55 protein-coding genes and 5 pseudogenes (2 of these 60 running past the window's edge) are annotated in these 57,671 nt (G+C 37.7%); 52 read left to right on the forward strand and 8 right to left on the reverse strand.

Going from position 1 to position 57,671, the window contains the following annotated elements; all coding sequences use genetic code 11:
* On the reverse strand, window positions 1–514 hold the 5' end (the start) of the coding sequence (hldE, locus tag L3V77_RS00815) for a bifunctional D-glycero-beta-D-manno-heptose-7-phosphate kinase/D-glycero-beta-D-manno-heptose 1-phosphate adenylyltransferase HldE (protein WP_275135337.1). Its footprint begins 914 nt before the window's first position; 514 of the gene's 1,428 nt are visible here — the first part of the coding sequence; it begins with the start codon at window positions 512–514; the stop codon falls past the left edge of the window.
* Window positions 515–1,004: 490 nt separating this feature from the next.
* Here hldE and rpmB point away from each other — a divergent pair, with 490 nt between their 5' ends.
* The 4 genes from rpmB (at window position 1,005) to mutM (ending at window position 4,209) form a co-directional block, all read left to right on the forward strand.
* Window positions 1,005–1,241: a 50S ribosomal protein L28 gene (gene rpmB, locus L3V77_RS00820; RefSeq protein ID WP_195704889.1), complete on the forward strand. Its 237-nt coding sequence runs from the start codon at window positions 1,005–1,007 to the stop codon at window positions 1,239–1,241.
* A gap of 13 nt (window positions 1,242–1,254) precedes the next feature.
* Window positions 1,255–1,422, forward strand: a complete 168-nt coding sequence (rpmG, locus tag L3V77_RS00825) for a 50S ribosomal protein L33 (protein WP_084884015.1) — start codon at window positions 1,255–1,257, stop codon at window positions 1,420–1,422.
* Between the two features lie 1,471 nt (window positions 1,423–2,893).
* Entirely contained in the window at window positions 2,894–3,367 is a 474-nt protein-coding gene (locus tag L3V77_RS00830; protein ID WP_275135338.1) for a hypothetical protein, read from the forward strand.
* Window positions 3,368–3,393: 26 nt separating this feature from the next.
* The gene (gene mutM / locus L3V77_RS00835) at window positions 3,394–4,209 is read left to right on the forward strand and encodes a bifunctional DNA-formamidopyrimidine glycosylase/DNA-(apurinic or apyrimidinic site) lyase (RefSeq protein ID WP_275136661.1); all 816 of its coding nucleotides are present in this window, start codon (window positions 3,394–3,396) and stop codon (window positions 4,207–4,209) included.
* 4 nt (window positions 4,210–4,213) lie between these two features.
* Here mutM and coaD read toward each other — a convergent pair whose 3' ends face one another.
* Window positions 4,214–4,702, reverse strand: coding sequence for a pantetheine-phosphate adenylyltransferase (coaD, locus tag L3V77_RS00840; RefSeq protein ID WP_275135339.1), 489 nt, complete (start codon window positions 4,700–4,702; stop codon window positions 4,214–4,216).
* Window positions 4,695–5,756: a glycosyltransferase family 9 protein gene (locus L3V77_RS00845; protein ID WP_275135340.1), complete on the reverse strand. Its 1,062-nt coding sequence runs from the start codon at window positions 5,754–5,756 to the stop codon at window positions 4,695–4,697. Before L3V77_RS00845 ends, coaD begins: the two co-directional genes overlap by 8 nt.
* 164 nt (window positions 5,757–5,920) lie before the next feature.
* On the opposite strand from L3V77_RS00845, the gene L3V77_RS00850 reads away from it, so the two are divergent.
* On the forward strand, window positions 5,921–6,643 hold the full coding sequence (locus L3V77_RS00850) for a 3-deoxy-D-manno-octulosonic acid kinase (protein WP_275135341.1): 723 nt from the start codon (window positions 5,921–5,923) through the stop codon (window positions 6,641–6,643).
* Between the two features lie 227 nt (window positions 6,644–6,870).
* Here L3V77_RS00850 and waaA read toward each other — a convergent pair whose 3' ends face one another.
* Complete coding sequence (waaA, locus tag L3V77_RS00855; protein WP_275135342.1) at window positions 6,871–8,133, reverse strand: lipid IV(A) 3-deoxy-D-manno-octulosonic acid transferase; 1,263 nt, start codon at window positions 8,131–8,133, stop codon at window positions 6,871–6,873.
* 115 nt (window positions 8,134–8,248) lie between these two features.
* On the opposite strand from waaA, the gene L3V77_RS00860 reads away from it, so the two are divergent.
* The 11 genes from L3V77_RS00860 (at window position 8,249) to pseI (ending at window position 21,219) form a co-directional block, all read left to right on the forward strand.
* A complete protein-coding gene (locus L3V77_RS00860; protein ID WP_275135343.1) occupies window positions 8,249–9,313 on the forward strand; it encodes a UDP-N-acetylglucosamine 2-epimerase in 1,065 nt (354 codons plus the stop codon).
* Window positions 9,314–9,337: 24 nt separating this feature from the next.
* A complete protein-coding gene (locus L3V77_RS00865; RefSeq protein ID WP_275135344.1) occupies window positions 9,338–10,114 on the forward strand; it encodes a glycosyltransferase family 2 protein in 777 nt (258 codons plus the stop codon).
* Between the two features lie 12 nt (window positions 10,115–10,126).
* The gene (locus tag L3V77_RS00870; RefSeq protein ID WP_275135345.1) at window positions 10,127–11,209 is read left to right on the forward strand and encodes a glycosyltransferase family 4 protein; all 1,083 of its coding nucleotides are present in this window, start codon (window positions 10,127–10,129) and stop codon (window positions 11,207–11,209) included.
* A gap of 135 nt (window positions 11,210–11,344) precedes the next feature.
* A complete protein-coding gene (pseB, locus tag L3V77_RS00875) occupies window positions 11,345–12,358 on the forward strand; it encodes a UDP-N-acetylglucosamine 4,6-dehydratase (inverting) (RefSeq protein ID WP_275135346.1) in 1,014 nt (337 codons plus the stop codon).
* 9 nt (window positions 12,359–12,367) lie between these two features.
* The gene (gene pseC, locus L3V77_RS00880) at window positions 12,368–13,525 is read left to right on the forward strand and encodes a UDP-4-amino-4,6-dideoxy-N-acetyl-beta-L-altrosamine transaminase (RefSeq protein ID WP_275135347.1); all 1,158 of its coding nucleotides are present in this window, start codon (window positions 12,368–12,370) and stop codon (window positions 13,523–13,525) included.
* Window positions 13,522–15,135: an aldo/keto reductase gene (locus L3V77_RS00885; protein ID WP_275135348.1), complete on the forward strand. Its 1,614-nt coding sequence runs from the start codon at window positions 13,522–13,524 to the stop codon at window positions 15,133–15,135. The genes pseC and L3V77_RS00885 overlap by 4 nt, the downstream gene beginning before the upstream one ends.
* Before the next feature lie 14 nt (window positions 15,136–15,149).
* On the forward strand, window positions 15,150–15,923 hold the full coding sequence (locus L3V77_RS00890) for an SDR family oxidoreductase (protein ID WP_275135349.1): 774 nt from the start codon (window positions 15,150–15,152) through the stop codon (window positions 15,921–15,923).
* 219 nt (window positions 15,924–16,142) lie between these two features.
* Window positions 16,143–17,273, forward strand: a complete 1,131-nt coding sequence (pseG, locus tag L3V77_RS00895) for a UDP-2,4-diacetamido-2,4,6-trideoxy-beta-L-altropyranose hydrolase (RefSeq protein WP_275135350.1) — start codon at window positions 16,143–16,145, stop codon at window positions 17,271–17,273.
* Window positions 17,260–19,452, forward strand: coding sequence for a UDP-4-amino-4,6-dideoxy-N-acetyl-beta-L-altrosamine N-acetyltransferase (gene pseH, locus L3V77_RS00900; protein WP_275135351.1), 2,193 nt, complete (start codon window positions 17,260–17,262; stop codon window positions 19,450–19,452). The genes pseG and pseH overlap by 14 nt, the downstream gene beginning before the upstream one ends.
* An 11-nt stretch (window positions 19,453–19,463) precedes the next feature.
* The gene (locus L3V77_RS00905) at window positions 19,464–20,171 is read left to right on the forward strand and encodes a VOC family protein (RefSeq protein ID WP_275135352.1); all 708 of its coding nucleotides are present in this window, start codon (window positions 19,464–19,466) and stop codon (window positions 20,169–20,171) included.
* A 10-nt stretch (window positions 20,172–20,181) separates the two neighbouring features.
* Complete coding sequence (gene pseI, locus L3V77_RS00910) at window positions 20,182–21,219, forward strand: pseudaminic acid synthase (RefSeq protein ID WP_275135353.1); 1,038 nt, start codon at window positions 20,182–20,184, stop codon at window positions 21,217–21,219.
* A 97-nt stretch (window positions 21,220–21,316) separates the two neighbouring features.
* Here the strand turns inward: pseI and L3V77_RS00915 are convergent, their stop codons facing one another.
* From L3V77_RS00915 to L3V77_RS00925, 3 genes and pseudogenes are all read right to left on the reverse strand, one after another.
* Window positions 21,317–22,393, reverse strand: coding sequence for a glycosyltransferase family 52 (locus tag L3V77_RS00915; RefSeq protein ID WP_275135354.1), 1,077 nt, complete (start codon window positions 22,391–22,393; stop codon window positions 21,317–21,319).
* 1,212 nt (window positions 22,394–23,605) lie between these two features.
* Window positions 23,606–24,559 carry a lauroyl-Kdo(2)-lipid IV(A) myristoyltransferase gene (gene lpxM, locus L3V77_RS00920; protein WP_275136662.1) on the reverse strand — a complete coding sequence of 318 codons (954 nt, stop codon included), beginning with the start codon at window positions 24,557–24,559 and terminating at the stop codon, window positions 23,606–23,608.
* Window positions 24,560–24,676: 117 nt separating this feature from the next.
* Window positions 24,677–25,574: pseudogene (locus tag L3V77_RS00925) on the reverse strand (IS3 family transposase); the annotation flags it as partial.
* A gap of 46 nt (window positions 25,575–25,620) precedes the next feature.
* On the opposite strand from L3V77_RS00925, the pseudogene L3V77_RS00930 reads away from it, so the two are divergent.
* Window positions 25,621–25,981: pseudogene (locus tag L3V77_RS00930) on the forward strand (helix-turn-helix domain-containing protein); the annotation flags it as partial.
* Window positions 25,968–26,753 (forward strand): annotated as a pseudogene (locus L3V77_RS00935) (transposase); the annotation flags it as partial. The pseudogenes L3V77_RS00930 and L3V77_RS00935, both read left to right, overlap by 14 nt.
* Here L3V77_RS00935 and L3V77_RS00940 read toward each other — a convergent pair.
* Window positions 26,750–26,938: pseudogene (locus L3V77_RS00940) on the reverse strand (NAD-dependent epimerase/dehydratase family protein); the annotation flags it as partial. The pseudogenes L3V77_RS00935 and L3V77_RS00940 overlap by 4 nt on opposite strands.
* A 249-nt stretch (window positions 26,939–27,187) precedes the next feature.
* On the opposite strand from L3V77_RS00940, the gene L3V77_RS00945 reads away from it, so the two are divergent.
* From L3V77_RS00945 to L3V77_RS01095, 34 genes and pseudogenes are all read left to right on the forward strand, one after another.
* The gene (locus L3V77_RS00945; RefSeq protein WP_275135355.1) at window positions 27,188–27,958 is read left to right on the forward strand and encodes a Wzz/FepE/Etk N-terminal domain-containing protein; all 771 of its coding nucleotides are present in this window, start codon (window positions 27,188–27,190) and stop codon (window positions 27,956–27,958) included.
* Window positions 27,959–28,071: 113 nt separating this feature from the next.
* Window positions 28,072–29,268, forward strand: coding sequence for a methionine adenosyltransferase (metK, locus tag L3V77_RS00950; protein WP_275135356.1), 1,197 nt, complete (start codon window positions 28,072–28,074; stop codon window positions 29,266–29,268).
* 59 nt (window positions 29,269–29,327) lie between these two features.
* Window positions 29,328–30,605, forward strand: coding sequence for a Vi polysaccharide biosynthesis UDP-N-acetylglucosamine C-6 dehydrogenase TviB (gene tviB / locus L3V77_RS00955; RefSeq protein ID WP_275135357.1), 1,278 nt, complete (start codon window positions 29,328–29,330; stop codon window positions 30,603–30,605).
* A 56-nt stretch (window positions 30,606–30,661) separates the two neighbouring features.
* Complete coding sequence (locus L3V77_RS00960) at window positions 30,662–31,687, forward strand: NAD-dependent epimerase/dehydratase family protein (protein ID WP_275135358.1); 1,026 nt, start codon at window positions 30,662–30,664, stop codon at window positions 31,685–31,687.
* Window positions 31,688–31,746: 59 nt separating this feature from the next.
* Entirely contained in the window at window positions 31,747–32,835 is a 1,089-nt protein-coding gene (rfbB, locus tag L3V77_RS00965; protein ID WP_275135359.1) for a dTDP-glucose 4,6-dehydratase, read from the forward strand.
* Window positions 32,832–33,698, forward strand: coding sequence for a glucose-1-phosphate thymidylyltransferase RfbA (rfbA, locus tag L3V77_RS00970; protein WP_275135360.1), 867 nt, complete (start codon window positions 32,832–32,834; stop codon window positions 33,696–33,698). Before rfbB ends, rfbA begins: the two co-directional genes overlap by 4 nt.
* A gap of 4 nt (window positions 33,699–33,702) precedes the next feature.
* A complete protein-coding gene (gene rfbC / locus L3V77_RS00975; RefSeq protein WP_275135361.1) occupies window positions 33,703–34,284 on the forward strand; it encodes a dTDP-4-dehydrorhamnose 3,5-epimerase in 582 nt (193 codons plus the stop codon).
* A gap of 2 nt (window positions 34,285–34,286) precedes the next feature.
* Window positions 34,287–35,402, forward strand: a complete 1,116-nt coding sequence (locus L3V77_RS00980; RefSeq protein WP_275135362.1) for a DegT/DnrJ/EryC1/StrS family aminotransferase — start codon at window positions 34,287–34,289, stop codon at window positions 35,400–35,402.
* A 358-nt stretch (window positions 35,403–35,760) separates the two neighbouring features.
* A complete protein-coding gene (locus tag L3V77_RS00985; protein WP_275136807.1) occupies window positions 35,761–35,937 on the forward strand; it encodes a hypothetical protein in 177 nt (58 codons plus the stop codon).
* Complete coding sequence (locus L3V77_RS00990) at window positions 35,919–36,164, forward strand: hypothetical protein (RefSeq protein WP_275135363.1); 246 nt, start codon at window positions 35,919–35,921, stop codon at window positions 36,162–36,164. The genes L3V77_RS00985 and L3V77_RS00990 overlap by 19 nt, the downstream gene beginning before the upstream one ends.
* Before the next feature lie 11 nt (window positions 36,165–36,175).
* Window positions 36,176–36,484: a hypothetical protein gene (locus tag L3V77_RS00995; RefSeq protein ID WP_275135364.1), complete on the forward strand. Its 309-nt coding sequence runs from the start codon at window positions 36,176–36,178 to the stop codon at window positions 36,482–36,484.
* 104 nt (window positions 36,485–36,588) lie between these two features.
* Entirely contained in the window at window positions 36,589–37,125 is a 537-nt protein-coding gene (locus L3V77_RS01000; RefSeq protein WP_275135365.1) for a GNAT family protein, read from the forward strand.
* The gene (locus tag L3V77_RS01005; RefSeq protein ID WP_275135366.1) at window positions 37,115–37,933 is read left to right on the forward strand and encodes a glycosyltransferase; all 819 of its coding nucleotides are present in this window, start codon (window positions 37,115–37,117) and stop codon (window positions 37,931–37,933) included. The genes L3V77_RS01000 and L3V77_RS01005 overlap by 11 nt, the downstream gene beginning before the upstream one ends.
* Window positions 37,933–39,102 (forward strand): oligosaccharide flippase family protein, encoded by a 1,170-nt coding sequence (locus L3V77_RS01010; RefSeq protein ID WP_275135367.1) that lies wholly within the window; start codon window positions 37,933–37,935, stop codon window positions 39,100–39,102. Before L3V77_RS01005 ends, L3V77_RS01010 begins: the two co-directional genes overlap by 1 nt.
* Before the next feature lie 11 nt (window positions 39,103–39,113).
* Window positions 39,114–39,773 (forward strand): class I SAM-dependent methyltransferase, encoded by a 660-nt coding sequence (locus L3V77_RS01015; protein WP_275135368.1) that lies wholly within the window; start codon window positions 39,114–39,116, stop codon window positions 39,771–39,773.
* On the forward strand, window positions 39,773–40,807 hold the full coding sequence (gene gmd, locus L3V77_RS01020) for a GDP-mannose 4,6-dehydratase (protein WP_275135369.1): 1,035 nt from the start codon (window positions 39,773–39,775) through the stop codon (window positions 40,805–40,807). The genes L3V77_RS01015 and gmd overlap by 1 nt, the downstream gene beginning before the upstream one ends.
* Window positions 40,791–41,687, forward strand: coding sequence for a GDP-mannose 4,6-dehydratase (locus L3V77_RS01025; RefSeq protein WP_275135370.1), 897 nt, complete (start codon window positions 40,791–40,793; stop codon window positions 41,685–41,687). Before gmd ends, L3V77_RS01025 begins: the two co-directional genes overlap by 17 nt.
* A gap of 25 nt (window positions 41,688–41,712) precedes the next feature.
* Window positions 41,713–42,729, forward strand: coding sequence for a glycosyltransferase family 4 protein (locus L3V77_RS01030; RefSeq protein WP_275135371.1), 1,017 nt, complete (start codon window positions 41,713–41,715; stop codon window positions 42,727–42,729).
* Window positions 42,726–43,748, forward strand: a complete 1,023-nt coding sequence (locus L3V77_RS01035; RefSeq protein WP_275135372.1) for a glycosyltransferase — start codon at window positions 42,726–42,728, stop codon at window positions 43,746–43,748. The genes L3V77_RS01030 and L3V77_RS01035 overlap by 4 nt, the downstream gene beginning before the upstream one ends.
* Before the next feature lie 60 nt (window positions 43,749–43,808).
* Window positions 43,809–44,495, forward strand: coding sequence for a class I SAM-dependent methyltransferase (locus L3V77_RS01040; RefSeq protein ID WP_275135373.1), 687 nt, complete (start codon window positions 43,809–43,811; stop codon window positions 44,493–44,495).
* 72 nt (window positions 44,496–44,567) lie between these two features.
* A complete protein-coding gene (locus tag L3V77_RS01045; RefSeq protein WP_275135374.1) occupies window positions 44,568–45,698 on the forward strand; it encodes a glycosyltransferase in 1,131 nt (376 codons plus the stop codon).
* The gene (locus L3V77_RS01050) at window positions 45,695–46,501 is read left to right on the forward strand and encodes a glycosyltransferase (RefSeq protein ID WP_275135375.1); all 807 of its coding nucleotides are present in this window, start codon (window positions 45,695–45,697) and stop codon (window positions 46,499–46,501) included. Before L3V77_RS01045 ends, L3V77_RS01050 begins: the two co-directional genes overlap by 4 nt.
* Window positions 46,502–47,893: 1,392 nt before the next feature.
* Window positions 47,894–48,697 carry a glycosyltransferase gene (locus L3V77_RS01055; protein WP_275135376.1) on the forward strand — a complete coding sequence of 268 codons (804 nt, stop codon included), beginning with the start codon at window positions 47,894–47,896 and terminating at the stop codon, window positions 48,695–48,697.
* A gap of 444 nt (window positions 48,698–49,141) precedes the next feature.
* Window positions 49,142–50,251, forward strand: a complete 1,110-nt coding sequence (locus L3V77_RS01060) for a glycosyltransferase (RefSeq protein ID WP_275135377.1) — start codon at window positions 49,142–49,144, stop codon at window positions 50,249–50,251.
* Window positions 50,252–50,368: 117 nt separating this feature from the next.
* Window positions 50,369–51,781: a mannose-1-phosphate guanylyltransferase/mannose-6-phosphate isomerase gene (locus L3V77_RS01065; RefSeq protein ID WP_275135378.1), complete on the forward strand. Its 1,413-nt coding sequence runs from the start codon at window positions 50,369–50,371 to the stop codon at window positions 51,779–51,781.
* 8 nt (window positions 51,782–51,789) lie between these two features.
* Window positions 51,790–51,999 (forward strand): hypothetical protein, encoded by a 210-nt coding sequence (locus L3V77_RS25055; RefSeq protein WP_342752050.1) that lies wholly within the window; start codon window positions 51,790–51,792, stop codon window positions 51,997–51,999.
* On the forward strand, window positions 51,990–52,319 hold the full coding sequence (locus tag L3V77_RS25060) for a hypothetical protein (RefSeq protein ID WP_342752051.1): 330 nt from the start codon (window positions 51,990–51,992) through the stop codon (window positions 52,317–52,319). Before L3V77_RS25055 ends, L3V77_RS25060 begins: the two co-directional genes overlap by 10 nt.
* Window positions 52,320–52,501: 182 nt before the next feature.
* A complete protein-coding gene (locus L3V77_RS25065) occupies window positions 52,502–52,849 on the forward strand; it encodes a hypothetical protein (protein WP_342752052.1) in 348 nt (115 codons plus the stop codon).
* Between the two features lie 7 nt (window positions 52,850–52,856).
* The gene (locus L3V77_RS25070) at window positions 52,857–53,111 is read left to right on the forward strand and encodes a hypothetical protein (RefSeq protein ID WP_342752053.1); all 255 of its coding nucleotides are present in this window, start codon (window positions 52,857–52,859) and stop codon (window positions 53,109–53,111) included.
* A gap of 53 nt (window positions 53,112–53,164) precedes the next feature.
* Window positions 53,165–54,127: an SDR family oxidoreductase gene (locus L3V77_RS01075; RefSeq protein ID WP_275135379.1), complete on the forward strand. Its 963-nt coding sequence runs from the start codon at window positions 53,165–53,167 to the stop codon at window positions 54,125–54,127.
* The gene (locus L3V77_RS01080) at window positions 54,124–54,672 is read left to right on the forward strand and encodes a sugar transferase (RefSeq protein WP_275135380.1); all 549 of its coding nucleotides are present in this window, start codon (window positions 54,124–54,126) and stop codon (window positions 54,670–54,672) included. Before L3V77_RS01075 ends, L3V77_RS01080 begins: the two co-directional genes overlap by 4 nt.
* A gap of 305 nt (window positions 54,673–54,977) precedes the next feature.
* A pseudogene (locus tag L3V77_RS01085) lies at window positions 54,978–55,199 on the forward strand (ISAs1 family transposase); the annotation flags it as partial.
* A gap of 152 nt (window positions 55,200–55,351) precedes the next feature.
* Window positions 55,352–57,280, forward strand: a complete 1,929-nt coding sequence (locus tag L3V77_RS01090) for a nucleoside-diphosphate sugar epimerase/dehydratase (RefSeq protein WP_275135381.1) — start codon at window positions 55,352–55,354, stop codon at window positions 57,278–57,280.
* 33 nt (window positions 57,281–57,313) lie between these two features.
* On the forward strand, window positions 57,314–57,671 hold the 5' portion of the coding sequence (locus L3V77_RS01095) for a nucleotide sugar dehydrogenase (protein ID WP_275135382.1). 809 nt of this gene lie beyond the right edge of the window; the window shows 358 of its 1,167 coding nt (coding positions 1–358); the start codon lies at window positions 57,314–57,316; its stop codon lies beyond the right edge, outside the window.

Genomic DNA, 57,671 nt, shown 5'->3' on the forward strand with positions numbered 1-57,671 from the left:
CATTAGCGGCACGCGCTTTTTGAATCATCAGTTGAGCGTGTTCTAGCGCGCCTTTCGCATAATCTGATAAAATGACGGCATTTATTGTAGGAAGTACGGCGTCCATACGAGATAAGATTAATTCAGGGTCGACATGTTTAAATTTCTCTTCAAAATCTAAACGAATCAACTGTTGCCCACGACTAATGACGCGCAGTTTGGTAATGGTTGGGTATTCGGGTAATTTTACAAAATCGCAGTCAATCTTTAAGCCATTTAATGTGTCGTGTAACACTCTTGCTGGTTCATCATCACCAGTTAAGCCGATGATATGGACATGACCGCGTAGAGAAGCAATATTCATTGCCACGTTCGCAGCGCCACCGGGCCGTTCTTCATTATTCTCTACTTTGACAACGGGTACTGGCGCTTCTGGTGAAATACGTCCAGTTGGACCATTCCAATAACGATCAAGCATTACATCACCAATAACTAAAACATTCGATTGGCTATATTCAGGCAAAATAGGTTTCATACACGTTTCCAAATATTAATACTGGGATGGAGTTTAGCATAAGCCTAAACCGCGCTAAACTTTTGAGCGGTAATACTTATCTTTTACTCGTCTCTTAGTTTTTCACTTATCTGTGTTCGATTCAATGTCATCGAGAACTCAGATTGTTAATGGTTTTTTGAATTAGATTGTGTCAGTCGCAGTGACGATATTTAGCTTATTTCTCTAAAATCAAAAAAACACTTATCTTTTTTAAATTTTCTGCTATGATTCGCGCACTATTTTTTGAACACAAATCAGCTCTGCTCAAAAAAAGATCACGAAATCCTGCAAAAGGATCTATTCAGGTCTTGAGCAATGTACGTCAAGTTAGTATAATGCGCGACCTTTGATAGCCTTGTATGGATTTCCATAGCGGTTTTTAACCTCAATTCTTTACTTGTATAGTAGATGTAGAGAGGTTCGGCCACCAAGGTTGATATCGAGCTGAAACGATTTTGGAGAGACTTAAATGTCCCGAGTATGCCAAGTAACTGGTAAGCGTCCAGTAGCGGGTAATAACCGTTCACACGCACGAAATGCTACTAAGCGTCGTTTTCTGCCGAACCTACAAACTCATCGTTTCTGGGTAGAGAGCGAAAAACGCTTTGTTAAACTACGTCTAACTGCTAAAGGTATGCGTATTATTGATAAGAAAGGCATTGATGCTGTTCTTGTTGATGTACGAGCTTCTGGCGAAAAAGTTTAAGAGGAATTGAACGATGGCTAAAGGCATTCGTGAGAAAATTAAGCTAGTTTCTTCAGCTGGTACAGGACATTTCTATACCACTGATAAGAACAAACGTAACATGCCGGGCAAATTTGAGATCAAGAAATTTGATCCAGTTGTTCGTAAGCACGTTATGTACAAAGAAGCAAAAATCAAGTAATTGATTGGCAGTTTCAATAAAAACCCAGCTCTTGTAGCTGGGTTTTTTGTTTTCTGGTGTAAAGAAATAGAAAACAAAAAATAAAGCCACCGTCATTCCCGTTTGCACGGGAATGACGAAAGAATGGGAATGAGTGAAGGACTGTGAAATGGCGAAAGGACGGGAATGAGGATATAGCCTCATATCCAAGGCTGAAAACGCAAAATAAAGCCACCGTCATTCCCGTGAAAACGGGAATCTTCTACATGTTACCCATGTGCCCGGTCAGATCTGTTACCTATGTGGGCGATCAGTGCCTAATTAACGTCATCCCCATGAAAATGGGGATCTAATACCCCCAAGATTCCCGTTTGCACGGGAATGACGAAAGAATGGGAATGAGTGAAGGACTGTGAAATGGCGAAAGGACGGGAATGAGGATATAGCCTCATATCCAAGGCTGAAAACGCAAAATAAAGCCACCGTCATTCCCGTGAAAACGGGAATCTTCTACATGTTACCCATGTGCCCGGTCAGATCTGCTACCTATGTGGGCGATCAGTGCCTAACTAACGTCATCCCCATGAAAATGGGGATCTAATACCCCCAAGATTCCCGTTTGCACGGGAATGACGAAAGAATGGGAATGAGTGAAGGACTGTGAAATGGCGAAAGGACGGGAATGAGGATATAGCCTCATATCCAAGGCTGAAAACACAAAATAAAGCCACCGTCATTCCCGTGAAAACGGGAATCTTCTACATGTTACCCATGTGCCCGGTCAGATCTGTTACCTATGTGGGCGATCAGTGCCTAACTAACGTCATCCCCATGAAAATGGGGATCTAATACCCCCAAGATTCCCGTTTGCACGGGAATGACGAAAGAATGGGAATGAGTGAAGGACTGTGAAATGGCGAAAGGACGGGAATGAGGATATAGCCTCATATCCAAGGCTGAAAACGCAAAATAAAGCCACCGTCATTCCCGTGAAAACGGAAATCTTCTACATGTTACCCATGTGCCCGGTCAGATCTGTTACCTATGTGGGCGATCAGTGCCTAACTAACGTCATCCCCATGAAAATGGGGATCTAATACCCCCAAGATTCCCGTTTGCACGGGAATGACGAAAGAATGGGAATGAGTGAAGGACGGGAATGAGGATATAGCCTCATATCCAAGGCTGAAAACGCAAAATAAAGCCACCGTCATTCCCGTGAAAACGGGAATCTTCTACATGTTACCCATGTGCCCGGTCAGATCTGCTACCCATGTTGGTGATCAGTGCCAAACCAGCGTCATCCCCATGAAAATGGGGATCTAATATCACCAAGATTCCCGTTTGCACGGGAATGACGAAGTATTTGGCACTAACCGAATCGTATACACCTGTATGGAAATTTTTTCTCTTGATCCATCACTAGCAGTTTAGTTCATTAATTGATAAATTATCGCTAAGTTCTCATCGTCGTGTTGTTAGGTATTATTCTATGAAAAAATTCTCCCGTCGTGGCTGGAACAATGTTCTTATTTTCGCTGTTATTGCTTTTATGCTGATATTGAATCTACCAACAATCATTAAGAACAACTTCATGGAACCAGCGCAGAGCATTTACCCTTACGTGATGGATCCTCAATCGGATATCAGAGAGATGCACTTTGCGACTCTGTCCATTCAAAGACATAATCTTGAATGGGTTGCCAATAAAGATCTCACCATTTCACCTCTAGAGCTCGTGCAGAGATGGCATTTTCTTGCAGGTACAGAAGTGGATGAAGTGACTTTTGCGCAGTTAAAAGAGCAGTTACCAAAAGCGAACACTTTAGAAATTTGGTATTTAGACAAGGAAGAGCCGCAAAGAGTGACCTACTACCAAACCCCTCAATTCTGGCTTATGAAAAGTTGGGAACAGAAATGGATTGCGGTTTCTGTAGAAGAGGACTACCTTTTCCCTTATCTATAAATTATCTAGCCGATAACCTATACCCCATGCCTGAACTCCCAGAAGTAGAAGTTAGCCGAATGGGTATTACACCTCATTTGTCTGGTAAAACCATAAAACACATCACCATTCGTCAACCGAAACTTCGTTGGATGATCCCAGAGGAACTGAGTCAGCTTACTGGACAGGTCATTTTGGGTATTCAACGCAGAGCAAAATACCTTCTGTTAAAAACTGAAAAAGGCAGCATTATTGTTCATTTGGGTATGTCTGGGTCTTTGCGTATATTAAATGAAGGGCATGAAGCAGGTAAGCACGATCATGTTGATCTACTGCTAACTGACGGAACATTACTCCGCTATAACGACCCTAGAAGGTTTGGTGCTTGGCTCTGGCAAGATAAAGAGCAAGAGCATGAATTATTCAAGCACCTTGGTCCCGAACCTTTAGAAGAGGTCTTCAATGCCGACTATATATTCGAAAAAGCCCGAGGAAAGCGTGTTTCCATGAAGCAGTTTATTATGGATAACAAAGTGGTGGTTGGTGTTGGAAATATCTACGCAAATGAATCGTTATTTTTGGCCAAAATTCACCCTCAAACTGCCGCCGGAAAATTAAAGCTGAATGAATGGAATTCGTTAGTGAAAGTCATTAAGCAAGTACTTGCTACCGCGATCAAACAAGGTGGAACAACGCTTAAAGACTTTAATCAAGCGGATGGTAAACCGGGCTATTTTGCGCAGGAACTACGTGTCTATGGTAAGGCGGGTGAAGCTTGTCCTATCTGCGGTGAAGATATCCAACAACTGAAAATAGGACAAAGAAATAGCTATTTTTGTGAAAAATGTCAGCCAGAGAAATAATAATCTAAGAGGGATGCTCTGCTTTTTCTTTTAGCTTAATGGCAACGGCTACGGGTACAAATTGATCTATATCTCCGCCATGAATAGCCACTTCTCTTACGATGGTGGAGGAGAGGAATGCAAACTCTTCCGCTGGGGTAAGAAAGATACTTTCTAGATCAGGCAATAGCTTACGATACATATTGGTTAAGCCAAATTCGTACTCGAAATCAACCGTCGTTCTTAATCCTCGAATGAGTAAGTTCGCTTTTTTTTGTTTGGCGAAATCAACAAGAAGGCCAGAAAATCCTTCAACAGAGACATTATGGAGTTCTTTAACCGATTCTTGTAACATGGAGACCCGTTCCTCAAGCGAGAACATGGTTTTTTTACTCGGGCTATAGGCTACCGCAACAGTGACCTGATCAAACATCTTTGCCGCACGAATGATGATATCCATGTGCCCATTAGTGACAGGATCAAATGTGCCGGGATATAGAACGTGATTATTCATGGCTGCCTTCCTTAAGTTTGATGAGTACCTTGTTTAGGCTCTGTTTCACCATATCTAGACTAATATCTTGCATCAGGTTATCTCCTTTTGCCCTTACGCCCCAACTTAAACTTTCGACAGGTTTTCCTTGTTGTTCTTCGACATGCTTTTGATAAACACTAGCAATGTATTCTAAGCTATTATAGGGGCCAGTTCGAAAGGGGTTGCTATGGGCGTATAACCCAATGACAGGTGTTCCCTGAGTGGTCGCTAAATGTGCAGGACCAGTGTCAGGAGCAAGAACGACATCGGCCTGTTTGAGTATGGACGTTAATTGCATTAAATTAGTTTTGCCGATTAGGTTTTTTACAGAGCATTGGCATAAAGCCTCTATGTCTTCACCAAGTTTCACTTCTCTAGGTGCAGGCGAACCGCATAATACAATCTGTAGTCCCTGATCGCTTGCGTAGTCAGCCAGTTGAGCATACCTTTCTGTTAACCAGTTTCGTTCGTCTTTGCTTGCTGCTGGTGAAATAACGAGTGTCGGAATGTTTGTTAGGTGAGATTGTGCAAATTCGATATCTTCTTGGCTAAGCGGAATCGTCCAAGTAGGGGTGTCAAATGGTACACCTATATATCTGGCAAACTCTGCAAAATTATCTAACACGTGGAAACACTTTGTTTTTGGTAGGTGTCTATTCGTGAAAAATCGCTGGCCTTCTCGGGTTCGATTATTGCCAAAACCAATTTTATATTTTGCCTTTATACCGAAAGAAAGTGCGCTTGATCTTATCGCTGCCTGCATATGCAATAACGCGTCAAAGCGTTGACCGGAAAGCTGACGCCAAACCTTTTTCATCCCAGCGAAACCTTCTTTTTTGTCAAATACCACAACATTGATATTGGACAGGTGGCCAATTAACTGAGCTTCTATTTTTCCTGTTATCCAAGTGATCTCGGTTTCAGGCCAGTAGGCTTGAATCGCTTGAACAACAGAGATAGCATGACAAACGTCGCCAATAGCAGAAAGTCTTAATATACAAAGAGATTTGGGGGCAGAAGAAAAAAGAGCCATAAGCACTTTACCAGTAAAAGAGTTAAGTCGAATTATGCAGTTGCCATGGTTAAATGTAAACTATCGTAGTGCTTGAGCTTTGATTGCTTCGCTTCTTGATGCTTGAAAGTTAATGGCTGAATACCACGTTAGAAAGATTCAATATTTTCAAATAAGAGGTCGTCGTGCAAGTTTACAAAAATAAGAATGAAACCATCTGGTACGACTCTGATCTGCTGTCGGTTCCCGTTGAAATGTGTACGAATGCACCTTATTGGTATTTGCAAAACAGAGTGGTGGGCTCTGCTCAAGGGCGGGGAACCACTTGGTTTGTACAATTGGATGAGATTCAAGGTGCTCTCAGACACTATCGCCGAGGAGGATTGTTTGGAAAGATAGTGAACGATCAGTACCTATTTAAAGCGTGGGTACAGACAAGAAGTTATCAGGAATTTACGTTATTAACAAAGCTTCGTGCCGCAGGGGTAAATGTTCCAAGACCCATTGCAGCGGGAGCAATAAAAATAGGTTTCTTTTATCGAGCGGATTTATTAAGTGAAAAAGTACCCAACGCTTGTGATCTTGTTGATATCTTACAAGAAAAGTCATTAAGCCAGCGGGTTTACCAAAGTATTGGTGGTGAGATCCGAAAGATGCATGACGCTAGTGTGAACCATACGGACCTGAATATTCATAACATCTTGCTTGATAACGAACAAAAGATATGGATTATCGATTTTGATAAATGCTATCCACAAATCGGTGAAGAGTGGAAAGCGGCTAACCTAGAAAGATTAAAGCGTTCATTTTTGAAAGAGCAAGGTAAGCGGAATATTCATTGGAATGAAGATGAATGGGAAGCGTTGGTTGAAGGATATGAGGCTGTGCCCGAAGGACGTTCAGCATAAGCAGATGGAGGTGATTTCTTCTGCTCATTATTTCCTCTTCCGTTCGTCATTCTCGTGGAAACGTAATGCTGTTCGGTTAGTGCGAAATACTTCGTCATTCCCGTGAAAACGGGAATCTTGGTGATATTAGATCCCCACTTTCGTGAGGATGACGGAGAGTGAGGATGATGGAGAGTGAGGATGATGGAGAGTGAGGATGATGGAGAGTGAGTGCTCTGGATTTCATATCAAAGGTTCAGGTATTTAAGCGTATTGCTCAGTGCGCCACGGTTACGCTCGACAACATCAAGAGCGGCTTGCCCCATCGATGTTGACTTATTTTTATCTGAAAAAAGCTGATTAAGTTGTTCTGCAATGTCATCGGGTTTTTCGCAGATAACCACCGCATGGTTTTCTATTAGCTGTTTAGTAATCTCTGCAAAATTAAAGTAACTTGGGCCATTAATGAGCGGTTTAGCTAACGCCGCGGGTTCAAGTAAGTTATGTCCTCCAACCTTCTCTCCAATTAAGCTACCCGCCATAAAGCAGACATCGGCTGACCCTAATAATACCAGCATTTCTCCCATGGTATCGCCAATATAGACTTGAGTTTCTGCCTGTACAGCGACGTTGCTTGTTCGAGTTACAGTATTTAACCCTTGTTGCAGTGCCAGTTCGGTTACCGACGCAAATCTCTCTGGGTGCCTTGGCACCAGTAGCATCAGGGCATCAGGTTGTGTTTTTAATAGTGTCTTATGTGCTTGCAGCAATAATTCGTCCTCTCCAGAATGCGTGCTGGCTGCAATCCAAATAGGTCGTGTTTCATCGAGCTTAATTCTTAATGCCTGACTCTCTTTGAACGTCTTATCTGGAACCGTGATGTCGAATTTGATGGAACCAGTCACACTTATTGCTTCATTCGGGAAACCAAGGCGTATGAATCGTTCAGCATCACTCTCGTGCTGACAAAGGATTTGAGAAATATTGGTCGCCAAAAGAGTGAATACCGCTTGGAATTTTGCGTAACGTTGGCAAGATTTTTCTGATAGGCGGGCGTTTAGTACGGTGATAGGGATATTTGCTTTTGCGACGGTATGCAAAGTGTTTGGCCACAATTCCGTTTCCACAATGAGCATCTGTTTTGGTTTTACTGCACGTAGAAATCCTCTCACACACCAAGAGAAGTCAATAGGCATATATCTATGTTCAACTAGGTCACCTAACTTTTCGGCCTGCTCAGCGCCAGTGCTTGTAGTGGTAGTAAGGACAATAGACTGAGCTGGGTTTTGCTTTTTTATCGCTTTAATTACGGGCGCTATAGCAATCGTTTCCCCTACTGATACCGCGTGAATCCAGATCGGCGCAATGGCCTTGGTTTTGCGCGTTATTCCCCAATGCTCTTTCCACCGAACACCAAAGGACGGTTTACCCGGCTTTTTCTTATATAAACTGATAAGAAGAAAAGGGCAGGCTAGGAAAAGAACGAATGTATAGAGTAGACGGATAAGCATAATAATCTAACGTTGATTGCTGTAATATAGAGTAAATAGAGTCTAGACTCATCGTTTATTCTCGCTATATTAAGTTAGAATAAACGTGTAAACCAGCTAATTCATGAGGCTTTTAGTGACAACGCAGAACCGCCGCTATTTAATGTATATTGCTCAAAATTATTCATACTCTATTTGTAGGCCTTTGCAGTCTGAAATTCTTGCTCAAGGCGGGGAAGTCAGATGGTTTCTAGAAGGAGAAGAGGTAAACCCTAAGTACCTCTTAGAGTCAGAAACACTTTTGGAATCAATTGATGATGTTAGGCAGTGGAATCCTGACGTTGTGTTTGTGCCTGGAAATGTCGTACCGCGATTCATACCAGGACTTAAAGTCGATATATTTCATGGATTTAATTCTGGAAAGTTGAATCGTCGTGGTAGAGAAGATCATTTCGAGATTCGTAACTGCTTTGATTTGTATTGTACGCAAGGACCTCAGACCACTGGGCCCTTTAAAGTACTTGAGCAAGAACATAAGCATTTCATGGTCAAGGAAACGGGATGGACGATGCTAGACCCCCTCTTTTCTCCACCTGAAAGTAATCCATATATAGATAAATTGGATGAAAGGCCGACGATTTTGATGTGTTCAACCTTTTCTCGCAATCTAACGTGTGCTCCGCATCTTTATGAGAAAATAAAAGAGATGTCGCAAAGCGGAAAGTGGCGATGGTTGATACAATTCCATCCGAAAATGTCTGAAGATATAGTGAGTAAATATAAAGCGTTACAGAATGATAATTTGATATTTATAGAGACAGACAATGTACTTCCTCTGCTACAGGCAGCTGATGTAATGCTTTGTGATACCTCTTCAGTTTTGTTAATGTTTTTATTACAAAGAAAGCCGGTGGTTACTTTTCGAAATCAGTCACCTATGCCGCATCTGTTAGATATAAGTGATGCAGAACTCGTAGAAAGATCACTAGAAGACGCGTTATCTAGACCGAAAGCGTTGTTGGGCGAAATAGAGAAATATTGCCAGTTTATCCATCCGTATAGCGATGGACATTCTAGTCGACGAGTGTTGGATGCTGCGAACACACTTCTGGATAGTGGGCCATTAAGAAGTAAAGCCAAGCCTTTCAATATAGTGAGAGCGTTTAAGATGCGTAAAAAACTGGGTTATTGGAAACTTTAAGTTTATATAAGTTAGGATAATTTAATGAAAAAGCACACTTTGTCGGTCATTGTTATTACAAAAAATGAAGAGGACCGAATAGAAGCCTGTTTAAAGTCTGTAGTTGGTATTGCTGACGAGCTTATTGTTTTAGATAGTGGTTCAACAGACAACACGGTTGAGCTTTGTAAAAAGTATACCGATCATGTCGAGATCACCGACTGGCCCGGTTTTGGCAAACAAAAGCAACGAGCACTTGAAAAGGCGACGTGTGATTGGGTGCTATCGATTGATGCGGATGAAGCACTAGATGAAACGATGGCGCACGCTTTACAATCCTTACTTGAGCAAGAAAGCATTAAGCATAGCGCCTATAAACTGCCCTGGGGAGTCACCTTGTATGGCAAGACGCTTCGCTACGGAAGAAGTGCTCGTTCAGTATTAAGATTATTCAAACGTGACGGTGCCAGATATACTTTAGATGAAGTGCATGAAACGGTCATTCCAGTGGCAGGAAGTACTGGTGTACTGAAAGGGTTTTTACTGCACTATACCCATCGGGATTTTGGCCACGGTTTGAATAAAGCCGCGAGATATGCATGGCTCGGTTCGCAAAAGTATCAACGGAAAGGAAGAAAATCGCACGGTTTAATTATTGCGCTATTAAGATCTATTTGGACGTTTTTCTTAATCTACGTGTTGAGAAGAGGGTTCTTAGACGGTGGTGTAGGGTTTATAGTGGCAATGACGTATGCGCAGGTGAACTTTAATAAGTATGCTGGTTTATGGGTATTGGAAAATGAGTCTCGAATTAAAAAATAATAAGAGAATAAAATGAAAGTATTAGTGTGTGCTTCTTATCTACATGCATGGAATAGCTTGCGACCAGAATCGGCCATTTTTATGGAAATGGTCCGTCAAGGTCACCAAGTGACTATTATGACTCAAGGTGAGTCTGAGCATGTGAGTAAGCTTGAAGAGAGTGGCATTAAAGTCATCGATGCTTATCCTAAGCGTAAGATCTGTTTACAAACTATAAAAAAAATCAGAACAGAACTTAAAGCGGGTAATTATGATGTCTGTTATGCGTTTAATTCTAAAACCATCCCTAATGCTGCGTTTGCTTGTATCGGGATAGACGTCAAACTTGTTGTTTATCGAGGCACTACCGGTGGCCTTTATCGACATGACCCAAGTGCGTATCTCACGCAATTGCATCCACGAGTTGACGGTATCGTTTGTGTGTCCGACGCTGTAAGACAAGATGTGGTTAAGCGAGTATGGAAAAATAGAGATCATGTGGTGACAATCTATAAAGGTCACGAACTCGATTGGTATAAAGTACCCGCAACGGATAGAGGCTCTTTGGGGTTAAAAGAGACCGATGTTGTCGCGATAACGGCTGCGCATGTAAGACCGAGCAAAGGTATTTCTGTTCTTTTGCAGGCGAGTAAATATATAACAGCGCCAAATTTTCACTTAATCTTAGCGGGTAGTGGTTTTGAACCTCATTTTCAAGAAATGAAAGACAGCCCGATGAGCGACAGAATACATTACATTGGTCACCGAACCGATATTCCCTCTTTGATGTGCATGGCTGATTTTCAGATACAACCATCGGTAAGTGGAGAAGGCTTGCCAAGGACGATTATTGAAGCGATGGCTAACGGGACCACTTCGGTCGTCACCACCACAGGTGGTGGCCCAGAGTTAGTGGTCGATGGAAGTACGGGTTATATCGTGCCAACCTCGAATGCAAAAGCACTTGGTGAAGCGATGAATATATTGGCCCAGGATAAGAATAAATGTCTTGAGATGGGCGAAGCGGCAAAGCAACGGTTGCAGAGTCACTTTACTTCTCAGGTAACGGTTAAGAAGCATTTGGATTTCTTCGAATTATTGTTGAACGAAAATTGATAAATGCTTGACTAAATAACAACGTGAGCTTCATAAGTAACGTTATGACAATGCCGCAGTTACGTAAAGTGGCATGCTAATATTAGATTACTTTATGACGGTCGAATTGAAAAATTGATAAGAGTTAAATTACCTATGCTAAACAATAAAACAGTACTCATCACAGGCGGAACCGGTTCCTTTGGTAAACAGTTCATTAAGACTATACTGGAGCGATATCAAGATGTTAAAAAGATCATTATTTATTCTCGTGATGAATTAAAACAGTTTGAGTTAAAGCAGAAATACCCTCAAAAGGATTACCCTCAACTTCGTTTCTTTATCGGTGATGTGCGTGACCGTTTACGTATGATTCAAGCCTGTGAGGGTGTTGATGTCATTATTCACGCTGCAGCAATTAAGCAAGTGGATACGGCTGAGTACAACCCAACGGAATGCATTCGTACCAATATTGATGGTGCAGAGAATGTAATTCAAGCAGCGCTTCAGTGTGGTGTAAAAGACGTGGTTGCGTTGTCTACTGATAAAGCATGTGCACCTATCAACCTATATGGCGCAACAAAACTTGCATCTGACAAATTATTTGCGGCAGCAAATAATATTCGTGGTTCGAAAGACATCAAGTTCAGTGTGGTTCGCTACGGTAACGTAATGGGTTCACGAGGTTCTGTCATTCCATTTTTTATGGACAGAAAAAAAGAAGGCCTATTGCCTATCACGCATGAAGAGATGACCCGTTTCAATATATCCCTTCAAGATGGTGTAAACATGGTGATGTATGCGATTCAACATCATCTTGGTGGAGAAATCTTCATTCCAAAGATCCCTTCTTACAAAATACTAGATATAGCCGAAGCGATTGCACCTGAATGCAAAACAAAGGTGGTGGGTATCCGTCCTGGTGAGAAGCTTCATGAAGAAATGATTACAGATACGGATTCTCTCAATACCATTGATCTTGGTAAGTATTATGCCATTCTGCCTTCAGTTTCATTTACTTACACTGAAGATGAATATATGGATCACCATAAGGCAGAAAAAGTACCGTTTGGGTTTAAGTACAATTCTGGAACCAACACCGAGTGGGAAACTATCCAAGGTTTACGTGATCTCATAAAAGAACATGTTGACCCTAATTTTTCAGTGTGAGGAAAGGCTGTGATTCCATACGGTAGACAAGATATTACTCAACAAGATATCGATGCGGTTGTTGAAGTACTGAAATCAGATTTTTTAACACAAGGACCAAAGGTTCCTGCGTTTGAAAAATCGTTGACGAATGTGACGGGTGCAAACTATGCGCTAGCGGTAAACAGTGCGACGTCGGCTCTGCATATCGCGTGTTTGGCTCTAGAGCTTGGTGAAGGGGATATTCTCTGGACCTCTCCAACCACCTTTGTAGCCTCGGCAAATTGCGGGCTATATTGTGGCGCTAAGGTCAATTTTGTAGATATCGATCCTGATACCTATAATATGTGTCCGAAAAAATTACAGCAAAAGCTTATCGAAGCAAAAAAAGCGAAGTGTTTGCCTAAAGTCGTTGTCCCAGTACATTTGTGCGGGCAGTCTTGTGACATGGAGGTGATACACGAACTGTCTAAAGAGTTTGGCTTTAAAATCATAGAAGATGCCTCGCATGCGATAGGTGGACGCTATAAAGAAAGCGTCGTGGGAAGTTGTGATTTTTCGGATATTACCGTATTTAGTTTTCATCCAGTAAAAATTGTAACCACCGCGGAAGGTGGTGCCGCGCTCACCAATGATAAAACCCTCGCTGATAAGATGAATCTGTTTAGAAGCCATGGTGTGACTCGAGATCCTGATCTAATGGAAGGTGAGTCTCATGGTGGTTGGTACTATGAGCAGGTAGAACTTGGCTATAATTATAGAATGACAGAGTTACAAGCGGCTTTAGGTGTTTCTCAGATGGAGCGTTTGAGTGCTTTTGTTAGTGAGAGACACAAGCTCGCAAACAAGTACTATCAGCTTTTGTCGGGTTTACCCATCGTGCTTCCAATCCAATTAGAAGGTACCTATTCGGGGCTGCATCTGTATGTTATTCGCCTAAAACTTGATGAGATATCTAAAACCCATTTGCAGGTATTTAACGAACTGCGAGAAAAAGGCATTGGTGTTAATCTTCACTATATCCCGGTACATACTCAACCGTATTATCAAAAAATGGGCTTTAAGTGGGGGGATTTTCCTGAATCAGAACGTTACTATCAAGAAGCGATATCTTTGCCTATGTTCCATTTGATGTCAGAAGATCAACAAAGTGACGTCGTTACTGCCATTAAAGAGACCCTAAAATGAAAGTCGTCGTTGGGCTGCAAGCAAGAACAAACTCTAGCCGTCTTCCGGGAAAAGTGTTGTTACCGATTGGAGGGATGCCTTTATCGGTACTCGCTGCGAAAAGAGCGGTTAATAATAAACAATTTGATCTTAAAGTTCTTACCTCTGAAGAAGCAACGGATGATCACTTATGTCATACGTTAGAGTCTCACAACGTCCCTTATTTTCGAGGGAGTTTAAATAATGTATTAGATCGGTTTGTTAAAGCGTTTTCAGAATATGACGATGAAACGATAGTGGTTCGTTTAACGGCCGATAATGTTGTCCCAGATGCAGAATTCATTGCTGAAGTTATTCAAGAGCTTATAGGTTCGTCATTAATGTATCTTTGTGCAAACGGAGAAGCCTCTGGCCTTCCTTATGGTATGTCTGTAGAGGTTACCTACCTGTCTTGTCTACGTGAAGCGAATGCGTCGACCTCTGACGCTTTTGACCAAGAGCATGTAACCCCTTACGTACGCCACAAATATGGAGACCGCTATTTAACCACCTATGCTGACAAGCAATTAGGTCACCTGCGTTGTACTGTAGACAGCTTTGATGACTATATACACATGTCTACATTATTCGACTCAATTGAAAATCCTTTGGATGTGTCTTGTTGGGAACTGGTCGATAGGTTGAAAGCGGATTTTAAGGGAGTAGGCAAGGCTGAAAAGCTTGTATTGGGAAGTGTTCAATTAGGTCTTAACTATGGTATCAATAATGATGCTGGCCAACCGAATATAGAACAGGCTCATGACATGTTGTCTAGCGCGATTAATTTAGGCGTTTCCTATATCGATACCGCTCGAGCTTACGGTGAAAGTGAAGCTGTAATCGGTAAGTGGTTAACACAAGGTTGGCAAGGTCGACAGACCGTCATCACGAAATTAGATCCGCTTGCAACGATAAATGAAAATACCAGTGAAGCATTAGTGCAAAATCTGGTCGAAAATTCCGTTTTACGTTCTTGTAAAAATCTAAAACTAGATAAGCTAGATGTATTGATGTTACACAGAACATCTCATATTACGGCATTTAATGGTGTGATTTTTGAGAAACTGAAAGCCCTCAAATCTGAAGGTTATATTGAAAAACTAGGTGCATCTGTGCAATCGGCACAGGAACTGGAGCTCGCACTTTCTAACGCTGATATTTCAATCATCCAATTGCCATTTAACATACTTGACTATCGTTGGAATGACTTAATTCCTCTGATTCTTCAAGAGAAGAAAAAACGTGACCTTATTATTCATGTAAGAAGTGTTTTTCTACAAGGGCTACTGTTAACGGATAAAAAAGAGCTTTGGGCAAAGGCATGTGATAATCAAACAGAAATACCAGATTGGCTAAAAAGACACGTTGAAGAAACCAACTCTAACAATGTACATCAACTCTGTATTCGCTACGTTTTGTCTCAAATTTGGATTGATGGGTTAGTGTTAGGGAGTGACAATGTTGAGCAAGTTATTGAGAATGCCAACATGATGGCGCTTCCGGCATTAAGTGTTACGCAACTTGGTTCTATTGATACCTCTCGACCTGAAAGTATAAATGACAAGCTTCTGAACCCAGCGTTGTGGACATAATGAACGAGAATAATATGTTTGATTTAAAAGAAATAACCGTATTAGTTACGGGTGCCACTGGATACCTTGGTAAAGAAATGTGTATCGGCTTAGCTTCATCAGGAGCGAAGGTACTTGTGAACTCTAGGAACAAAGAGAATGCGAATAGAACGATCTCGGAACTAGCCGAATTAGGATATAGCGCAGAAGCGGCTGTTTTTGATGTCACCGATACCCATTCTATCAATCAGTTCTTCGCTCAATATAAAGGCACTCTGGCCGTCATTATAAACAATGCGTATGCAGGTAAGGGCGGTACAATTGAATGCAGTGAAGGCAGCGATTTTACCAATGCTTATAAAATAACAGTAGAGTCAGCCAACAATCTATTTCAGGTGGCATTGCCACTGTTAAGAGCGTCTGTAAAACGTGTTGGATACGCATCTGTTGTTAATATTTCTTCTATGTATGGTTGTGTTTCCCCAGATTTAGGTATCTACAATACCGCCGAAGGTACTAACCCACCGTTTTATGGCGCTGCGAAAGCCGCTCTAATTCAGTGGAGTAAATATGGTGCCTGCGAGTTTGGAAAGGAAAATATTCGCTTTAACAGCATATCACCTGGGCCTTTTCCAAATATAGCGAATAACGCTGAACCATTTTTGAACGTTCTGGCAAACAAAGTGCCTATGAAAAGAGTAGGAACTCCAGAAGAGATCCAAGGGCCAGTTGTTTTCTTGGCAAGCAAGGCGAGCTCTTACGTCAACGGTTGTAACTTGGCTGTTGATGGTGGTTGGACGGCTTGGTAATAATAAGCCTTTATTTATGCCCGAAGGACGTTAAGTACAAACCGATTAGCGTCATCCCCACGAAAGTTGGGATCTGATTCCACCAAGATTCCCGTTTTCACGGGAATGACGAAGGGGTTGGTTAAGGTTATTAGAACCTGTCATCCTCACGAAAGTGAGGGTCTAATCCCACCTTATCTGCAGGTGGTTTTTTACTTCTTTTAATGGTTGAGGTTGAATGTGTTATTTGGATGTAGAGTCGATGCCTCATTAAAAATGGGCACGGGACACGTGTACCGCACGCTTACATTAGCGAACCAACTTAGATTAGAAGGCCACGAAGTGGTCTTTTTCTGTAGAAAAATGCCAGGAAACTTGATTGAGATGCTTAAGACGCAGCATCAAGTTGTGCCCTTGTCGGTTAAAGAAAATGTTAACTTATCGAATGAAAAGCATTGCCCGCATGCCGCTTGGCTAGAAGTCAGTTATAAAGAGGAAATCGATCAGATAACTGAGGCGATACAAGCTTACCTATCAACAAGTTCGTCCACCAAATTTGATTGGATTATTGCTGATAATTACGCGATTGAACATCAATGGCATTCAGCAGTTAGGCCGTTTACTCGACATATTATGCAGATCGATGATTTGGCTGACCGGGTGCATGAATGCGATTTACTACTTGATCAAAATTTCTATATTAACGGTTCAAGTCGCTATAGCGGTCTAGTCCCTCAGGCATCAATGTTATTAACTGGACCATCTTTTGCTTTGCTTCGCCCAGAATTTAAATCAGTAAGGGATGAGCTTCAAGACTACTCGTCAAGATATGACATTAGAAATGTGGTTCTATTTTTTGGTGGTATTGATATTGGCAACGAGACAGAAAAAGCACTTTCCGGTTTATTAGATGTTCCAGATAATAATGATCATTTTGATGTCATTGTTGGGATGAATAACCCGAATATTGAGTCGCTCAAAAAGTTGATAAAAAATAACAGCGACCGAGTGGATTTACATATCCAAGTTTCTAATATGATGGACTATTTTTCAAATTCGTATCTTTATGTGGGCGCGGTAGGCGCGACGACATGGGAGCGATGTGTATTGGCATTGCCCGGTATCGTTTGTTCCGTCGCAGATAATCAAACACAATTGGCGAAAGATTTGAATGAAGTGAATGGGCATAACTTTTTAGGGTTGAGCGAAACGCTTTCTTCCAACGACTATAAAAGGGCTTATGAATCATTTAAATCAAATTATGTTGCTCTATATACGCAATCTGAAATTTGTGCGGAAATGATTGATGGAATTGGCTGTCAAAAAGTGTGTAAAGAATTAATTGAGATGTCAGAAAATGAAAAACTATAGAATTCGTCCTGCTGTTGAAGCCGATAAATGGATGGTCTTAGAATGGCGCAATCATCAGGATGTAAGATCGGTGATGCTGACAGACCACCTTATCTCTAAAGATGAACATTCTGGATGGTGGGATAAAACCATGCAGATGAAAGAGCGGGAAATCCTGGTCTTTGAGAGCAATGACAAGCCGGTAGGTGTGGTGACTATTTATGAGCGAGATATCAAGAGCGCGACAGCATGGTGGGGGTTTTATTTAGATAATGCCAACCTAGACCAATCAGAGCGCACCTCGGTGTGGCTAGAGTTAGAGCAGGCTGTGATTGGCTACGCAGATAAAACGCTGAAACTGCATGAATTGTATTGTGAGTCATTGAAAGATAATCAACTTGCTTGGATCCTGCATAGGAAGTGCGGTTTTACGAAATGCCAAGCACCAGATTCAGCTACTGAGACGGGCAAGGAAGTGGTGTATATGAAATACGAATACCCACATAATCGAATAGATTCAAGAGCGAGTCTTTATCTGTTTGCTTCTCATAATACGGATTTTTTAGCCGATAAACTTCGTAGAGAATGCGAAATCTACCCTCAATTCCCTTATCAGGTGAAGCAGAGCGAGTTTGGTCGCTATATGCTTGATCTGCTTGACCCAAATAATCGAGAGTTAAACGTAGACGATGCCGCGTATTTGTTCATCGAGCGCGTAGAGGATTTTTACCCCGATATATATACCACGTCGACGTATGACGCCCTGATCAGCATAGAAGAAAGAGTAACGCAGTATATTGAATTTATTGCGCAATTGGCTTCCAGTAGAAAAAATCCTATCTATGTTGCCGATTTTTCTTTGCAGAAAGGGTACCCGCACACATTGTCAGAAAGGCTCTCAGGTTCTGAATTGGATAGTTTGATCGCCACTTGGAACCAACGTTTGTATCAGCTGGTGGCCGAAAACGGGATACATATTATTCCTTATAGTGATCAAATCAGAAGACACGGCTCCGCTAGCTCTTTTTCCAATAAATTCTGGTATGTAGCAAGAGCGCCTTTTAGTGCTCAGTATTTGCAAGCGTATTCGAAGGCTATTATTGGCAGTGTGATGGCTTCAAATGTATTAACAGCAAGAGCATTAGTTCTCGACCTTGATAACACCCTTTGGGGTGGCATCATCGGCGATGATGGAATGGAAGGTATCGCACTTGGTGGTGATTACCCCGGTAATATCTATCGGGATCTTCAATCATTATTCCTATCACTTAAAGAGAAAGGTATTTTGCTTACGGTATGCAGTAAGAATACGGAAAGTGTCGCATTAGAAGCGATTGAAAAGCATACCAATATGCGTTTACGTAAAGATGATTTTGTAACCTGGAGAATTAACTGGGAAAGCAAAGCTTCGAATATTCAAGCATTAGCACAAGAGCTTAATCTTGGTGAGTCTTCATTATGTTTTATCGATGATAATCCAGTAGAAAGGGCAGAAGTAAGACGCCACCTACCCAATGTTTTTGTCCCTGAGTTACCCGAAGACCCTGCAGAATGGTTTGAGTTTATCTCACAGTTGCCAGAATTATGGGTAGCAAGTGTGAATGATTCTGATAAGCGCCGAGCGGAATTATATAAAAAACGAGTCAATATTAAAAAAGCAGAATCGAGCTTTGGAGATAGAGAGAGTTTTTTGAAAAGTTTAGAGATGGAAGCTCGATTGGAATCTTTAAATGCCGACAATTTTGACCGCACGTATCAGCTGTTTAGCAAGACAAATCAATTTAATACCACCACGACAAGGTACAGTAAAGAGCAGCTTAAAGCGTACTCTGATAGTGAGAACTCTATGGTTATTCACGTCAAGACCAAAGACAAATACTCGTCTGATTTTGAAGGCGTAGCAGCCTTAGTCGTTCATATAACAGAGTCATTGTGGACGATAGATAATTTTGTTATGTCCTGCAGAGTGATGGGGCGAGATATTGAAAAAGCGATACTGTCAAAACTGCTTGAAAAGGCGATGCAGTCTGGCGTTCAACAGGTAGAAGGTCGTTTTATTGCGAGTAAGAAAAACATGCCAGTAGAATCACTGTATTCGACGAATAGTTTTCAGAAAGCGAATGAAAAATGGCTGTTTAGTCTTACCCAAGACAATATTCAAAGCTATGATCAGATTATTAAGTCCGACTGGGTTAATTAAGGAGTAATAAAGTGGATCCCTTGTTTTCAACTATTGGCGTGTTACATGTCGATCATTATGCAGTAACAACGTTAAATCTAGAAAAAACCTTGAGAGACTTCTTATCTATTCCAGGGAGTAAGCTTCTACGTGGGCCGGGAAAAAACCCAGCCCAAGGTGTTTATTATGCATTCGTGGAGCTGAACGGGATGGGAACGGTTGAAATATTGTCCCCGTTGAATGATAAATCACCTATCTTAAGCCATATTAAACAGGGTAGCGGGGCGTATCATCTTTGTTATGCGGTGGCAGATATTGAAGTCGCGGTGACCAAAGCTCAAGAAAGTAACGCTAAGCTAGTTGTTGAACCCAGAGCGGATGGTGCCTTCGATGGCCGAAGAGTCGCTTTTTTAATCCATCCCGATCACGGCTTGTTTGAGGTGCTAGAAGCCTATCCACCGTCTTTTGAGCGATTGTCACCGGTGATAACACCAGTTAATTCAAATGAGGCAGAGGCTTCAGAGCAGGTGCTCACGGTTTACAATCAAGTGATGGAAACGAACTATAGTGATATGGGCGAAGTATCAATGAAGGTATGCACCGAGTGGGACTCATTCAAACATCTATTATTAATAATGGAGATTGAGAAACAGTTCGAGATAAGTATACCTGCGAGTCAGATGTCTGAGCTTGATGATTTGGCCAAGATAAATCGCTACATTGATAGCAAATTAAAATAGAGAATAAAATATGCAAATTGCAGGTAGAAAGATTGGTGCGGGACATAAACCATATATCATCGCAGAAATGTCGGGTAATCATAATGGTGATATTAAAAGGGCGATAGAGCTCATCAAAGCTGCAAAAGAAGCGGGCGCAGATGCGGTCAAACTGCAAACGTATACCGCAGACACGATCACCATCGACCACGATGGTGATGAATTTCTGATCAAAGGTGGTTTGTGGAATGGGTCTCGACTATACGACTTATATCAAGATGCCCATACACCTTGGGATTGGCATAAGGTATTGTTTGATGAAGCAAAAAAACTAGGTATTACAATATTTAGCTCTCCTTTTGACCATACTGCAGTCGATTTTTTGCAAGCACTTGATGCTCCGGCTTACAAAATAGCTTCGTTCGAGCTCATCGATCTACCATTAATCAGAAAAGTAGCGTCAACAGGCAAACCCATCATTATGTCGACGGGGAATGCGAACCTAGCGGAAATTGAAGAAGCCGTATTAGCCGCGAAAGGCGCCGGCGCAAAAGAGTTAGTATTACTGCATTGTACAAGTGGTTACCCGACACCCGCCGATCAAGCGAACATCTCGACGATGTCTGTAATGAGAGGGGCGTTTAACTGCGAGGTTGGTTTATCCGACCATACCATGGGTATTGGTGTTTCGATTGCCGCCGTTGCACTTGGGGCGTGTGTCATTGAAAAGCACTTCACTCTAGCAAGAGCGGATGGTGGCCCTGACTCTGCATTCTCATTGGAAAAAGAAGAGTTAAAGTCTTTAGTCGATAACTGTGCGATGGCATTTGAGTCGTTAGGTCAGCCTAACTTTATTAGTACCGAAGCAGAATCTCAAACGAAACCTCATCGCCGCTCATTGTACATAGTTAAAGACATAGCAAAAGGTGAGATATTTACTGATGAGCATGTCAGGTCGATTCGACCGGGAAATGGCATACTACCCAAATACCTTGATGATGTTATAGGTAGTACAGCAACGGAAGACCTAACGTTTGGTACGCCGTTAAAATTTGGGCATTTTAAGTAAGTACTCAATCCGTTGTCATTCCTGCGGCCCCTCGTCATCCCCACTAAAGTGGGGATCTGGTTTTACGAAGCGAATCAATTGAGGCCTCGAGCGTTAACTAACTAAGCAGCTCTTCAATTCTCTTTTTAAGAAGTTCAGGTTCTTTTTCCCAGTTAACCATAATCTCTCCAAATCGGGTGGTGTCTTCATCCAGTATTAATGACTTTCTGGTGCAGAAACTCTCAAACCCTAGTCCTGCTGTTGAGTTTATTGACATTATATTGGGTGTTGCACTGCAATTTAAAACAACAAGCTCTAGCGGCTGTTTGGTTGGTAAATAAACTTCATCTGGATATAAGGTTTGATACGTATCTATCGACTCACTTGGGTGCAGTTTAAAGGCGATCTTTAAGCTGTTTGTTCGGCAATAGTCAATCATGTATTGATAGATTTTAATTTGAAATTCGGGGTCTTCGTATTCTGACTGATAAGCTTTTGATGTCGGCTGGGTTGCAATAATTACGTCTGTATCCATTTCCTTAGCATGAGATTTAAATACGTGATTTAGGTTTTCGATACCTAATTTATTGGTCAAAAAGTCAATTTTTTTTCCTTTACTTCGAACATCTTCAGGCAAGTTCTCCGGATAGACGACGTGAATTCTTTGACACTTATTATCCTCTCCAAATACCCAGTAATCAGACGGCTTACCAGTTATAGCGCGAATGTATTTCTTATAGCCTTTAATGGGTATTTTATAATAATTACCAACACCATCTTCAATCATTTCGTATTGTTCAACTAATAACCTAAACAGCCGAGACATTTTGTTTCTTTCATTAAATACAAATAAAGTAACGTTGTCTTTTTCTAGGTTGAGAGCGGGATAAAAATCATTTAGAAGTTGAAGTAACTTTGATTGAATGAGAGCGCCTAAAGACAGTTTACGTAAAGCACAGGCGAGTATAATTTTTCCAATCAAAGATTGTTTAAAGTGATTATTCAGTTCTTTTCGAGTTAGCGTTACCAACTGGATGTGTTCCGGTAGAGAGGAGACATCAATGGAATCTTGCTCAATATTTTGATAGTCCTTAAAGAAAAGGATTGTCGCTGGAGTGCTTAACTCGTTTGAAGCTTTAGATACAGAAAATAAAAGGTGTCTAAGCGTAGAGCATATATACAAGTTCTTATGCATTAGTAATTTCCAATCTTTTCTCTCGTGCCATATCAGAGGCTTGTATATAGTAATGCATTATAAAAATATACAGGAAGAAGGTACCTGGGTGCGATAGAGGTACATAGGTCAATGCCGCTACTGATACGAATATGGGCAACGTAACCAATGGGATTTTTAGCCGAGGATCTTTTTCCTTGAGGCCTCTATAGAACGGATAACTAAGGAAAGCTAAGAAAATACCCAAACCGATGAATCCATACTTGACTGTCCTGTCTATGTAAGAATTATGGAAGTTTTTGTTGTCGAAATGAGATAGAGATTTGCCTGCTTCATTGGTCTTTAACTTCTCTTTGATTATAGTTAGGTGCTTTGTTTGACCTATACCGATAAACGATGGAGTATCAGAGATTACTTGTAATCCAACTTGCCACAGTTGGACCCTAATACCCCAAGAGCTATTTAATTCATTTTTCTGTAGACGAATTAGTTCAGTTTTTGTGTACTGATATCGCTTTTCGAGGTGAGGAAAAGATACTAAAGTAACGCATGACAACGCCAATAAAATAAAAACGAGAGTTTTTTTTATATTTAGCTTGTAATTAAATAGTAAAAAAACTGACAAAGGGATACTAGTAAACATTATGGCTAGCCAAGTTCCGCGAGTGTCTGTGAATACGACACAAAGAAGAATTAGAATTAACGTTATGGCATTAATTATTTTGTACTTAATTTTTTCTTTTAGAAGGGAAATAAATATGCTTAACAATCCAAGAACTGCGATAAAATTGGCGTAAGGTATAGCATTAAGAGGCAAAGCCATTCGTCCAAGTTTATGAGTATATAAAATATCATATGTTGTATACATTATAGCTATTGAGGACAGAGCCAATAAAATCAAGACTAGATGATGTTTAATCTCTTCTACCTTAGGAGCGGATATATATAAATATAAGAGAGTCGAAAGTAGTACTCGTATCTCGGAGGAACTGTAACCATTTCCGAAGTACGATATGGACGCATAAATTGCGGCTACGAAAATAATGCTATTAAACCTGGATAAGCGTACTGTGATTCTATCAATAGAGGTTAAGTGCGTAATTAACTTTAATATTAGTGATAGTAGAATCACACCGACTAGAATTTTATCGCCTTTATGAACTAAAAAAAGGCCACTAAGTGCCCAATATATAGGCAGTGAATGTATGAAATTAAGTGTTTTTATTATATACATTATTTATAAGGATTTTTGTCTGTATCTGGACGAGTTTTTAGTAGTCTTAAGATCCACATGTATTGTTCAGGTTTTTTATTTACGTATTCTTCAATGCATTGATTCATCATTCGCGCATCATCGTGTTCATTTCCTGTTGGAAAGGGAAGTGCTGGGTATAAATCGAGTTGATATCTTCCTGATTTAGCATTGTAAGTAGCAAAAAGAGGAACAATTTTAGCACGGCTAATATGTGAAAGTCTTCCTAAACCGGAGATCGTAGCTTTTGTTGTAGCAAAAAAGTCAACAAATACGCTGTTGTCAAGTCCAAGATCTTCATCTGGAAGGTAGTACCCAAGATAACCATCGCGAATAGATCTGATAAAAGGTTTTATTCCTTGGCTTCGATCATACACTCTACCGCCGTATTGCACTCTCTGCTTATGCAATAACCAATCAGATACTTGATTTTTTTGGGCTTTTGCCATGGCAGATACAGGTAATCCTCTAGACGCTAATAAAACTGCTGGTATATCAATTGACCAAGTATGAGGAACGAGAAGAATCACATTGCCACCTTGTTCTGTAATACATGTTAGATTATCAATACCATTAATAGTAGTATTGTTTTCTAACCAGCCTTTGCTCTTTAGAGAAAGAGAAGCGAAATTTAGTAAAAAAGAAATGGAAGTTACATAAGTGTTAAATAAAAGAACTTCTCTTTCGCTTGTAGATATGTCGGGGAAGCACATTTTTAAGTTTACTCTGGCTCTTTTATTGGCTTTATTTTTTATTTTGATTGCGATCCTAGCTAGAAATTTTGAGATCAAAAATTTAAAAGCAGCGGGGAACAAGCTAACCAATGAAACGATTAGAATTGATGACCATGTCCCCCAGTATTTTGGACTGAGAAATATCCATTTAAAAGTTGGATTGTATGCGTCTGGGTTAAAATCTTCTCGTTGTTTCATAATGCCTAATAAAATTATCTAAGGTGTTACTGAAAGCAAGTATAAACATAATCTACTTCGTCTGGCAAAACTTCCTTTCACGTAAGGTGTTGTTGAGCAGCCTGGTAAGGACCTAGAATTTTAGACAGTTTCTAGCTCATCGAAATAACGTCGTTCATATTCATTCGGCGACAAGCCATTATTTGTGCCATGATTTCTTTTAGGATTATAGAAACACTCAACGTAGTTAAATATTTCTGCCTTAGCTTCAGCACGATTTTTGTAGATTTTTCGTTTAACTCTATCTTTCTTAAGTAGCGAGAAAAAACTTTCCGCCACCGCATTATCATGGCAGTTTCCACATCGACTAATACTCGTTTCTAAATTGTGTGCATTTAGAAAACTGCGCCAATCTGACGAAGTATATTGAACACCTTGGTTTGAATGAACGAGTACTTTTTCTTTTGGCCTTCTGCGCCAAACAGCCATAAATAAAGCATCGATACTAAGTCTGCCTTCGGGCTACTCTTCATTGTCCATCCAATCACTTTCCTAGAAAATAGGTCAATAACTACCGTGACGTATAACCAACCCTCATGAGGGCGAATATAAGTAAAATCAGTCACCCAATACTGATCTGACTGATTGACTTTAAATTCTCTATTTAGCGTATTTGGTGCTGCTGGATGTTGGTTACCTGAATGAAACCCTAGATGTTGCCTATAACCACGAATAGCTTTGATTTTATGTTGCTTCATGATATCGAGAACTCGGTTTTTACCGCAATTTTTACCATCACTTTTTAGATCAATAGTGATATTTCTATAGCCGTAAGTACAACCACTTTCTAACCAGAACTGCTTGATTTCTCCTAGCAAACGCAGATCTTCTCGCGCTTTCTTACTCATAGGTTGACGTCGCCATGCATAAAAACCGCTACGATGAATACTAAGTACTTGGCACATCAGTAAGACTGGAAAACGTTGGAGTCGAGATTTTATGAACGTGCACTTTTCTTTGACTCGCCCGCAAAGTACACGGTGATAAGTTCAAATGGTCACTGTAACAATGCAGGATAACTAACGATGAAGCGGACATTTACACAAGATGAGAAAGACTTATTTTTTAAACTTTGGAAAGCTGGAGCTGGCTTTAGCGACATAGCAAGAGTTCTTGATTAGAAGCCTGATTCTATGTTTTCAATTTTACGAGAACATGGTGGTATCCAGCCCCAAGCTCGATGCAGATCTAGACATCATCTCACTTTGGAAGAGCGTGAAGAAATTCGTGCAGGTTTATCAGCAAAACTAAGCATTCGAGAAATGGCCTCAAAACTCAATAGAGCACCCTCTATTATATGCCGGGAAATAAATAAAAATGAATACCGGATTAAGACAATTAGTCTCAGAAAAGCTAGAATTAAACTGGTCTCCTGAAAAAATCACGTTATATAGAATCGCAGATTGTTAAGATCTTGAAGGAAGTTGAGGCTGGCCGAAAGGTATCGGATGTCTGTCGTGAATACGATATTTCAGATGCTACGTATTATAATTAGAAGTCCAAATACGGCGGCATGAGTAGCTCGGATATCAAGCGATTAAAAGAGCTTGAAGATGAGAACCGACGATTAAAAAAAATGTACGCAGATTTGAGTTTGGATAACGTCATTCTTAAAGACATTATCGAAAAAAAACTGTAAAACCATCGGTTCGCCGTGCGCTGGTTGATTATGTGATAAAAACGCACAACATCAGTCTACGCAGAGCTTTCCGAGTTGTTGGCATTAGTGACTCAGTTTGTCGATATCAGCCTGATCCCCATCAGACGATGAGATCATTGATGCACTTCAAAAAGTGGTGAACGTTATCCCGCTTACAGTTTTAGTAAGTTATTTAAAACTCTAAAATGATGGCATTACAAATGGAACCATAAGCGAGTTCATCGAGTATATTGTTTGTTGAACTTGAATATGCGTCGACACGGTAAGAGGCGAATAGCAACGCGTAATCCAATGCCGCTGTGCGTCCCGGGGAAAGTAAATGTGTGCTGGTCTATGGATTTTATGAGCGAATCATTACTGTGTGGCAGACGTTTTTGTACATTTAACCTTTTAGACGATTTTAATTATGAAGCACTCGCAGTAGAAATTGATTTGAGTTTACAGACAGCACGTGTCCTTCGAGTACTTGATCGGCTTGTTGCGTGGCGTGGTTATCCAGAGATTACTTGAACAAGAAAGTCATCACGATCCATATAATCTGTTATTTCTAAGTCGACCAGATTCTCGAATTTCTTACCGTTTTTAAGGTTGTCAACAACAAGGATGTCATTGATGCCTTGGTCATTAAGTGTTTTGATAATGTTGCTGCCGATCATGCCGGCTCCACCTGTTAAGATGATCATAGATAACCTTACCTATTACACTGAATATAATAAAGGATTATATCAGCTGTGGTGCAGCAGGCAAAAGGAGGTTGTAAGAAACTAGTGTATTGTGATCAAAATGCCACTTCCGCCTATAAATTTGCTTTGCATCACACTTTATATTAATTCTTTACATGTTTTCCTATATAGTATCCTCAAATTTATTACCTATACGCTTGAGGGTACGGCTAACCCTTGAGCGATAACATGTTTGGAATGGATGTTAATATGTCAAATGTGACCCAGAGCGATTCTAGCTCTCGAGTAACCTATCAATCACTTTCCACAGAAAAATATCAGAATTTGCAGATGAATAATGATGAAATTGACTTAAAAGAGTTATTTGTGGTTTTGTGGGCTGGTAAAGTATGGATCTTAGGCATAACGTTGCTATTTGCTGTGGGCGTTACTGTATTTTCTCTAAGGCAACCGAGTGTGTATGAATCAAAAGCAGTATTGGTGATTGATGCAGACCCTTACTCTATAGGGGTCAATATTGGCCCTCAAGGCAACCATGCTCTACGTATTATAGCTGGAAAAGAAGCTATAATACGTATTCAGAAGATGACTGACGTCCCGATTTCTCGATTAAATATTTCATCTACTGGAGATATAATTACCGTTTCCCAGCAGGGTCTAAACCCTAGTTTGATTTTTAGTAATGTCCAAGTGTTTACTGAAAATATTAATAAAGTATTAGTTGAATTGGAATTGGATAAAGCTGAGCTTGCGCTAGTTCCTTTAAAGTCGCTTATTAACACAACAGATAGCCCCACGGTTAAAGAAGTTCTAGCAGAAAAATACGCAGAGCAATTGTATAAAATTGCTCTGCTAAAAAGCCCAAGTACAGAACTTGCTCGTGTGACTCAAGAGCCAGTAGAAGCAACCAGCCACGTTAAATCAAAACGTATGCGGAATATTTTATTTGGCACACTTCTTGGCAGCATGCTGGGCGGGGTGCTTGTGCTGATTGTGTTTATGTTTAGGAAAAAAGAGTAAGTACAGGAATTCAATTCCAATAATATAATAAAGAAATGTATCATTTATCGCCTTGGGTATGCGTTTACAACCTATGGGCGGTAGCGTATAAAAATTTAAATAAGGATTAATAAATGTATTTGTTTACAAGTGAAGTGGTAGCACCAGGTCACCCTGATAAATGTGCAGATATCATCTCAGACTCTATTGTTGATGCACTTATCATTCACGATTCACAATCACGTGTCGCTAGCGAAGTTTTTGTTGCTGGTAAAAATATCATTATTGGTGGTGAAGTAAAAACAACAGCCAATCTTTCACAAGCGGATTATGAAAAAATTGTAAAAGATGCATTGATTAAGATTGGTTACACGGGGAAAAGTGCTTTCACAAATGAGCAATGCTTACACCCTGATGATATTAACGTTCAAGTATTATTAAATCAGCAATCACCTGACATCAACCAAGGGGTTGACCAAAAAGACGGTGAGACAGGTGCTGGTGACCAAGGCATTATGTTTGGCTATGCTATTGCAGAAACGGCCGACTTTATGCCTTCTGCTATTTCTTACGCTCGAATGCTTAGTGATAAGGTATACCACTATGCGCTAAGTCATGATCATAAACTTGGTGTTGATATCAAAACTCAAGTTACGGTTGATTACGGTAACAAAGAAAACTTCGAAAATGGTAAGCCTCAAAGAATTCACACAATCGTCGTTTCAGCACCATCTGTAGAAAACATGCCAATTGAAGAAGTTCGTACTTTAATTCAAGGTTTAATTGACGATACTGGTTTACCAACTGACCTCTATAATCCACAAGAAACTATTATACATATCAACCCAACAGGTCGTTATGTAAACCATAGTTCCTTACATGATTCTGGTTTAACTGGGCGTAAGTTAATAGTAGATTCATTTGGTGGTTATGCTCCTATTGGTGGTGGTGCACAGTCATCTAAAGATTACACAAAGGTTGACCGTTCTGGTTTATATGCAGGTCGTTGGTTAGCGAAACATATTGTAGCAGCAGGTCTAGCGACTAAATGTATCGTTCAGCTTTCTTATGCTATCGGTGTAGCAAAACCAACGTCTGTTTCAGTAGATACTCAAGGAACGTTTACCAAAGTAGATGATGATGAATTATCACAATTTATTATTGATAACTTTTCTTTAACGCCAAATTGGATTACGAAGAAATTTAATTTAGATAAACCAAGTTCTGAAACCTTTCTTTATGCCGATGTGGCATCTCGTGGTCAAGTTGGACAAAGTGACTATCCTTGGGAACAATTAGATGAAATAGAAAAATTTCAATCATTCAATTAAGTAAAGTGATTAAGGTTTTGAATACGTAAACGGACTATTATTAATTAGGCTTGTCTCTTATGAGTTTTTCAATACAAAATGCAAAAATTGCGATTATTGGCTTAGGCTATGTAGGACTTCCATTAGCGGTTGAGTTTGGAAAAAAAACACCAACAATTGGTTTTGATATTAACCAAATACGCATTGATGAATTGTCTCAGGGACAAGACTTTACGCTTGAATGTAGTAAAGAAGAATTAGGCGAGGCGGAATATCTCACTTATACATCCTCTCTCGAAAAGCTAAGGGAATGCAACGTATATATAGTCACCGTTCCTACACCTATAGATGGGCACAAACAGCCAGATTTATCACCGTTGGTTAAAGCATCTGAGGCGTTAGGAACAATTGTAAATAAAGGTGATGTGATTATTTATGAATCTACAGTATACCCTGGAGCGACAGAGGAAGTTTGCATACCAGTTATAGAATCAGTTTCAAACTTAATATTTAATCAAGATTTTTTTGCTGGCTATTCACCGGAGAGAATTAATCCCGGAGATAAAGAGCACCGAGTTACCAATATTCTTAAAGTTACTAGTGGTTCAACACCGGAAGTTGCTGAATTTGTTGATCAATTATATAAAATGGTCATCACGGCTGGAACTCACAAAGCTTCGACGATTAAAGTTGCGGAGGCAGCAAAGGTAATTGAGAATACTCAGCGGGATGTAAATATAGCGCTAATTAATGAGTTGTCGATTATCTTTAATAAACTAGATATTGATACTTTAGAAGTTTTAGAGGCTGCTGGAACAAAATGGAATTTTTTACCTTTCCGTCCTGGTTTAGTCGGTGGGCATTGTATTGGTGTTGATCCTTATTATCTTACGCATAAAGCACAAACTGTCGGCTATCACCCTGAGATGATTCTAGCAGGCCGTCGTCTTAATGATAATATGGGTAAGTACGTCGTGTCACAACTGGTGAAGAATATGTTGGGAAAACGTATTCACGTGGAAGGGGCTAATGTATTAATCATGGGTTTAACTTTTAAAGAAAATTGTCCAGATTTACGTAATACCAAGGTCGTTGATATTGTATCTGAACTTAAAGAATACAATATCAATGTTGATATTACTGATCCATGGTGTTCAGATGAAGAAGCTCGTTATGAATACAACCTATCACTTACCGAGCCTAAAATTAATTATTATGATGCTATCATCATTGCTGTTGGGCACAGCGAGTTTAAGGCTATGGGTGTAGAAGCTATACGTAGTTTGGGTAAAGAAATTCATGTACTTTATGATTTGAAATACGTTTTAGATAAATCAGATGTGGATATGCGTCTGTAATTACTATTTTTATAGATATTAGGCCATGATATATTCTTCTCACACGCGAGTAAATTATGAACAAATTCGAGAAAATTAAGCAAGAACTAATGATTGCACCTAAAACTTGGTTAATAACTGGAGTCGCTGGCTTTATTGGTTCAAATCTTTTAGAAACACTATTGAAATTAAATCAAACGGTAATTGGCTTAGATAACCTCTCAACAGGTCACCAATATAATCTTGATGAGGTACAAGAGTTAGTTACCGATGGTCAATGGGAAAAATTTGTTTTTATAAACGGTGATATTTGTAATTACGAAAACTGCCAGTCTGCAATGAAAGGCGTCAATTATGTACTGCACCAGGCCGCTTTAGGTAGTGTACCGCGATCAATTGCTGATCCTATTGCTACCAATGCGGCAAATGTCTCTGGATTTATTAATGTGCTTACGGCAGCTAAAGAAGAAGAAGTTAAAAGTTTTACCTATGCTGCAAGTAGTTCTACCTACGGAGATCACCCCGCTCTACCTAAAGTGGAAGAAAATATAGGTAATCCATTATCCCCCTATGCAGTAACTAAATACGTAAATGAGTTGTATGCAAATGTATTTGCTCGTACGTACGGATTCAAATCGATAGGTCTTCGTTATTTTAATGTATTTGGTCCAAGACAAGACCCTAATGGTGCGTATGCTGCAGTTATTCCAAAATGGACTGCTTCTATGATTAAAAGGGAACAAGTCTTCATTAATGGCGATGGCGAAACTAGCCGTGACTTTTGCTTTATTAACAATACTGTTCAAATGAATATTCTTGCAGCGACGGCGTTGGACGGAGCAAAGGATCAAATTTATAATGTAGCGGTAGGTGATAGGACAACACTAAATATCCTTTTTAAAGAAATTGCAAAACATTTAGATGTTGAAAATGTCGAACCTATATATCAAGAGTTTAGACCGGGAGATGTTCGCCATTCTCAAGCGGATATAGGGAAAGCCAAAGATAAATTAGGGTATGAACCTGAATATGATATTTATCTAGGATTAGAGAAAGCAATGCCTTGGTACAAAAATCATGAAATAAATAAGATACATTATTAATATGTATCTTCCAAGATTTTTCAAATAGATATAATAAGAAATCAGTCAAGAGAGCTGTTATGAAAGTTTTAGTTACTGGAGGTGCTGGATTTATTGGCTCAGCAGTTATCCGACATATAATTAATAAAACTGACGATAGTGTAATTAATGTCGACAAATTAACTTACGCTGGGAATCTAGACTCGTTGGTAGAGATAGAAAGTAGTGATCGCTACTCCTTTGAGCAAGTTGATATTTGCGATCGAATTGAATTAGATAAGATATTTTCTTTGCATAAACCTGATATTATTATGCATCTTGCGGCAGAGTCTCATGTGGATCGATCAATAGATTCTTCAGCGGAGTTCATCCAATCAAATATTATAGGAACTTATACTTTACTTGAGTCTTCTCGTGCATATTGGTTGGGGCTTAAAAAAGAGAAAAAAATATCTTTCCGATTTCACCATATATCAACAGATGAAGTTTATGGGGACTTGGAAGGCACAACCGAGTTATTTACTGAAACAAGTTCATACCAGCCAAGTAGCCCATATTCAGCAAGCAAAGCTTCAAGTGATCACTTAGTACGAGCATGGCAGCGAACTTATGGTTTACCTACAATCATAACTAACTGCTCAAATAATTATGGTCCTTATCATTTTCCTGAGAAACTTATTCCGTTAGTCATTCTTAATGCTCTAGAAGGTAAATCGTTACCAGTATATGGTAAAGGTGACCAAATTCGCGATTGGTTATATGTCGAAGACCATGCTAGAGCTCTATATCAAGTAGTAACAAAAGGTGAAATTGGGGAAACATACAATATAGGTGGGCATAATGAGAAGAAAAATATGGAAGTTGTACAAACCTTATGTGAAATTCTTGATGAGTTAATACCAATATCAGAAAATCAGGTGTTCTCTTCTCTCTCATTACCCTTTACTCAGTATTCAGAATTAATTACGTTTGTAGTAGATAGACCAGGCCATGATGCACGTTACGCCATTGATGCAAGCAAAATCGAGCGAGAACTCGGGTGGTATCCGATCGAAACATTTGAAACTGGATTAAGAAAAACAGTTGAATGGTATTTAGCGAATAGTGAGTGGTGTAAGCGAGTTCAGGATGGTACATATCAACGAGTACGTTTAGGAGTGAATTTATGAAAGGTATTGTATTGGCTGGCGGAACTGGAACTAGACTCTACCCTATAACCAAGGGAGTTTCAAAGCAGCTCTTACCTGTTTATGACAAACCAATGATCTATTACCCTCTATCTGTTTTAATGCTTGCTGGGATTAAAGATATTTTAATAATAACGACTCCAGATGAGCAGAGTAGTTTTATTCGACTTTTAGGTGATGGCAGTGACTTTGGAATTAATTTACGTTACAAAGTGCAACGTCGTCCAGAGGGTTTGGCGCAGGCGTTTATAATTGGTGAAGAGTTTATTGGTGGTGATAACGTTTGCCTAGTTCTGGGCGATAACCTTTTTTGGGGACAACGTTTCTCTGATATGTTGTATAAAGCTTTTTCCAAAAAAGAGGGCGCTACAGTTTTTGGTTATCAAGTGAAGGACCCACAAAGATTCGGTGTTGTCGAATTTGATGATAATAAAAAAGTGCTTTCAATTGAAGAAAAACCTAAAAAACCAAAATCTAATACTGCTGTGACTGGGTTATATTTTTACGACAATAATGTTATCGAAATTGCAAAAAAGGTTAAGCCATCACCAAGGGGTGAATTGGAAATAACAAGCATCAATCAAGCTTATATGGAAGAAGGACTATTGAATGTAGAGCTACTAGGTAGAGGTTTTGCTTGGCTTGACACAGGGACTCACGAAACGTTATTAGATTCAGCTATGTTTGTTGAAACGATAGAAAAAAGACAGGGTTACAAGATTGCATGTTTAGAAGAAATCGCCTTAATTAATGGTTGGATTACTAAGGAAAAAATAAAAAAACTAGCAGAGCCGATGTTAAACAATGATTATGGACAATATCTTTTAAGCTTAATAGAGGTGTAACTGAATGGAATTTGTCAATACAAACATTGCAGGGATATTTATCTGTAAACCCTATGTTTATAGTGATGAGCGAGGTTATTTTGTCGAAAGTTTTAATAAAAAAGAGCTTGATAATTTCCTTGGTTATACAATTGATTTCTGTCAAGACAATGAATCTCAATCATCGTTTGGTGTGTTAAGGGGATTGCACTTTCAAAAGCCACCTTACGCACAAAATAAATTAGTTAGAGTAATAAGTGGTGAAGTTTTGGATGTCGCGGTCGACTTGAGAGAAGGCTCAGCAACATTCGGGAAAAGTATTTCGGTGAAATTAACTGGAAAAGACAAACATCAACTATTTATACCTAAAGGGTTCGCACATGGCTTTGTTGTGTTGAGTGAAGAGGCTATATTCGCCTATAAAGTCGATAATTATTATAACCAGCAAAGTGAAAGTGGAATATTATTTAGTGATCCTAAGCTAGCTATTGATTGGGAAGTTAACAAAGAACTATTAATTTTATCACAGAAAGACGAATTATTACCAATCTTGTCGGACATGCCAAAAATATTTGTAGATGAAGATACCAATAATCTAAGGGAATAATAATGGAAAAGAAAGTTTTATTCAAAGTACATATGCCATCATCAGTTGATGAGCCACTATTGAAAGTGTTACATAGTGGTTTTATTGGACAAGGTACAAAAGTTGATGAGTTTGAAAATAAACTAGGCGACTACTTCGGTAATAAAAAAGTGTTAACGTTAAATTCTGGAACATCTGGCCTTCATCTGGCTTTAAGACTTGCGGATGTTGGTCCTGGTGATGAAGTTATAACGACAGCAATGACTTGTACTGCGACGAATATGCCTATTCTAGCTGCAGGTGCAAAAATCGTGTGGGCTGACATTGATCCTATTACGGGATTAATTTCATCAGAAGAAATAAAGAAGAAAATTACGACAAATACCAAGGCTATAATAATGGTGCATTTTGGTGGGATTCCATGTGATATAGATGCTATTAATACTATTGCAAAAGAGCACAATATTAAAACCATTGAAGATGGAGCTCATGCAATAGGTGCTGATTACCGCAATGAAAAAATTGGTAACCATTCTGATTTTGTCATGTTTTCTCTACAAGCAATCAAGCATTTTACGACAATAGATGGTGGGTTGTTGCTGTGTAAAAGTGAAAGTGATTATGAACGAGGGAAACTCCTAAGATGGTATGGAATTGATAGGGATGCAAAACGAAAAGAATTTAGATGTGAAGAAGATATATTAGAATATGGCTATAAATTTCATATGAACGATATTTGTGCAACAATTGGTATCGAACAATTAAAATACATAGATGAAATTGTCAGTAAGCATATAGATAATCAAGAGTATTATGATAAAGCGTTGCAAGGTGTTGAAGGGGTAACTGTTATAAAAAAACCCTCTATATCGAAATCCTCATCTTGGTTATATACTATGCACATAGAGAAAAGAGATCTTTTCAGTACTTGGATGGAAAACCAGAAAATAATGACATCCAGAGTCCACGAGAGAAACGACAAGCATACAGCTTTTCATGAAAGTCTTTGTAGCCTTCCATGCCTTGATTTATTCAACAAAACACAAATATCAATTCCAGTTGGGTGGTGGATTACTACCGAAGATAGAGAGTATATAGTATCCAAAATAAAAGAGTTTTCAAACTTACACCTGTCATAATATTATTGTGAATTAATTTACCTGATTAGGAATTACTCAATAAATATTAACCGCTTTAGTAAAAAGGAAAAGTAATCTTATTCTAATAGCATTTAGTATATAATTATCCTGAAGTGCATGATAAGTACTACTGTCTAAGTAGCCCTTTAAAGACTATTTCCCTTACTAGGTTGACTAAATTATACCATTTAGTGATCAGTGTGAAAGAATAGTATAGAGGGAAACCGTACGAACATCATTGATATATAAGGGCTGTAATAATATATGAATGTCAATTTTTGAAGGCATGCTTTCCATTATTGAAACATAACTTGATGAAATTAAAGATCCGATTGTAGATCATTTTCCATGTTTTCTAATGTCTCTGAATGAAACCATAGACCTAATATGGATCGCGTTTCAACGATGTTTTATCGCTTGGATAAAAGATTGTCACACGGAAAGTGAAGTGATAGCGATTGATGGTAAAACGTTGCGTGACTCTTATGACCGTTCAAAAGAGAAAGGCATCAAGGAATGTTGGAAAAAGCTTTAGATGATTATTTTCGAATGTATGTGCTTCAAAAATTCGATGGTAGCTCATACAGAACACAAGAAAAAAACCATGGAAGAATGGCTTTAGTTAATCGTGATTTATCGGTTGTGGACGATATAACACATGAATGGCCGGGGTTAAAAACAATGGGTATTGTTGCCTCAGCTTGGCAAGAATCTTCGGTCGCGACAGAACAATATGTGAGTATTCGTTATCAAAAGAATTAGAGGGACAAACGTTGCTTGAAGCTACGCGCTCTCACTGGGGTGTAGAGGTGATACATTGGTCACTTGATACTGCATTTTTTGAAGAGAATTCACGAATAAGAGCGGATGATCGTGCAGAGGCTTTTGCAAGGATCAGACAGGTATGCTTGAACTTACTAAAGAGCGAAACTATCTTTAAAGGTGGTATTAAACGTAAGCGGTTGAACTGCGCAATGGACGAAAACTACCTAAGTAAGGTTCTAGTAAGCTTGCGTAACGGTTATGTTCCTGCGGTTTCCGTGTGGCTATCTGTATGTATTAGCCAAGCTCAATATATATAATGTTAGTACGCCAAGAATTCCAAAGTTATTAGCTTTTTAGAACTGATCTTTTTCACCTGATGAAAATATCTAGATTGAATTTTAAGAAATGTAAGGGAGCCTATATGTTTATAGATAACGATGGTTTTGGATTGAGAACAATTGAGAGTGAAGATCTAGGCTGGATAAAAGAGTTAAGGAATTGTAACTCAACTTGGAAAAACCTAGAGCAAGTACATCCTCTCAACATGAATGATCAGGTAGGTTGGTTTGAAAGACTACAAGCAGACAATTCAAAAGAATATTTTATATTTACAAATAACAAAAATGACTGCATTGGATTAGTAAGGATAACAGACATTGATTATATTAATAGAAAGGCTTGTATTGGCCTAGATATAAGAATTGCATTTAGAGGAAAGAAATTGGCTACAATTGCTTATGCTCTAATCTTTGACTATTTGTTTAATTATAGAAATTTGAATCGATTGTACTTGTTTGTTTTAGAAACGAATGTAGTGGCATTAAATCTATACAAAAAAATTGGTTTCATGGAAGAAGGAAGGCAAAGAGAGGCAATAATAAGAAATAATCGGAAATTGGATTATATTATGATGAGCTTATTATCATCTGAATTTAGAAGGATGAGTTGTGCAAAATAATCCCATTATTACAATTTTGACTGTAAATTACAGAACATCTGATTTTATAGATTTGATGTTGTTTTCATTTGAAAAACTGACCAAAAATCAGTATAAGGTTTTGGTTTGTGATAACTTTTCTACAGATAAAGAAATAGAAAAGTTAACTAAAATAACTGATAAATATAATAATATTGAGGTCATCTTCAGGAAGCAATCTCAGTTTGGTAGTGTTGGCCACGCTGAGGCGATTGATCTATTGATATCAAAAGTGGACACACCGTACTTTGTCACGATGGATAGTGATGCGCTGTTCTTGAAAAAAAACTGGGATGAGGAATTAGTATCTAAACTAAATAGAAAAATTAAATTGATTGGGACTACATTGGCACCCAACAAACATAATTCTAAACCGACAGACTTTCCGCTTGCTTTTGCTGTTTTATATGAAACTAAAACATTTAAAGAGTTAGATATTTCCTTTATGCCAAAGGATGTTCAGGACAACCCATCTCAAGATACAGGTTGGGAACTACGAAGTAAATATTTGAGCCATAACTTTATTGGAACTGTATTCGAAGGGAAAAATACAAAGATTTCTTTAGACACTCCATTTGGGAGTGTCTATTGTGCAGTGTATTACCTTGACAATAAATTAATTGCATCACACTTTGGAAGAGGAAGCAGTGGTGGCGTTGCAAAATACAGCACAAAATGGTGGTTTAAAATACCATATATATCGAGATTTATACGTAAATATATAGCGCTAAAAGAAAAAAAAGAATGGATTAATATTTGCTATAATATCATTGAAAAAGAAGCATTATAATGCTAAAAAAAGAGAATTTTATCTTTTTACTATTTTCAGTTATTAGTATGTTAATAGGTATTGTTTCTACGTATTTATTATCAAATTATTTTACTGTTGAAGACTTTGGTAAAGTTCAATTATTACTCACCTTTGTTGGTGTCTTTTCTATTTTTGGTTTATCTGGATTTGATGTGGTGATTCAGAAACAGATATACAATAAAGATGATGGATTTGTATATTATTTGCTAAAAAATATAATGCCATTATCATTAATGTTATTAACACTAGTAGTATTTATAATTTTGCTCTGCATCGAAGAAGATTATTACCTTATTTTATCTGCTTTCTTGATTTCGAGTTTTAACCTGTTTGATAGAACAAGTGCCATTCTAAATTCCAAGTTAAAATTTAAAATTATTAGATATATAGAACTCATAACGAAAGTAGTCTTTTTTGGGGTTGTAGTTGTTTCTGTTTACATAGGAGTAAATGCACCTAATTATATTTTTATTTATACAACGGTAGGAATGAGCATTGTTTTATTTAGAATAATATATAGTAAATCGCTTTTAACTATAAAATCCAAACCAAATATTAATTATAAATACTTGATCAGTGGCGGAATAAGTACCACTTTCTCGTCATCTTTTACCGTGTTTACAAACTATTCTGAAAAACTAGTTTTGGGATATCTAGATACAAGTCAGTTAGCTATCTTTACTATAGCTCAGTTGTTCCCTAGAGTGTTAAAAGATAATATAAAAATAGTTTTATCACCAACACTAAATACTTGGGCATCTCGTGGGTTTAAGTATTACAAAACAATGATACGAAAAAATGAAGCTATACTTTGGGGGGTTGGTATTTTATTCTATATAATACTGTATTTCATGGTGGATTTTTTTATTAGTAACTTTTTTGTAAAATATACAGATTCAATTTTAATTTCACAATTGTTATCAATCACGATAATATTTAAATTTGTAGAAAGTGTAAAAATGAGCAGCATGGCATTAAGTGACCACACGCCTGTATTTAACAAGATAAATAATATATCTAACACATTAAAAATATTGCTAGTGACATTTTTAGTGAATATATATGGAATATATGGTGCAGTGGCTACAATATTGATTGTGGAAGTTGTAAGGTTTTTATTCATGACTAAAGAATTCAATAGGCTATAAAAGATAATTATATGAGTTTTATAACATTTAGGCGATACTATTTAGACCGGGTTCTATTAAAAACGAATTTCTTTGGGAAAGTCCTAGATCTAGGTGGGAAAAAAGACAATAAAAGGGGGAAGTTTCGGCCTCCATTAAGTCAGGTGGAGAGTTGGGAATACCTAAATATAGACGAAACTACAAATCCAGATTATTGCTGTAGCGCTGAGAATGTCCCAGTTGACAATGAGAGCTTTGATGTTGTACTAATGGCCGAGGTATTAGAGCATTTAGAAAATCCCTCTAGCGTCCTAAAAGAAGCCCATCGAATACTTAGAAGAGATGGAAAACTCGTTGCTACAATGCCGTTCATGTATGCTTTACATGCAGATCCTTATGACTTTCAAAGATGGACGAATGTAAAAATAAAAATTGAGTTAGAAAAAGCAGGCTTTGTAGACGTGAAAATTGAAACTATGGGTTCTGTATTTTCCGTTATTTACGATTTTATATACTTTTCAATTAATACAATATCAAAAAATAGAAATGCTCTAAAAAATAAATTAGCAAGAAAAATTATAATGCCAGTTCTTTCAAGGTTATTTTTATTACTAGATGAGAAATACATGTATAAATCTAATTCCATTACTACTGGATATTATATTGAAGCAAAAAAAGGAAATATAGACTAATGAAAACTGCTATTGTAACCGGTGTCACGGGACAAGATGGAGCATATTTAACAGAATTTCTAATTAATAATAATTACATTGTTTATGGTTTGTTTCGTAGAACCTCTTCGGTGAATTTTTGGAGATTAAAAGAATTAGGAATTGATACTCATGACAATTTAAACCTTATTGAGTGTGATATAACAGATCTAGCGAATGTAATTAAAATTGTATCAGATGTAAAACCTATTGAAATTTATAACTTAGCAGCTCAAAGTTTTGTAGGTGTGTCATTTATACAACCACTTGCGACTGCTCAGATCACCGGATTGGGAGCTGTAAATTTTTTGGAGGCAATAAAAATTGTTGATACTAGTATTAAATTCTATCAAGCAAGCACCTCTGAAATGTTTGGAGATGTGCAAGAGATCCCTCAGACAGAAAAAACCCCTTTTTATCCGAGAAGTCCATATGGTATAGCTAAGCTGTACGCACACTGGATGACAATAAATTACAGAGAAAGCTATGGAATCTTTGCTTGCAGCGGAATTTTGTTTAACCATGAATCTCCACTTAGAGGGCTAGAATTTGTAACAAGAAAAATTACAGACGGAGTAGCAAAAATTAAACTGGGGAAGTTAGAGCATCTAGAATTAGGTAATATGGATGCCAAACGAGATTGGGGTTTTGCGAAAGATTATGTTGAAGGAATGTATCTAATTTTGCAAGCTAAAGTGCCCGATACTTATGTATTATCAACAAATCGAACTGAAACAGTAAGAGATTTCGTACGACTTGCATTTGGAGCTGTGGATATTGATGTCGAGTTTCAGGGCGAAGGCTTAAACGAAGTAGGAATTGATAAGGTAACAAAACAAGTAATAATAAGGGTCAACGAAAAATTCTATAGGCCTGCAGAAGTTGATTTTCTTCTAGGCGATTCAACCAAAGCTAAAAAACAGCTTGGCTGGGAGGCGAAGACAACTCTAGAAGAAATGTGCACCATGATGGTTAAATCTGATTTGAAAAGGAATTTGAATGAGCAATGCTTCTAGAAGAGTTTTGATTTTTGGTATAGATGGTTTTACGGGAAATCATCTAGCACATTATCTTTCTGAACAGGGACATGAAGTTCTGGGTACCTCTTATTCTCCCCTGCACGACCCTCGTGTTTTTAAATGTGACATTTGTGATAAAAATAATGTATTAGACGTCCTAAAAAAAACCAAACCTAATTATATAGTAAACTTAGCCGGTATATCTTTTGTAGCGAATAAAAATGATGAGCTATTCTATAACGTTAATGTTTTAGCCGTGGAGAATATACTATCATCAATTCTGGAGGTTAAGGGCTATAGCCCTGAAAAGATAATATTAGTGAGTAGCGCCTCTGTTTATGGAGCTCAACCGAGTGATATTCTAGATGAAAGTATGCAGCCAAATCCTATGAATCATTACGGAATTAGCAAGTTTGCTATGGAGCAAATGGCAAGAACATATTTTACAAGACTTAATATTATTATTACTCGCCCGTTTAATTATACAGGGGTAGGTCAAAAAAATTATTTTTTGATACCAAAAATAGTCGAGCATTACAAAAATTCATTTGGAAAAATAGAACTTGGAAACCTAAATATAAGTCGTGAATTTAACGATATTGATTTTGTTTGTGAAGCCTACAATAGACTTCTAGAGTTAGGCGAAAAATCGAACGTTTACAATATTTGCTCAAATAAAGCGATAAAACTTATTGACATTATTAATATAATGAATGAAATCGCTGGCTATAAAATTAAAGTAGAAACAAATGAGAAATTTTTAAGAAAGAATGATGTAGAAACACTAACTGGATCTAGTGATAAACTTTTTGATAAGGTATCAACAATCGAAAACCCAGATTTTAGAGATACCCTTAAAAAAATGTATGAGAGTTAATATGCACCGTCTAATTGTGATATATATGATAGTAAGAAACTATTTTTCTAGAAGTAAAATAAAATACATATCAGAGAATGCGGATTGGGTTATTAGAGATATAGGCGAATGTTTAAAAAATAAAATATGCAATTTTGATCTTACGGTTACCCATTATGGAATTAGGAATTCGATTGTTCATTATGGGTCTATCGGAGTATTTCTAGAGCAGAGCAGAATAAGGCTTCCCCATAAATCGAATCAAGTTGTTGTAACTTGGTTCCACGTGGTATCAAATGATGAACGAACTAAGTTAATTCCCGAAGCAATAAAACATGTCGATGTTTGGCATACGGCGTCGGTACACACTCGAAATAACTTGGTTGAGTTAGGAATACCGAAAGAAAGAGTTGTTGTTGTCCCTCTTGGCGTTGATCTAGATTGCTTTAAACCTGCCTTATATAGCGGAAATTCTAAAATAATTGAATCTGCTAAGTTGCAAAAAGATACCGTGATTATAGGGTCATTTCAAAAAGATGGGAACGGGTGGGGGGAAGGGCTTGATCCCAAACTTATCAAAGGGCCTGATATACTATGCGATGTAATAGAGAGGCTAGCTGAGAGATATAATATATTCGTCCTACTTACGGGACCAGCAAGAGGGTATGTAAAACATCGATTAGATGTTTCAAAAATTCCTTATCAACATGATTTTTTAGATGTTCCAACTAAAGTTGCTGAATACTTTCAAGAAATAGATTTATACATGGTAACTTCTAGAGAAGAAGGAGGCCCTAAATCGATACTAGAATCGATGGCTTGTGGCGTACCTTTAATAAGCACTAAAGTGGGAATGGCACCCGATATGATAATCAACGGCGAAAACGGATTTTTGATTGACTTGGATAATACGGATGAAATTTATGAGAAAGCTTGCTGTTTAATCGACAATAAAGAAATACAAGATAAATTTATTTCAAATGGTATTGATACCATCAAAAATTATGATTGGGGAAAGATCGCAGCTCAATATTATGAAAAAATTTACGTGGGTTTGCTATGAAAATTCATATCTTGTTTGAACTAAAAGAGGGAGCCACTGGAGGTGGAAATCAGTTTTTAAAAGCAATCCGAGATTACTTTACTAGAGCTGATATTTATACTGAGATAGTATCTGAAGCGGACATTATCCTATATAACAGTCATCAATTCATCACTGAATTAATGGAAGTAAAACGTAAATATCCAGACAAACTATTTGTACATAGAATTGACGGACCAATAAGACTATATAGCAATATGAATGACAGAAGGGACTTTGTTATTAATAATGCTAACAAGCTTATTGCAGACGCTTCAATATTTCAATCGAATTGGAGTAAAAAAAAGGGATTGAGCATGGGATTAGTATCAAATCGATTCGAAACGACTATTTTGAATGCCCCTAACCCAGGTTTTTTTAACCCTAAAACTCCTACTAAACTTGAGATAGATAAAAAAATAAAACTGATAGCAACCAGTTGGTCCTCAAACATAAAAAAAGGGTTTGAGGTTTATAAATGGCTTGATGAAAATCTGGACTTTGACATTTATGACATGACATTTGTAGGTAATAGTCCAGTGACATTTGAAAATATTAACTACAAAAAACCAATGAACAGTGAAGATTTATCAGTCGAATTAAAGAATCATGACCTGTTTATAACTGCGTCACAAAATGACCCTTGCTCAAATTCGCTAATAGAAGCTTTACATTGCGGGCTACCTTGCATAGGGCTTAACGAAGGTGGTCATACTGAGATTATATCAAGTGGAGGAGAGCTATTTGACAATAAAGAGGATATTCTCATTCTTTTGGAGAAAATAGTGAGTAATTATTCGGTGTATCAGAATAATATTGACATACCAGATATTGATGTTGTTGGTGAAAAATATTCAAGTTTTTTGGAAATGATTTATTTAGAAAAAAAATATGGGAATTATCAAAGTAAGAAATTTGGGATTTATGATCATATATTCTTGCTTGCTTCACTTTCAATATGGAAATTGAGTGAAAAATTCACGTCTCATCGCAAGAATTAAGTTTGAGTTTTATTAATAACTTCGACAATCCGGAAAATATAATCTTAGTGGACCATAAGCATGAATAAGTTAATAATGTCATTACTAAAAAATAAAGTTGTAGCCAGCTTCTTGCAGAAATTGATCTTAAACTTACACTCGAAAGCATATAGCTTATCTAGTATTATCGCAATAAATTTAAATGATGGTGTCCATCCCAAGCACCGAATAATGAAATATAAAGAATGGTTTTTAGACCATGTGGAAGATAGCTGGGTAGTTTTGGATGTAGGATGTAACACCGGAATGATGCCAGAGGTTATGAGTACTAAGGCCGATTTCGTGTATGGAATAGAGATGGAAGAGAGTCATATCTTGGAAGCTAAAAGGAAAAGGCAACAAAAAAATATTGAATTTATTTTGGCTGATGCTACGAAATATGACTACACAAAGTTAAGGGCTATCGATTGTGTCACTTTATCAAATGTTCTTGAACATATTGAACATAGAGTGGATTTTTTACAGAAATTAATAAAACAAATAAACTGGAATGATAAGAAAAGGTTATTGATTCGTGTTCCCATGATTGATAGAGAATGGCTGACCATTTATAAGAAAGAACTGAGTGTAGAATACAGGCTTGATAAAACGCATTTTACGGAGTTCACATATATAGATTTTGTGAATGAATTGGAGAGGTCGGGAATTAAAGTTATTAAACATGATATAAAATTTGGTGAATTATATGCCGTCTGTGAAGTTAAATGAAACTCTACACAGTACATTAGAACCTTTTAGAAAACATCCATTATTAAACTTTATATATTTAGAAATTAATTTATGATCTTATCTCTTTTCTTTACACGTGGCATTTCACTTGAGTTATGGGTTAAGCAAGGCCTGTTTTATCGTGAAAAACTTATCTATGAAAAACATTTGGAACAGGGGAACTTGGACCGAGTATATTGGTTTACTTACGGAAGTCGCGATGAAAAGATAGCTGAAGAATTAAAGGAGAAGAATGAGTTACATAGACTCATCGAAGTTTATGAGATGCCAAAAGTGTTTGCTAACTCGAGGATTGGTAGCTATTTATATAGCGTTATATTACCCTTTTATTATCGGAAAAGGATACAGAGAAGTGTAATTATAAAAACAAACCAAATGGATGGTTCTTGGACTGGGGTTATTGCTCATGTGTTTTTTAGAAGGAAACTAATAGTAAGAACAGGGTATACGCCTAGTCAACTTGAAAGTAGTAAAAACAGGAATAGTTTAAGGCTAAAGTGGTATCGGTTTATAGAGAGGCTCTCATATAAGCATTGTGATATAGCGATAGTAGCAAGTCAACATAATAAAAAATATTTATTGGATAATAGATATCTGGAGCAAAATAAAATAAAGGTTATAAAAAACTTTGTTGATATAGAAACATTCAAGCCCCTTCTTCTTGAACGATATAATGATAGAATCCTATTTGTTGGGAGATTGAATCGAGAGAAAAACTTACATAGTCTTATAGAAGCTGTTGGAAAAACAAGCTTAACACTGGATATATATGGGACGGGGAATTTAGAACAAGAACTTATGAGTTTCGCAAAGGAAATGAATGCGAAAGTTAACTTTATGGGAGTTGTGGGAAATTCGCAACTAGCTAGTATATATAACCGTTATCAATATTACATCCTCCCTTCTTTTTTTGAGGGAATGCCTAAGACATTATTAGAAGCTATGGCTTGTGGTTGTGTTTGTATAGGCACTAATGTTCCTGGTATAAATGAGGTCATTGAAGACCAAGTTGACGGACTTTTATGTGATGACGTTTGCGCAACCGCCATATCAAACAAGCTTCACAGGCTTGGCGATGAAAATACAAAAATTCTTTCAATTAAAGCGGTATGGAAAATTGAGAGGTTTTATTCTTTAGAGCACACGGTTTATTTAGACCTAGAAATAATTAATAATTTATGAATACAAAATATACTCCTTTGGTTTCTGTTGTTATGTCTGTTTACAATGGTGAAGATTATTTGGCCGCTGCAATAGAATCGATTTTAGAACAAACATATGTTAATATTGAATTTGTAATTGTAAATGACGGATCTTCAGATAGCAGTTTATCCATTATTAAAAAATATATGAAAATCGATGATAGAATAGTATTAATTGACCAGGATAATATAGGTCTGACAAGGTCACTAAATAAAGCTATTTCGTATTCAAAGGGCAAGTACATCGCTAGACAGGATGCTGATGATGAAAGTTTAAGTTCCCGTTTAGCAGTACAAATGTCTTATATTAAAGAGTATAACTTGGATCTTGTTACATCTAGGGCAATAAAGAATACGAAGTCAGTTCCGAATCCCTTTATGTTGAATTTTCGTAAGGTGGATTCATTTAAAGCGGGTAACATGTTCATTCATGGTACATTTTTTGGTAAAACAAGTATCTTTAAAAAAATCGGGTACAACGAGCAATTTACTTACGCTCAAGATTTTAAATTTATTTTGGAATGTATTAAACATAAAGTTAGTATTGGATATGTCGCTGAGCCACTCTACATTATTAATGATGTAGAGTCGAATATAAGCAATAGAAAGAAGAAGGAGCAGAACCAATGTGTTTCGCAATCGTTGATTGAACATTTTGGTACTGACAGGTGCTTTAAGTTACTATCTAGGTTTAATGGTTTTCCATTCAAAATAATAAAAATATTAGCTTTGATTTCTTTCAATTTTGGAGGGGATGATGCGTTTAAATATATTAAAAAATAAAATTATACTTTTTTTTCTGCTATTGATTTTTAGTTTGTTAGCTAATGTTTTTGTATCCAATATGTCCATATTGGGAGCTTGTTCTTCATTGATGGGTCTTTCGCTTTTAATATATACGTTTTACATTAATGATGAAAGATACATTCTACTATTCTATATTTGGAATTGGTTTCTTGGGCCCTTTTTTATTATTAATTTCCATGAGTTAGGGTACGATTCTCTTGGCAGGCTTGATCTTTTTTTATCTGTCCTATTGTCACTTTATTTTGTATTGAAAAATAAAAAAATCAACACTACTTGTTTTTTTATACTAATACTCACTATTTTAAATGTTTTATTTACATTTATAAATGAATCAGAAACTATAGATCTTTTTGACTCCTATTACAGCATAGGATGTGGAGTATTAATTTCTTATATTCTATTCGGTATTATTAAAAATGAATGGGTCAGCCTGAACCCAAAAACTCATGATTTATTTTTCTTGCTGTTATGCTTTATATTTATATTTAATTTGTCATTGGCTTATATACAATTATTTTTCCCTGGGGTTTATATTAGATCAGGCTCAACAATAGCGTCTAGTTGGATATTTGGTGTGTTGGTGAATAGACCTATCGGATTATTTGATACTGCATTTCGTTTCCCCTTAAGTACTTTGTTACTGAGTTATTTTCTATTCATGTTTACAAATGACAAGTACAAAAGTGGAGTAATTAAATTTAATTTCATTTTTGTTTTTCCACTGATAATCTTGTCATCTTCTGCCGTTGGACTTGGTATTACACTTTATTGTATCAACCTTTATTGTAATAAAATCGAAGCTATTAGAAAAAATAAGACGAGGCTTTTACTATTTTTCTTGCTGTGCTTAGTCATTACATTATTCGATTTTTCACTTTCGGACCTCGGAAAGTCGACAGGTACAAAATTTCTGGTTTGGAGAATGATTGGTGAAGATTTGGTCTATAGTACTGATTTTCTCGATTTCCTATTTGGACATGGGATTGGTAGTACGGAACTATTGTCTGTGAATATCCCCGATTTTTTAGCCACTTATGAGTATGGGCGGATCTCATACGATCATGAAATTCTTCGTCGAGATGGATACTTATTACCACACAATATATTTATTCAAAAGTTATATGAATTCGGTTTTTTACTTTTCATGGTGATTCTGATACCTACTGTTCGATCTTTGATATATATCTATAGAAGTAAAGATTTCTCATTTATAAATTTGGTTTTCCTTGCCTCATTTGTTAACTACAATTTACATAATGGGATGTTTTCAGTATATTTCCTTCTTCCTTTATTGCTTGTTAGCCATTTGGAACGAAAGAGCAGAGGTGATTTCTTGAGTTGTACTATTATTAAGGCGAGGGAAGTTTTTTGATTTCAATAATTATGCCGTCACTAGATCCAGATGTAATAAAAATAACAAGTACCCTTGAATCTATTTTTATTAATCATGGTGATTTTGAGTTAATTCTTGTGCTCCAGAGTACACCGGCAGAGAAGATAAAAACCATCCAAAATTTATTCTCAGAGGAAAAAAAGCTAAGAATAGTAATTAACGACGAAGTCGGTATTTCTGCCGCAAGAAATAAAGGTATAAAAGTGTCTTTAGGCAGTTGGATTTTACTACTTGATGATGATGTTTATATAAAGGCAGACACCATAAAAAAATTAGTAGGGAATTTAGATAAGAATGTTTTAATGTATTACGGAAATGCTAAAGTGTATGATACCGAAGAATACTACGTGAAGCATTTTGTTAGGGATAAAGACCTCGATATTTGGAATTACAATAGAGTTTGTAGTATTGCGTTGATTATTAATAAAAATGTTTTTGAAACGTTTGGATATTTTGATGAAAGGCTAGGTTCGGGAACTTACTTTGGATCCTCAGAAGAGAGTGACTTAATTTTAAGAGTCTTATTGAACGAAATTCGAATAGTTTATATGGAGTGTTACAATGTTTATCATGAAAGAGCAATGCATTCACTTCCAAAGGTAGAGCGTTATGCTAGAGGAAGCGGGGCGTTGTATAGTAAATTTTTTGATTGCGGGAACTATAAATTATATTTAAAATTCATTTTGGATTTAGTTTTAAGAGTTATATTTTTGTTTACCTTTAGAAGGAAAAGATATGTATTCTTTAAGGGTTTTTTAAGTGGGTTATTCAAATTCTAGTCAATATAAAGTTATTGGCATTGAACTGAAACGCTTACCGTTTATAAAGTGAGGTAACCAGCAAGTGTTGTTACAGGCTTGAATCGTATGGACGGTGATAATGGCTTGGTGTTGCTGCATGCTCTAAGTTAGCTTAGCTCTGTATAATTCGATGCTGATAGCTCTGCTCATTCAGATCGTTGGTACAGGATAGGAGGGCATTAAATCCATAAATCAGAATCTAAATACTAGAAGTGAACTCTAAATACTGTTAAAGATGTCGGTAAAAATTGGCCTAGGTACATTAGCGATTTGTTTTTTTAGTGAACAAAAAGTATTCAAAGTGGAAGTTTGGCTTAAATGAAGTAACTGCAGAGTGACGAGTAAACAGAAAAGCGGTTACGCTGTAGAAAATCATGTATTTGCCGTTGTTCATACATCAATTCAAATAGAGAAAGTTAATAAATGACTAATATCTTACACATTTACAGAACATGTTACCCAGAAACACAGGGCGGCATCGAGCAAGTCATCAAGAGTTTATCTAAGGGGCTTGTTGAACTTGGTCAGAGCGTACGGATACTAGCTCTCTCTGATAAAAATAAAACGATCCACTATCAGGGAGCAGAAGTTATTTTCTTCCAGAGGGATTTCTCTATTAAGTCCAATTGTTTTTCATTTTCGATGTTTTGTAATATCAAGTCTCATTTTGAATGGGCAGATGTGGTTAACTTTCATTATCCTTGGCCATCTGGTGATTTGCTCGTTCCATTGATAAACTCGAACAAACCAATAGTGGTTACTTATCATTCAGATATAATTAGACAAAAGCTCCTAAAGTCAGTTTATAGTCCGCTAGAAAAGTACTTTTTAAATAGAGCTGATGCACTGGTGCCAACCAGCAAAAACTATCTAGAATCGAGTGAAACGTTAGCTAATTACAAGAGCAAATGTTCGGTTATCCCGCTTGGTGTTGATTTTTCTGAATATGATGCTGTTGACGCTGAAGTTAAGGTGGAAATGAGAGATAAAGTTGGTAGTGGCTTTTTCTTGTTTGTCGGGGTTCTTCGTTATTATAAGGGGTTACAGTACTTGCTAGAAGCTGCAAAAATGACCGGACATCAAGTGGTTATTGCGGGTAAGGGCCCTGAAGAGATACGGCTTAAGGAATATACGGAAGCTAACCATCTGACGAATGTTATTTTTTTAGGTTTTGTTTCCGAGAAGGAAAAGAATGCATTACTGTCATTGTCCAAGTGTTTTGTTTTTCCTTCTTTTGTAAGAACAGAAGCTTTTGGAGTATCACTTATAGAAGCGTTATATCACGGAAAACCTATTATATCTTGTGATATATCAACGGGCACATCGTTTGTAAACGAGCATTTGTCGACTGGATACGTTATAGCTCCTGCTGACTCTCGAGCGTTGGCAAAAGCAATGTCAGATATGGAAGGGGATGAGAGATATCAGGAATACAGTGTAAATGCCAAAGCTAGGGCTTTATCATTGTTCTCCTATAAAAAAATGACAGGTAGTTATCAGGAGCTCTATGGGACCCTCCTTGCTCGAAAATAAATAGCATTGATTCACTGATGGTGATGTGTAGAATTGATTTATTGGCGAGCATATTCTAAAAATGTAAAACCATTCACGGTTATTAACTTGCCTTAAAGAAATATTTGGAATTTTAATATGATTACTCCTGTAATAATAGCAGGGGGCACAGGCTCCCGTTTATGGCCTCTGTCTCGTGAGCTTTATCCAAAACAATTTTTAAGTGTTACCGGCGATATGTCTATGCTACAGCAGACAGTTTCACGACTTGCAGGTATAGAGCACAAAAATCCAATTCTTGTTTGTAATGAAGAGCATCGTTTTATTGCTGCAGAACAGATGCGCTTAGGTGGTTTTGAACATGGTGGTATTATTTTAGAACCCGTAGGTAGAAATACTGCACCAGCAATTGCTCTCGCAGCGCTGCAAGCGTTAAGTAATTCAGATAATAGAGATGATCCGCTGTTATTGGTATTAGCTGCTGATCATGTAATTGAGAATGAAGCTGCTTTTGTAAATTCAATTGTAAAAGCTCAGAATTCTACAAATGATGGTAAGTTAGTTGCATTTGGTATCGTACCAAATTCACCAGAAACTGGTTATGGTTATATTAAATCAGGTAAAAAGCAAGGTGATGCGTTTTTGGTAAGTGAATTTGTTGAAAAGCCTGATTTAGCAACAGCAGAACAATACTTAGCAACAAATGAATATTACTGGAATAGCGGTATGTTTTTGTTTAAGGCAAGTCGTTATCTTGAGGAGTTGGCTAAATATGAACCAGAAATCCTTGAAATATGTAAGAAAGTAATCGCAATATCGTCACAAGATATTGAATTTATACGCATAGATTCGGAAGTTTTTAAAGTGTGTCCTGATAAGTCTGTTGATTATGCTGTAATGGAAAGAACGGATTCAGCAGTTGTGGTACCAATGGATGCGGGGTGGAGTGATGTAGGTTCATTCTCTGCTTTATGGGACATTTCAGAAAAAGATAAAAATAAGAATGCAATTAGAGGGGATGTTATTACTATTGATTCAACAAATAATTACATCTTTGCAGAACACAAACTTGTTTCGATTGTTGGTGTTGATAATTTAGTCGTGATTGAAACAAAAGACGCCATTTTAGTTGCTAATAAAGATAAAGTACAAGACGTTAAAAGAGTGGTCACTAAGCTGAAAGAAGCGGGACGAACAGAGCAAAAGCTGCATAGAGAGGTTTATCGGCCTTGGGGTAAGTATGACTCGATAGATTTTGGTGCTAGAGACCAAGTTAAACGAATAACCGTAAAGCCGGGTGAAAAGCTTTCGATTCAGAAACATTTCCATCGCTCAGAGCACTGGGTCGTAGTATCAGGTACAGCAAGTGTATTAAATGGTGATGAAACAACGATAGTGACAGAAAATGAATCGATTTATATACCATTAGGTACTGTTCATGCTCTAGAGAATCCTGGGAAGATACCATTAGAAATGATAGAAGTACAAACAGGTAGCTATCTTGGCGAAGATGATATTGTCCGTTTTGAAGACCGATACGGCAGAAATTAAGGAAAGGTATGTCGATTAATTTAGTTACTTCAACCGTTATTAAAGATAACGGTGTTACTTTTGCTACAAGTGGCACTAGAGGCTTAGTCACTCAGTTTACGGCAAATGAATGTACAGCTTTTATCGCCGCAATTAACTCAAACTTTACGTTCTCAAAAGTTGCCCTAGCAATCGATAATCGCCCTAGCAGTTATACAATGGCACAAGTTTGTGCTTAGCTATTATATTATCACAGTTTGGTATCGAAGTTATCTATTATGGTGTTGTGCCCACACCAGCATTAGCTTATATAGCAAAAGAAAAAGAAATTCCCGCTATTATTATTATGGTCACAGGAAGCCATATTCCATTTGATAGAAACAGTTTGAAGTTCTATCGTCCTGATGGTGAAATTAGCAAAGCTGATGAGGGGATTATATTAAACGGAGCAGTTGAATTTGTTGCCGTTACAGAGTTGTCAGAGCTGACAGTAAACCATCAGGCAGCAGAAAATTATATTACATGCTATACATCACTATTCGATTTACCAGTTGGCTAACTAGTATCTATGAGCACTCTAGTGCTGGTCGTGATTTGTTCTATAGAATCTTTGAATAATTTGGAGCTGAAGTCATCAGCTTAGAATGTAGCGATCAGTTTTTTCCTATTGATACGGAAGCGGTTTCTGAAGCTGATACATTAAAAGCCATTAATTGGCCTAATGAGTATAACCTTGATTTAGTGTTTTCAACTAATGATGATGGAGATCGCCCGTTAGTTTCAGACGAGAATGGCAACTGGATACGTGGTGATATTCTTGAATTATTAACCTCTGATGCATTAAAAATTGAAGTATTAGCTGTTCCTGTTAGTTGTAATACCGTTATTGAACTATGTGAACGCTTTTCTTATGTGGAAAGAACAAAATTTGGCTCACCATACGTTATTGCAGAGTTTTCTAATCTTGCAGAAGAGTATCGTACAATTGCCGTTTTTGAGGCTAATGGCGGTTATCTGTTAGGTAGTGATGTTGAAGTTAACGGGAGCCCATTAAAAGCGTACCAACACGAGATGCTGTACTTCCAGTAGCTATGCTATGATGGCTGCACAAAATAGTTCCATTTCAGAGTTGGTGAACGACTTACCACAACGTTATACGTATAGTGATCGAATTCAAAACTTTGCAGTAGAAAAGAGTCAATCTTTGATTGAAAAAGGGCAACTATCTCCGCAGGATCTCATAGAATCATTAGGCTTTGAACATATAATTGTGGAAGGTATTGATAGTACAGATGGACTTCGTATATTGTTAACCGATCGTAGTAAATCTTGTAAAATCAAGCTTAGATAGAATATCGAAAATTTAGCAGGCATGGTCATACAATATGACTTGCCAGAGGCGTAATGATGCATAAAGTGTTACTTACTGGTTATTCAGGGTTTGTTGGTTCATGTTTGCTTAAGCATCTACAAAAAAATCATATTGTTTCATTATTGGGGCGAACTTTGCCTCAAGATGATAACTCTGAATTTTATCAATCTGATTTAAATGATTTATCTAATCTTGAGCAAGCACTTTCTTGTGTGAACGTAATTATTCATTGTGCAGCTAGGGTGCATATAATGGATGATGAATCAGTTGAACCGATAGTTGAGTTTAGGAAAGTAAATACCTTAGGAACTCTTCATTTAGCTAGACAGGCTGCTGTCGCGGGAGTTAAGCGTTTTATCTATATCAGCTCAATTAAAGTTAATGGAGAATCAACAGAGTTTAATGAACCATTTAGATCTACTGATGCTCGCCTTCCAGAAGATTCTTATGGTCAATCTAAAGCTGAAGCCGAAGAGCAACTGATAAAATTTGCTGACGAAACAGGTTTAGAAGTTGTTATTATTCGACCTACATTAGTTTACGGCCCAGGTGTAAAAGCAAACTTTGCATCTTTATTGAATTTAGTTTCTAAAGGTTTGCCTTTACCGTTCGGTAGTATAACTAATAACAAGCGTAGTTTAATATCGATTAGTAACTTAGTCGATTTAATTATTACCTGTATTGATCACCCTAAAGCTATTAATCAAGTTTTTTTAGTTTCAGATGACCATGACATTTCTACTTCTGAAATAGTCAGAGAAATGGCAAAATCCCTTGGTAAGCCTCAATGGCAACTTCCTATACCACTATATTGTTATGAAACAGTTGGTCATGTTTTTGGTAAGGAAGATGTAATCAATAGACTATTAGGATCACTTCAAGTTGATATAGCACATACAAAAAAAACATTAGGGTGGACCCCCCCACAAACGCTAGAAGAAGGCTTTAAAGAAACAGCAGAAGCTTTTTTATTAACTAAAGAGAACAAAAAATGATTCGAATTATCGATTTCCTTGCAGCGTTTTTTGGTCTGATTCTCTTATGGCCAATCTTCGTTATCGTCACCATTATTGGTTTATTTGATACAGGATCTCCGATCTTCATTCAAGAGCGTGTTGGACGTAACAAAAAACCATTCAAGCTTGTTAAATTTCGTACAATGTCGGTTGATACTAAATCGGTAGCTAGCCACTTAGCAAATAGCTCCTCTATTACAAGGCTAGGTGATTTTTTACGTAAAACAAAAATCGATGAGCTACCTCAACTCATTAATGTAATTAGAGGGGAAATGAGTTTAGTTGGCCCGCGGCCTAACTTATTTAATCAAAAAGAGCTGATTAAAGAGCGTGATATAATGGGAGTTTATACAGTTTTACCTGGTATAACAGGCTTAGCTCAAGTTAGAAGTATTGATATGGCAACGCCATCATTACTTGCCAAAACAGATAGGCAGATGATCGATACTCTTACTGTATATAATTACTTCAAGTACATTCTTATGACTGTCACTGGAAGTGGAAGTGGTGATGCAGTGAAGTAAGCTTACTTTGCTGATTTTGATTGAAGACAACAAACTCTAACGTCAGTATAATACTGGTGTTAGTTTTATTAAGAGAATAATAATGGCCAGGCTTAATTTTTTCTGGAATTTATCGCGCTTTCACAAGCGGATTGTAAGTATATGTATTGATACTTTGTTTATCGTAACTTCATTTTATGCAGCATATTGGAATCGGATTGGTCATATTAAGCCTTTAGATGACGTATCAACTTAATTAGAAACTAACAAGAAGTAAAAGTGGAATGAACTACATGGGTGGGTCAGTTTTAAGTCGGCGTTGACAATGGGGTTTAGATGTGATGCATTGCTCACTTGATACTGCATTTTGTGAAGAAAATTCACGAATAAGAGCGGATGATCGTGCAGAGGCATTTGCAAGGTTCAGATAGGTATGCTTGAACTTACTAAAGAGCGAAACGATCTTTAAAGGTAGAATTAGACGTAAGCAGTTGAACTGCGCAATGGATGAAAACTTCTTAAGTAAGGTTCTAGCAAGCCTTACGTAACAGTTATGTTCATGCGGTTTCCGTGCGGTAATAATGCTAACGCATCACTGGTCGTTGATAGTAAAACACGAAGATATAGAGGAGAATAATCGGATTTTTTTACTAAACGCCAGTACAATAACAACTTAATATTTAATTATAACAAAGAAGACATGGCTAGATTAAATTTTATTTGGAACTTATCAAGGTTTAAGAAACGTCTTATTAGTTTAGCGATTGATAGTGTATTTGTTCTAATTTCGTTTTATGCGGCCTACTGGACGCGTATTGGTCACATCAAACCTCTTGAAGATACCCTTAATCAGTATGTAATTACGATCACGTTAGCAATCACATTAATTACCTTTACTAAGCTTGGGTTATATCGTGCAATTTTGCGCTATCTCACATTCCATGCATTGGCCGTAGTCAGTATTGGTACAATTATTTCAGCATCAGCTGTAGGCTTATTGGCGTATTATTTCGATGCCTCTGTTCCAAGATCTGTGCCATTAATCTATGGTGCCTATCTTTGTATCTTGTGTGGTGGTTCTCGTTTAATTGTCAGAACTCTAGTTGCCCAATCTCATGCAAAAGGGAAGAAGAAGGTCTTAATTTACGGAGCAGGAGCTGCAGGTCGGCAATTGGCCTTGACGCTTCGGTCGTCTGAAACGTATCGAGTTATTAGCTTTATTGATAAAGATAGTACGCTTGAAAATACAGTTATATTGGGGCTAGCGGTCGAAACGGTTAAAAAGGCTGAAAGTTTAATAAGGAAACATGGTATTGACCAAATTCTCTTGGCAGTACCTAGTGCATCACGCGCTCGACGTAAAGAAATTATCGATACTCTCGTTCATTTGCCCGCAGAAGTTTTAACTATTCCAGACATGGGCGATATTGTGTCCGGAATCGCAAATATTGATGAACTGAAAGATGTCGCAATCGAAGATCTGTTAGGTCGAGATCCTGTTGCGCCACAACAATCTCTGCTCCAAGCTAACATCAAAAGTAAAGTTGTAATGGTCACGGGAGCCGGTGGCTCTATTGGTTCCGAATTATGTAGGCAAATAATCAAGCAAAAACCTAAAACGATTGTATTATTCGAATTATCAGAATTTGCTTTGTATCAAATAGATAGAGAGCTAAATTCTTTAGTAAAGGTTGAAGGTTTAGAAGTAGAAATAGCTCCTCTTCTTGGTTCTGTTCAACGTATAAACCGATTAGCAGCAACAATGAAAGCTTTCAAAGTTGATACTGTTTATCACGCAGCCGCATACAAACATGTTCCTTTAGTCGAGCATAATGTTGTTGAAGGAGTTAGAAATAATGTGTTTGGTACGTACTATACTGCAAAGGCCGCGATAGAATCTGGAGTTGAGTCATTTGTTCTTATATCTACGGATAAAGCGGTTAGACCTACAAATGTAATGGGCACAACAAAACGAATTGCAGAATTAGGTTTGCAAGCACTATCACAGATAGAAAATAAGAAAGATAAAGGCACTCGATTCTGCATGGTTCGTTTTGGCAATGTTCTAGGTTCTTCGGGTTCAGTTATACCACTATTTAAGCGTCAAATTGCTCAAGGTGGACCTATTACAGTTACTCATCCTGATATTATTCGTTACTTTATGACTATACCAGAGGCCGCTCAACTTGTAATCCAGGCAGGCGCCATGGGTAAAGGTGGCGATGTGTTTGTATTAGACATGGGGGAACCAGTTAAAATTGTAGATTTGGCTGAAAATTTAGTTAATTTATCTGGGTTGGAGGTAAAAAGTGACTCTAATCCTTATGGCGATATTGAAATTCAGTTCTCTGGATTGCGTCCTGGCGAAAAATTATTTGAAGAGTTACTTATTGGTGACAACGTAGAAACTACGGCCCATGAACGAATTATGTCAGCAAAAGAAACATTTTTGCCATTTGATGAATATAGAATACTTCTCGAAAGTTTGGATATCGCATGCCATAATTTTGAACATGAAAGTATTAGGCAGCTCCTATTGGATGCCCCAACGGGATTTAACCCTACCGATGGTATTGGTGATTTGGTGTGGAAAAAAAGCATCATGGCCGAAAACCGACAGGCACATTAATTTGTGTCGTAGTCAAGTTATTAGAGAATCGAAATGAAAATCGCAATCGCAGGAACAGGCTACGTTGGCCTATCAAACGCAATGTTACTCGCTCAACATCATGAAGTGGTGGCGGTAGATATCATTGCTGAAAAAGTAGAAATGCTGAACAGCAAGCAGTCTCCTATTGTTGATGCAGAGATAGAAGATTTTTTAGTTAACAAAGCATTAAACTTCACCGCAACATTAGATGGTGATTTAGCCTATCGGGACGCCAACTACGTCATTATTGCTACACCGACTGATTATGATCCAGCGACTAACTATTTTAATACGTCTTCTGTAGAAGCGGTGATTAAGCAGGTAATGGCAATCAACGTTGATGCCGTGATGGTAATCAAGTCAACGGTTC

Origin of the sequence: Vibrio sp. DW001, assembly GCF_029016285.1 — a bacterium.
Classification (GTDB): Bacteria; Pseudomonadota; Gammaproteobacteria; order Enterobacterales; family Vibrionaceae; genus Vibrio.

What these genes read in the sequence shown, in the direction of transcription:
- L3V77_RS01075 (WP_275135379.1), top strand. Translation starts at nt 53,165, where the DNA reads ATGATGCATAAAGTGTTACTTACTGGTTATTCAGGGTTTGTTGGTTCA.
- mutM (WP_275136661.1), top strand. Translation starts at nt 3,394, where the DNA reads ATGCCTGAACTCCCAGAAGTAGAAGTTAGCCGAATGGGTATTACACCT.
- L3V77_RS00980 (WP_275135362.1), top strand. Translation starts at nt 34,287, where the DNA reads ATGGAAAAGAAAGTTTTATTCAAAGTACATATGCCATCATCAGTTGAT.
- L3V77_RS01030 (WP_275135371.1), top strand. Translation starts at nt 41,713, where the DNA reads ATGATAGTAAGAAACTATTTTTCTAGAAGTAAAATAAAATACATATCA.
- L3V77_RS01040 (WP_275135373.1), top strand. Translation starts at nt 43,809, where the DNA reads ATGAATAAGTTAATAATGTCATTACTAAAAAATAAAGTTGTAGCCAGC.
- pseH (WP_275135351.1), top strand. Translation starts at nt 17,260, where the DNA reads ATGAAAAACTATAGAATTCGTCCTGCTGTTGAAGCCGATAAATGGATG.
- L3V77_RS01050 (WP_275135375.1), top strand. Translation starts at nt 45,695, where the DNA reads ATGAATACAAAATATACTCCTTTGGTTTCTGTTGTTATGTCTGTTTAC.
- L3V77_RS00945 (WP_275135355.1), top strand. Translation starts at nt 27,188, where the DNA reads ATGTCAAATGTGACCCAGAGCGATTCTAGCTCTCGAGTAACCTATCAA.
- rpmB (WP_195704889.1), top strand. Translation starts at nt 1,005, where the DNA reads ATGTCCCGAGTATGCCAAGTAACTGGTAAGCGTCCAGTAGCGGGTAAT.
- L3V77_RS01060 (WP_275135377.1), top strand. Translation starts at nt 49,142, where the DNA reads ATGACTAATATCTTACACATTTACAGAACATGTTACCCAGAAACACAG.
- gmd (WP_275135369.1), top strand. Translation starts at nt 39,773, where the DNA reads ATGAAAACTGCTATTGTAACCGGTGTCACGGGACAAGATGGAGCATAT.
- L3V77_RS01000 (WP_275135365.1), top strand. Translation starts at nt 36,589, where the DNA reads ATGTTTATAGATAACGATGGTTTTGGATTGAGAACAATTGAGAGTGAA.
- L3V77_RS00885 (WP_275135348.1), top strand. Translation starts at nt 13,522, where the DNA reads ATGAAAGTCGTCGTTGGGCTGCAAGCAAGAACAAACTCTAGCCGTCTT.
- L3V77_RS00830 (WP_275135338.1), top strand. Translation starts at nt 2,894, where the DNA reads ATGAAAAAATTCTCCCGTCGTGGCTGGAACAATGTTCTTATTTTCGCT.
- pseI (WP_275135353.1), top strand. Translation starts at nt 20,182, where the DNA reads ATGCAAATTGCAGGTAGAAAGATTGGTGCGGGACATAAACCATATATC.
- L3V77_RS00865 (WP_275135344.1), top strand. Translation starts at nt 9,338, where the DNA reads ATGAAAAAGCACACTTTGTCGGTCATTGTTATTACAAAAAATGAAGAG.
- L3V77_RS01025 (WP_275135370.1), top strand. Translation starts at nt 40,791, where the DNA reads ATGAGCAATGCTTCTAGAAGAGTTTTGATTTTTGGTATAGATGGTTTT.
- L3V77_RS00915 (WP_275135354.1), bottom strand. Translation starts at nt 22,393, where the DNA reads ATGCATAAGAACTTGTATATATGCTCTACGCTTAGACACCTTTTATTT.
- metK (WP_275135356.1), top strand. Translation starts at nt 28,072, where the DNA reads ATGTATTTGTTTACAAGTGAAGTGGTAGCACCAGGTCACCCTGATAAA.
- L3V77_RS00845 (WP_275135340.1), bottom strand. Translation starts at nt 5,756, where the DNA reads ATGGCTCTTTTTTCTTCTGCCCCCAAATCTCTTTGTATATTAAGACTT.
- waaA (WP_275135342.1), bottom strand. Translation starts at nt 8,133, where the DNA reads ATGCTTATCCGTCTACTCTATACATTCGTTCTTTTCCTAGCCTGCCCT.
- L3V77_RS25055 (WP_342752050.1), top strand. Translation starts at nt 51,790, where the DNA reads ATGTCGATTAATTTAGTTACTTCAACCGTTATTAAAGATAACGGTGTT.
- L3V77_RS25070 (WP_342752053.1), top strand. Translation starts at nt 52,857, where the DNA reads ATGATGGCTGCACAAAATAGTTCCATTTCAGAGTTGGTGAACGACTTA.
- L3V77_RS00870 (WP_275135345.1), top strand. Translation starts at nt 10,127, where the DNA reads ATGAAAGTATTAGTGTGTGCTTCTTATCTACATGCATGGAATAGCTTG.
- L3V77_RS01080 (WP_275135380.1), top strand. Translation starts at nt 54,124, where the DNA reads ATGATTCGAATTATCGATTTCCTTGCAGCGTTTTTTGGTCTGATTCTC.
- L3V77_RS00890 (WP_275135349.1), top strand. Translation starts at nt 15,150, where the DNA reads ATGTTTGATTTAAAAGAAATAACCGTATTAGTTACGGGTGCCACTGGA.
- tviB (WP_275135357.1), top strand. Translation starts at nt 29,328, where the DNA reads ATGAGTTTTTCAATACAAAATGCAAAAATTGCGATTATTGGCTTAGGC.
- rfbB (WP_275135359.1), top strand. Translation starts at nt 31,747, where the DNA reads ATGAAAGTTTTAGTTACTGGAGGTGCTGGATTTATTGGCTCAGCAGTT.
- L3V77_RS01065 (WP_275135378.1), top strand. Translation starts at nt 50,369, where the DNA reads ATGATTACTCCTGTAATAATAGCAGGGGGCACAGGCTCCCGTTTATGG.
- L3V77_RS01090 (WP_275135381.1), top strand. Translation starts at nt 55,352, where the DNA reads ATGGCTAGATTAAATTTTATTTGGAACTTATCAAGGTTTAAGAAACGT.
- L3V77_RS01035 (WP_275135372.1), top strand. Translation starts at nt 42,726, where the DNA reads ATGAAAATTCATATCTTGTTTGAACTAAAAGAGGGAGCCACTGGAGGT.
- pseB (WP_275135346.1), top strand. Translation starts at nt 11,345, where the DNA reads ATGCTAAACAATAAAACAGTACTCATCACAGGCGGAACCGGTTCCTTT.
- L3V77_RS00985 (WP_275136807.1), top strand. Translation starts at nt 35,761, where the DNA reads ATGTCTCTGAATGAAACCATAGACCTAATATGGATCGCGTTTCAACGA.
- rfbA (WP_275135360.1), top strand. Translation starts at nt 32,832, where the DNA reads ATGAAAGGTATTGTATTGGCTGGCGGAACTGGAACTAGACTCTACCCT.
- L3V77_RS01010 (WP_275135367.1), top strand. Translation starts at nt 37,933, where the DNA reads ATGCTAAAAAAAGAGAATTTTATCTTTTTACTATTTTCAGTTATTAGT.
- L3V77_RS01045 (WP_275135374.1), top strand. Translation starts at nt 44,568, where the DNA reads ATGATCTTATCTCTTTTCTTTACACGTGGCATTTCACTTGAGTTATGG.
- rpmG (WP_084884015.1), top strand. Translation starts at nt 1,255, where the DNA reads ATGGCTAAAGGCATTCGTGAGAAAATTAAGCTAGTTTCTTCAGCTGGT.
- L3V77_RS00960 (WP_275135358.1), top strand. Translation starts at nt 30,662, where the DNA reads ATGAACAAATTCGAGAAAATTAAGCAAGAACTAATGATTGCACCTAAA.
- coaD (WP_275135339.1), bottom strand. Translation starts at nt 4,702, where the DNA reads ATGAATAATCACGTTCTATATCCCGGCACATTTGATCCTGTCACTAAT.
- L3V77_RS00990 (WP_275135363.1), top strand. Translation starts at nt 35,919, where the DNA reads ATGTTGGAAAAAGCTTTAGATGATTATTTTCGAATGTATGTGCTTCAA.
- rfbC (WP_275135361.1), top strand. Translation starts at nt 33,703, where the DNA reads ATGGAATTTGTCAATACAAACATTGCAGGGATATTTATCTGTAAACCC.
- L3V77_RS01015 (WP_275135368.1), top strand. Translation starts at nt 39,114, where the DNA reads ATGAGTTTTATAACATTTAGGCGATACTATTTAGACCGGGTTCTATTA.